At 64.6% G+C, this 54,501-nt stretch carries 57 protein-coding genes and 1 pseudogene (1 of these 58 only partly in view); 33 read left to right on the top strand and 25 right to left on the bottom strand.

Annotated features, from left to right (window positions below):
* Both AC3WK8_RS00290 and AC3WK8_RS00285 read right to left on the bottom strand, forming a co-directional pair.
* On the bottom strand, positions 1-330 hold the beginning of the coding sequence (locus tag AC3WK8_RS00290) for a phospholipase D family protein (protein WP_103326385.1). Its footprint begins 1,239 nt before the window's first position; the window shows 330 of its 1,569 coding nt (coding positions 1-330); the start codon lies at positions 328-330; the stop codon falls past the left edge of the window.
* 62 nt (positions 331-392) lie between these two features.
* Positions 393-1,817, bottom strand: coding sequence for an aminotransferase-like domain-containing protein (locus tag AC3WK8_RS00285; protein WP_085594229.1), 1,425 nt, complete (start codon positions 1,815-1,817; stop codon positions 393-395).
* 178 nt (positions 1,818-1,995) lie between these two features.
* Between AC3WK8_RS00285 and AC3WK8_RS00280 the strand changes: the two genes are divergently transcribed.
* Positions 1,996-2,241: a DUF1127 domain-containing protein gene (locus AC3WK8_RS00280; RefSeq protein ID WP_053133659.1), complete on the top strand. Its 246-nt coding sequence runs from the start codon at positions 1,996-1,998 to the stop codon at positions 2,239-2,241.
* Between the two features lie 55 nt (positions 2,242-2,296).
* On the opposite strand, the gene AC3WK8_RS00275 is transcribed toward AC3WK8_RS00280, so the two are convergent.
* Positions 2,297-3,607 carry an NAD(P)/FAD-dependent oxidoreductase gene (locus AC3WK8_RS00275; RefSeq protein ID WP_103326386.1) on the bottom strand — a complete coding sequence of 437 codons (1,311 nt, stop codon included), beginning with the start codon at positions 3,605-3,607 and terminating at the stop codon, positions 2,297-2,299.
* Positions 3,608-3,754: 147 nt separating this feature from the next.
* Here AC3WK8_RS00275 and AC3WK8_RS00270 point away from each other — a divergent pair, with 147 nt between their 5' ends.
* Positions 3,755-4,108 carry a YkgJ family cysteine cluster protein gene (locus tag AC3WK8_RS00270; protein ID WP_103326387.1) on the top strand — a complete coding sequence of 118 codons (354 nt, stop codon included), beginning with the start codon at positions 3,755-3,757 and terminating at the stop codon, positions 4,106-4,108.
* A 163-nt stretch (positions 4,109-4,271) separates the two neighbouring features.
* Here AC3WK8_RS00270 and AC3WK8_RS00265 read toward each other — a convergent pair whose 3' ends face one another.
* Entirely contained in the window at positions 4,272-4,760 is a 489-nt protein-coding gene (locus AC3WK8_RS00265) for an Lrp/AsnC ligand binding domain-containing protein (RefSeq protein ID WP_011064210.1), read from the bottom strand.
* A 155-nt stretch (positions 4,761-4,915) separates the two neighbouring features.
* Between AC3WK8_RS00265 and dadA the strand changes: the two genes are divergently transcribed.
* The 6 genes from dadA (at position 4,916) to AC3WK8_RS00235 (ending at position 11,042) form a co-directional block, all read left to right on the top strand.
* Complete coding sequence (gene dadA, locus AC3WK8_RS00260; RefSeq protein ID WP_053133665.1) at positions 4,916-6,217, top strand: D-amino acid dehydrogenase; 1,302 nt, start codon at positions 4,916-4,918, stop codon at positions 6,215-6,217.
* Positions 6,189-6,542 carry a RidA family protein gene (locus AC3WK8_RS00255; RefSeq protein WP_022641824.1) on the top strand — a complete coding sequence of 118 codons (354 nt, stop codon included), beginning with the start codon at positions 6,189-6,191 and terminating at the stop codon, positions 6,540-6,542. Before dadA ends, AC3WK8_RS00255 begins: the two co-directional genes overlap by 29 nt.
* A gap of 89 nt (positions 6,543-6,631) precedes the next feature.
* The gene (gene alr / locus AC3WK8_RS00250; protein WP_103326388.1) at positions 6,632-7,705 is read left to right on the top strand and encodes an alanine racemase; all 1,074 of its coding nucleotides are present in this window, start codon (positions 6,632-6,634) and stop codon (positions 7,703-7,705) included.
* A 131-nt stretch (positions 7,706-7,836) separates the two neighbouring features.
* Positions 7,837-8,385 (top strand): cupin domain-containing protein, encoded by a 549-nt coding sequence (locus tag AC3WK8_RS00245; protein ID WP_053133672.1) that lies wholly within the window; start codon positions 7,837-7,839, stop codon positions 8,383-8,385.
* 181 nt (positions 8,386-8,566) lie between these two features.
* Positions 8,567-8,983, top strand: a complete 417-nt coding sequence (locus AC3WK8_RS00240) for a c-type cytochrome (protein WP_031320691.1) — start codon at positions 8,567-8,569, stop codon at positions 8,981-8,983.
* 136 nt (positions 8,984-9,119) lie between these two features.
* Positions 9,120-11,042, top strand: coding sequence for an acetyl-CoA hydrolase/transferase C-terminal domain-containing protein (locus tag AC3WK8_RS00235; RefSeq protein ID WP_103326389.1), 1,923 nt, complete (start codon positions 9,120-9,122; stop codon positions 11,040-11,042).
* A 13-nt stretch (positions 11,043-11,055) separates the two neighbouring features.
* Here AC3WK8_RS00235 and AC3WK8_RS00230 read toward each other — a convergent pair whose 3' ends face one another.
* Both AC3WK8_RS00230 and rep read right to left on the bottom strand, forming a co-directional pair.
* Positions 11,056-11,628, bottom strand: coding sequence for a xanthine phosphoribosyltransferase (locus tag AC3WK8_RS00230; RefSeq protein WP_022641819.1), 573 nt, complete (start codon positions 11,626-11,628; stop codon positions 11,056-11,058).
* A gap of 56 nt (positions 11,629-11,684) precedes the next feature.
* Positions 11,685-13,694: a DNA helicase Rep gene (gene rep, locus AC3WK8_RS00225; RefSeq protein ID WP_085594239.1), complete on the bottom strand. Its 2,010-nt coding sequence runs from the start codon at positions 13,692-13,694 to the stop codon at positions 11,685-11,687.
* Between the two features lie 267 nt (positions 13,695-13,961).
* Between rep and AC3WK8_RS00220 the strand changes: the two genes are divergently transcribed.
* Positions 13,962-15,635, top strand: coding sequence for a putative bifunctional diguanylate cyclase/phosphodiesterase (locus AC3WK8_RS00220; RefSeq protein WP_053133681.1), 1,674 nt, complete (start codon positions 13,962-13,964; stop codon positions 15,633-15,635).
* Positions 15,636-15,644: 9 nt separating this feature from the next.
* Here AC3WK8_RS00220 and AC3WK8_RS00215 read toward each other — a convergent pair whose 3' ends face one another.
* Positions 15,645-17,036 (bottom strand): NorM family multidrug efflux MATE transporter, encoded by a 1,392-nt coding sequence (locus AC3WK8_RS00215; protein ID WP_172681657.1) that lies wholly within the window; start codon positions 17,034-17,036, stop codon positions 15,645-15,647.
* A 157-nt stretch (positions 17,037-17,193) separates the two neighbouring features.
* Here AC3WK8_RS00215 and AC3WK8_RS00210 point away from each other — a divergent pair, with 157 nt between their 5' ends.
* From AC3WK8_RS00210 to AC3WK8_RS00195, 4 genes and pseudogenes are all read left to right on the top strand, one after another.
* Positions 17,194-18,114 carry a LysR substrate-binding domain-containing protein gene (locus AC3WK8_RS00210; protein ID WP_085594241.1) on the top strand — a complete coding sequence of 307 codons (921 nt, stop codon included), beginning with the start codon at positions 17,194-17,196 and terminating at the stop codon, positions 18,112-18,114.
* A 193-nt stretch (positions 18,115-18,307) separates the two neighbouring features.
* A pseudogene (locus AC3WK8_RS00205) lies at positions 18,308-19,381 on the top strand (Cache 3/Cache 2 fusion domain-containing protein); the annotation flags it as partial.
* 42 nt (positions 19,382-19,423) lie between these two features.
* Complete coding sequence (locus AC3WK8_RS00200; protein ID WP_372238142.1) at positions 19,424-20,284, top strand: methyl-accepting chemotaxis protein; 861 nt, start codon at positions 19,424-19,426, stop codon at positions 20,282-20,284.
* Positions 20,285-20,401: 117 nt separating this feature from the next.
* Complete coding sequence (locus AC3WK8_RS00195) at positions 20,402-21,370, top strand: Ca2+-dependent phosphoinositide-specific phospholipase C (protein ID WP_085594246.1); 969 nt, start codon at positions 20,402-20,404, stop codon at positions 21,368-21,370.
* 3 nt (positions 21,371-21,373) lie between these two features.
* Here the strand turns inward: AC3WK8_RS00195 and AC3WK8_RS00190 are convergent, their stop codons facing one another.
* The gene (locus AC3WK8_RS00190; protein WP_103326390.1) at positions 21,374-22,387 is read right to left on the bottom strand and encodes an ABC transporter six-transmembrane domain-containing protein; all 1,014 of its coding nucleotides are present in this window, start codon (positions 22,385-22,387) and stop codon (positions 21,374-21,376) included.
* Positions 22,388-22,413: 26 nt separating this feature from the next.
* Between AC3WK8_RS00190 and AC3WK8_RS00185 the strand changes: the two genes are divergently transcribed.
* A complete protein-coding gene (locus AC3WK8_RS00185; protein WP_103326391.1) occupies positions 22,414-22,992 on the top strand; it encodes a TetR/AcrR family transcriptional regulator in 579 nt (192 codons plus the stop codon).
* Positions 22,993-22,996: 4 nt separating this feature from the next.
* Here the strand turns inward: AC3WK8_RS00185 and AC3WK8_RS00180 are convergent, their stop codons facing one another.
* The gene (locus AC3WK8_RS00180) at positions 22,997-24,490 is read right to left on the bottom strand and encodes a YifB family Mg chelatase-like AAA ATPase (protein WP_103326392.1); all 1,494 of its coding nucleotides are present in this window, start codon (positions 24,488-24,490) and stop codon (positions 22,997-22,999) included.
* A gap of 158 nt (positions 24,491-24,648) precedes the next feature.
* Positions 24,649-24,909: an accessory factor UbiK family protein gene (locus tag AC3WK8_RS00175; RefSeq protein WP_022641805.1), complete on the bottom strand. Its 261-nt coding sequence runs from the start codon at positions 24,907-24,909 to the stop codon at positions 24,649-24,651.
* Positions 24,910-25,320: 411 nt separating this feature from the next.
* Between AC3WK8_RS00175 and glnK the strand changes: the two genes are divergently transcribed.
* The 4 genes from glnK to sutA all read left to right on the top strand — a co-directional run bounded on the left by glnK (position 25,321) and on the right by sutA (position 28,092).
* Positions 25,321-25,659: a P-II family nitrogen regulator gene (glnK, locus tag AC3WK8_RS00170; protein ID WP_002555808.1), complete on the top strand. Its 339-nt coding sequence runs from the start codon at positions 25,321-25,323 to the stop codon at positions 25,657-25,659.
* Positions 25,660-25,694: 35 nt separating this feature from the next.
* Entirely contained in the window at positions 25,695-27,032 is a 1,338-nt protein-coding gene (locus AC3WK8_RS00165; RefSeq protein ID WP_031320686.1) for an ammonium transporter, read from the top strand.
* Positions 27,033-27,241: 209 nt separating this feature from the next.
* On the top strand, positions 27,242-27,667 hold the full coding sequence (locus AC3WK8_RS00160) for a secondary thiamine-phosphate synthase enzyme YjbQ (protein ID WP_022641803.1): 426 nt from the start codon (positions 27,242-27,244) through the stop codon (positions 27,665-27,667).
* A gap of 101 nt (positions 27,668-27,768) precedes the next feature.
* A complete protein-coding gene (gene sutA, locus AC3WK8_RS00155) occupies positions 27,769-28,092 on the top strand; it encodes a dormancy-specific transcriptional regulator SutA (RefSeq protein WP_085594254.1) in 324 nt (107 codons plus the stop codon).
* A gap of 77 nt (positions 28,093-28,169) precedes the next feature.
* Here the strand turns inward: sutA and AC3WK8_RS00150 are convergent, their stop codons facing one another.
* Genes AC3WK8_RS00150 through lptM form a run of 6 tightly spaced genes read right to left on the bottom strand, consistent with a single transcriptional unit; the run spans position 28,170 to position 32,756 of the window.
* Positions 28,170-28,871 carry an HAD family hydrolase gene (locus tag AC3WK8_RS00150; protein WP_053133693.1) on the bottom strand — a complete coding sequence of 234 codons (702 nt, stop codon included), beginning with the start codon at positions 28,869-28,871 and terminating at the stop codon, positions 28,170-28,172.
* Positions 28,868-29,767 carry a tyrosine recombinase XerC gene (gene xerC, locus AC3WK8_RS00145; protein WP_022641800.1) on the bottom strand — a complete coding sequence of 300 codons (900 nt, stop codon included), beginning with the start codon at positions 29,765-29,767 and terminating at the stop codon, positions 28,868-28,870. The genes AC3WK8_RS00150 and xerC overlap by 4 nt, the downstream gene beginning before the upstream one ends.
* Before the next feature lie 2 nt (positions 29,768-29,769).
* A complete protein-coding gene (locus AC3WK8_RS00140) occupies positions 29,770-30,495 on the bottom strand; it encodes a DUF484 family protein (RefSeq protein ID WP_022641799.1) in 726 nt (241 codons plus the stop codon).
* A gap of 13 nt (positions 30,496-30,508) precedes the next feature.
* Complete coding sequence (gene dapF / locus AC3WK8_RS00135; RefSeq protein WP_103326393.1) at positions 30,509-31,339, bottom strand: diaminopimelate epimerase; 831 nt, start codon at positions 31,337-31,339, stop codon at positions 30,509-30,511.
* Between the two features lie 4 nt (positions 31,340-31,343).
* Positions 31,344-32,591 carry a diaminopimelate decarboxylase gene (lysA, locus tag AC3WK8_RS00130; protein WP_053133699.1) on the bottom strand — a complete coding sequence of 416 codons (1,248 nt, stop codon included), beginning with the start codon at positions 32,589-32,591 and terminating at the stop codon, positions 31,344-31,346.
* A gap of 9 nt (positions 32,592-32,600) precedes the next feature.
* Complete coding sequence (gene lptM, locus AC3WK8_RS00125; RefSeq protein ID WP_022641796.1) at positions 32,601-32,756, bottom strand: LPS translocon maturation chaperone LptM; 156 nt, start codon at positions 32,754-32,756, stop codon at positions 32,601-32,603.
* A 227-nt stretch (positions 32,757-32,983) separates the two neighbouring features.
* Between lptM and cyaY the strand changes: the two genes are divergently transcribed.
* The 3 genes from cyaY to rnk all read left to right on the top strand — a co-directional run bounded on the left by cyaY (position 32,984) and on the right by rnk (position 34,108).
* Positions 32,984-33,316, top strand: coding sequence for an iron donor protein CyaY (gene cyaY, locus AC3WK8_RS00120; protein ID WP_053133702.1), 333 nt, complete (start codon positions 32,984-32,986; stop codon positions 33,314-33,316).
* Between the two features lie 3 nt (positions 33,317-33,319).
* A complete protein-coding gene (locus AC3WK8_RS00115) occupies positions 33,320-33,553 on the top strand; it encodes a DUF1289 domain-containing protein (RefSeq protein WP_103326394.1) in 234 nt (77 codons plus the stop codon).
* Positions 33,554-33,694: 141 nt separating this feature from the next.
* Positions 33,695-34,108, top strand: a complete 414-nt coding sequence (rnk, locus tag AC3WK8_RS00110; RefSeq protein ID WP_103326395.1) for a nucleoside diphosphate kinase regulator — start codon at positions 33,695-33,697, stop codon at positions 34,106-34,108.
* Between the two features lie 7 nt (positions 34,109-34,115).
* Here the strand turns inward: rnk and AC3WK8_RS00105 are convergent, their stop codons facing one another.
* The 3 genes from AC3WK8_RS00105 to AC3WK8_RS00095 form a co-directional block, all read right to left on the bottom strand.
* Entirely contained in the window at positions 34,116-36,962 is a 2,847-nt protein-coding gene (locus AC3WK8_RS00105; protein WP_103326396.1) for a class I adenylate cyclase, read from the bottom strand.
* A gap of 168 nt (positions 36,963-37,130) precedes the next feature.
* Positions 37,131-37,376, bottom strand: a complete 246-nt coding sequence (locus AC3WK8_RS00100) for a TIGR02647 family protein (protein ID WP_085594260.1) — start codon at positions 37,374-37,376, stop codon at positions 37,131-37,133.
* Positions 37,377-37,568: 192 nt separating this feature from the next.
* A complete protein-coding gene (locus tag AC3WK8_RS00095; RefSeq protein ID WP_022641790.1) occupies positions 37,569-37,853 on the bottom strand; it encodes a hypothetical protein in 285 nt (94 codons plus the stop codon).
* A gap of 116 nt (positions 37,854-37,969) precedes the next feature.
* On the opposite strand from AC3WK8_RS00095, the gene AC3WK8_RS00090 reads away from it, so the two are divergent.
* Positions 37,970-38,611, top strand: coding sequence for a glutathione S-transferase family protein (locus AC3WK8_RS00090; RefSeq protein WP_085594262.1), 642 nt, complete (start codon positions 37,970-37,972; stop codon positions 38,609-38,611).
* A 44-nt stretch (positions 38,612-38,655) separates the two neighbouring features.
* Here the strand turns inward: AC3WK8_RS00090 and argH are convergent, their stop codons facing one another.
* The gene (gene argH / locus AC3WK8_RS00085) at positions 38,656-40,050 is read right to left on the bottom strand and encodes an argininosuccinate lyase (RefSeq protein ID WP_053133705.1); all 1,395 of its coding nucleotides are present in this window, start codon (positions 40,048-40,050) and stop codon (positions 38,656-38,658) included.
* Between the two features lie 611 nt (positions 40,051-40,661).
* Here argH and AC3WK8_RS00080 point away from each other — a divergent pair.
* From AC3WK8_RS00080 to AC3WK8_RS00050, 7 genes are all read left to right on the top strand, one after another.
* Positions 40,662-41,408 carry a LytR/AlgR family response regulator transcription factor gene (locus tag AC3WK8_RS00080; RefSeq protein ID WP_053133708.1) on the top strand — a complete coding sequence of 249 codons (747 nt, stop codon included), beginning with the start codon at positions 40,662-40,664 and terminating at the stop codon, positions 41,406-41,408.
* Positions 41,409-41,534: 126 nt separating this feature from the next.
* Positions 41,535-42,476, top strand: coding sequence for a hydroxymethylbilane synthase (gene hemC / locus AC3WK8_RS00075; protein WP_103326397.1), 942 nt, complete (start codon positions 41,535-41,537; stop codon positions 42,474-42,476).
* A complete protein-coding gene (locus AC3WK8_RS00070) occupies positions 42,473-43,240 on the top strand; it encodes a uroporphyrinogen-III synthase (protein WP_103326398.1) in 768 nt (255 codons plus the stop codon). Before hemC ends, AC3WK8_RS00070 begins: the two co-directional genes overlap by 4 nt.
* 17 nt (positions 43,241-43,257) lie before the next feature.
* On the top strand, positions 43,258-44,397 hold the full coding sequence (locus tag AC3WK8_RS00065) for a uroporphyrinogen-III C-methyltransferase (protein WP_103326399.1): 1,140 nt from the start codon (positions 43,258-43,260) through the stop codon (positions 44,395-44,397).
* Positions 44,394-45,632, top strand: a complete 1,239-nt coding sequence (locus AC3WK8_RS00060) for a heme biosynthesis protein HemY (RefSeq protein WP_103326400.1) — start codon at positions 44,394-44,396, stop codon at positions 45,630-45,632. The genes AC3WK8_RS00065 and AC3WK8_RS00060 overlap by 4 nt, the downstream gene beginning before the upstream one ends.
* Positions 45,633-45,792: 160 nt before the next feature.
* A complete protein-coding gene (locus tag AC3WK8_RS00055; protein ID WP_085594271.1) occupies positions 45,793-46,314 on the top strand; it encodes a disulfide bond formation protein B in 522 nt (173 codons plus the stop codon).
* Positions 46,315-46,519: 205 nt separating this feature from the next.
* Entirely contained in the window at positions 46,520-46,978 is a 459-nt protein-coding gene (locus AC3WK8_RS00050) for an Rsd/AlgQ family anti-sigma factor (RefSeq protein WP_022641784.1), read from the top strand.
* Positions 46,979-47,038: 60 nt separating this feature from the next.
* Here AC3WK8_RS00050 and AC3WK8_RS00045 read toward each other — a convergent pair whose 3' ends face one another.
* On the bottom strand, positions 47,039-47,704 hold the full coding sequence (locus AC3WK8_RS00045) for an FKBP-type peptidyl-prolyl cis-trans isomerase (protein WP_085594273.1): 666 nt from the start codon (positions 47,702-47,704) through the stop codon (positions 47,039-47,041).
* Positions 47,705-47,897: 193 nt separating this feature from the next.
* On the opposite strand from AC3WK8_RS00045, the gene AC3WK8_RS00040 reads away from it, so the two are divergent.
* Positions 47,898-48,983: an AlgP family protein gene (locus tag AC3WK8_RS00040; protein WP_103326401.1), complete on the top strand. Its 1,086-nt coding sequence runs from the start codon at positions 47,898-47,900 to the stop codon at positions 48,981-48,983.
* On the opposite strand, the gene AC3WK8_RS00035 is transcribed toward AC3WK8_RS00040, so the two are convergent.
* Positions 48,980-49,438, bottom strand: a complete 459-nt coding sequence (locus AC3WK8_RS00035) for a TIGR02444 family protein (protein ID WP_085594277.1) — start codon at positions 49,436-49,438, stop codon at positions 48,980-48,982. The two genes, AC3WK8_RS00040 and AC3WK8_RS00035, sit on opposite strands and share 4 nt — an antisense overlap.
* Before the next feature lie 50 nt (positions 49,439-49,488).
* Between AC3WK8_RS00035 and AC3WK8_RS00030 the strand changes: the two genes are divergently transcribed.
* The 3 genes from AC3WK8_RS00030 to AC3WK8_RS00020 all read left to right on the top strand — a co-directional run bounded on the left by AC3WK8_RS00030 (position 49,489) and on the right by AC3WK8_RS00020 (position 52,768).
* The gene (locus AC3WK8_RS00030; RefSeq protein ID WP_103326402.1) at positions 49,489-51,399 is read left to right on the top strand and encodes an ATP-binding cassette domain-containing protein; all 1,911 of its coding nucleotides are present in this window, start codon (positions 49,489-49,491) and stop codon (positions 51,397-51,399) included.
* On the top strand, positions 51,399-51,980 hold the full coding sequence (locus tag AC3WK8_RS00025) for a mechanosensitive ion channel family protein (protein WP_022641777.1): 582 nt from the start codon (positions 51,399-51,401) through the stop codon (positions 51,978-51,980). Before AC3WK8_RS00030 ends, AC3WK8_RS00025 begins: the two co-directional genes overlap by 1 nt.
* 155 nt (positions 51,981-52,135) lie before the next feature.
* Positions 52,136-52,768: a LysE family transporter gene (locus tag AC3WK8_RS00020; RefSeq protein ID WP_085594281.1), complete on the top strand. Its 633-nt coding sequence runs from the start codon at positions 52,136-52,138 to the stop codon at positions 52,766-52,768.
* 56 nt (positions 52,769-52,824) lie between these two features.
* Here AC3WK8_RS00020 and AC3WK8_RS00015 read toward each other — a convergent pair whose 3' ends face one another.
* The 3 genes from AC3WK8_RS00015 to AC3WK8_RS00005 all read right to left on the bottom strand — a co-directional run.
* Positions 52,825-53,568: an LpoB-related protein gene (locus tag AC3WK8_RS00015; RefSeq protein WP_085594283.1), complete on the bottom strand. Its 744-nt coding sequence runs from the start codon at positions 53,566-53,568 to the stop codon at positions 52,825-52,827.
* Between the two features lie 3 nt (positions 53,569-53,571).
* The gene (gene lpoB / locus AC3WK8_RS00010; RefSeq protein WP_022641774.1) at positions 53,572-54,159 is read right to left on the bottom strand and encodes a penicillin-binding protein activator LpoB; all 588 of its coding nucleotides are present in this window, start codon (positions 54,157-54,159) and stop codon (positions 53,572-53,574) included.
* A gap of 33 nt (positions 54,160-54,192) precedes the next feature.
* Positions 54,193-54,501, bottom strand: a 309-nt coding sequence (locus AC3WK8_RS00005) for a YcfL family putative periplasmic lipoprotein (RefSeq protein WP_103326403.1), incomplete at its 5' end; no start/stop codon positions are given.

The following is a 54,501-nucleotide window of genomic DNA, read 5'->3' as shown; positions in this document are numbered from 1 at the left end:
CCGCACGCCGCGATCGGCGGCCTTGAGCAGTTCGTCCACCAGCATCCGTGTGCTGATGCCGTCGTGGAGGATGTAGTACTGCAGGTCGAGGCTGCTTTGCGCCCGGCGAATTAATTCGGCGCGGGCCATGAACGCCTCGGTGCTGTTGGGCAGCAGGCGGAAGCCCGAGCGCCCTTGGTAGGGAGCGGCCTGGGCCTTGATCGATTGGGCGAACGCCGAGTCAGTGGCGGCCAGGGCCTGGCTGGGCCGGGGTGGCGTTTGTGGAGTGGCGCAGCCGCCGAGCCCGAGGCCCAGCAGCAGAAGCAAGGAGAACGCCTGTTTACGGCTCAAGTCGGGTCATCTCGTATCACTGCACGGGGTACATGCCTGGCTTGGAACGAAAGGGGCAGGCGTCAGTCCTGGATGTCGCTGAGTAGCTGGCTGGCCGCGGCGCCGACCTTGCGTACCGCGTCCTCGACCTGCGGGGTTGGCTTGGCAGCGTAGTTCATCCGCAGGCAATTGCGGTATTTGCCCGAGGCGGAAAAGATGCTGCCCACGGCGATCTGCACCCCCTGGTCCAGCAGGATGCGGTTGAGCTTCAGAGAGTCGAAGCGCTCGGGAAGTTCGATCCACAGCAGGAAGCTGCCTTGCGGGCGGCTGGCGCGGGTGCCGGCGGGAAAGTAGCGGCTGACCCAGTCCAGCATCAGGTCGCGGTTGCGCTGGTACTGGTTGCGCATCTTGCGCAGGTGGGGCTCGAAATGGCCGCCCTTGAGGAACTCGGCGATGGCCACCTGGGGCTGCGGAGCCGTGGAGCCGGTGCTGATGTACTTCATGTGCAGCACCCGTTCCAGGTAGCGCCCGGGGGCTACCCAGCCGATGCGCAGGCCCGGCGCCAGGGTTTTCGAGAACGAACTGCACAGCAGCACGCGGCCATCATCGTCGAAGGACTTGATGGTCCGTGGACGCGGGTAGGTGTAGGCCAGTTCGCCATACACATCGTCCTCGATGATCGCCACGTCGAAGCGCTGGGCCAGGGTCAGCAAGGCGCGCTTGCGCTGCTCGGGCATGATGTAGCCCAGGGGGTTGTTGCAGTTCGGGGTCAACTGTATGGCCTTGATCGGCCACTGCTCCAGGGCCAGCTCCAGGGCTTCCAGGCTGATGCCGCTGACCGGGTCGGTGGGGATCTCCAGGGCCTTCATGCCCAGGCCCTTGAGGGTCTGCATGGCGCCGTGGAAGCTCGGCGAGTCCACGGCGACGATATCCCCGGGCTGGCAGATGGCGCGGATGCTGGTGGACAGCGCTTCATGGCAACCGGTGGTGATCACCAGGTCGTTGGCTCCCACCTGGCAGCCTGAATCCAGCATCAACCGCGCGACCTGCTCGCGCAGCTCCAGCACGCCGTAGATGTTGTCGTAATGCAGGCCGGGCATGTCCTGGCGGCGGCTGAGCCGGGCCAGGGCCCGCAGCAGCGGCTTCATGGTCGGCGTGGTGATATCCGGCATGCCGCGTCCCAGCTGCACCACGTCCTTGCGCGGCACTGCGCGGACCAGCTCCAGCACCTGGTCCCACTGGGAAATCTCCACCGGCCGCTGGGCCGGGCGGCCCACTGCGGGCAGGGCCGGCAGCTCGCGGCTGGGCGGCACGAAATATCCCGACTTGGGCTTGGGCATCGCCAGGCCGTTGTCCTCGAGCAGGCGATAGGCCTGCTGCACCGTGCTCAGGCTGACTCCATGCTCGAGGCTCAAGGCACGCACCGACGGCAGCCGGTCGCCGGGTCGGTAGAAGCCCTGTTCGATGCGGGTGCCCAGGAGTTCGGCGAGATTCACATAGAGGGTCATGCTGTTGCCTCGTAGTGGTGGGCGTGAGGACCGGTACAGATCGGCAAAAAATCCAGGATTCAGCAGGATTCTGGCTAAATCTGTATGGAGTTAATACAGATGCTTTGGCTCTGTATCGGTTTTTGCTTGCCACGCATCATGTCGGCTCATGGCAACTTGAGCAACAGGAGCGATGCAGATGAGCGGCTTGAGCGATGTGCGGCTGTCGTTACACAGTCAGGAACTGGTGGCGGAGCAGGAACAGGCAGTGGAGCGAGCATCGTCCCGTTCCGCGCCTTCCGGCCTTGGCCGCTGGGGCTTGTACTGGCATCGGCTGAGCACGCGCAGGGCCCTGCTGGAGATGCCGGCCGAGCAGTTGCGGGATATCGGCCTGAGCCCTGACGAAGCCCGGGAAGAAGGGCTCAAGCCCTTCTGGCGGCGGTAGCGGCGCTTGCCTGCCAGGGGCCCTTGGCCCTGGCAGCGGGGAAGGTTCCTGGTGTTCAGGCCAGTTCTTTCAGGCGATGCCAGAGCATGCCCAGGGCCAGCAGTGGCGAACGCAGGTGCTTGCCGCCGGGGAAGGTGATGTGCGGCACCTTGTCGAACAGGTCGAACCCCCCACCGTGCTGGCCGCTGATGGCTTCGCCCAACAGCTTGCCCGCCAGGTGCGTGGCATTCACTCCATGGCCCGAGTAGGCCTGGGCGTAATACACATTGGGCTGGTCCTTGAGCCGGCCGATCTGCGGCAGGCGGTTGGCGCCGATGCCGATCATCCCGCCCCACTGGTAGTCGATCTTCACGGCGGACAGCTGCGGGAACACGTCCAGCATCTTCGGCCGCATGTAGGCGGCGATATCCTTGGGGTCGCGCCCGGAGTAGTGGCAGGCGCCACCGAACAGCAGGCGCCGGTCGGCCGAGAGCCGGTAGTAGTCCAGGGCCACTCGCTGGTCGCAGACGGCCATGTTCTGTGGCAACAGCTCTTGGGCCTGGTCCGGGCTCAGGGGCTCGGTGGCGATGATGTAGCTGCCGGCCGGCAGGACCTTGCCGCCCAGTTGCGGATTGAGGTCGTTGAGATAGGCGTTGCAGCCCAGCACCAGGGTCTTGGCGCGCACCGTGCCGCGGGCCGCATGCACCTTGACCTCGGCCCCGTAGTCGATGCGGGTCACGCACGAATGTTCGAACAGGCGCACCCCCAGCCGTTGCGCGGCCTGGGCCTCGCCCAGGGCCAGGTTCAGCGGGTGCAGGTGGCCGGAGCCCATGTCGACCAGGCCGCCGACGTAGCGCTTGGAGCCCACCACGCTGTGCATTTCGCTGGCCTGCAGCAGACGGGTCTCGTGGCGATAGCCAAGGCTGCGCAGTTCCTCGGCTTCTCCGGCAAAGCCTTCGAGCTCGGCGGGTTTGTTGGCCAGGTCGCAGTAACCCCAGGTCAGGTCGCAAGGGATCTGGAAACGCTCGATGCGCTGGCGGACGATCTCCACCGCCTCCAGGCCCATGAGTTTCATCTGCCGCACGCCTTCGCTGCCGATCACCTTGGTGAACTGCTCCAGGCCGTGGCCGACGCCGCGAATCAATTGCCCGCCATTGCGCCCACTGGCGCCCCAGCCGATTCGCCGGGCTTCCAGCAGAACCACGCTGAGGCCGCGCTCGGCCAGCTCCAGCGCGGTGTTGAGCCCCGAGAAGCCGCCGCCGACCACGCATACATCCGCGACCTGCTCGCCGGCCAGGGCCGGATAGTCCGGTTGTGGCAGGCTGCTGGCGGCGTAATAGGAAGCGGGGTGCCGGTCGCTGGCGGCGTGCTGGAGGCTGGCGGGCATGAATGGCGTCGTCCTGATCGAGTCTGGAAAATGCACGGAGGATAATCCGCGCCTTTCCGGCGGGGCAACCGCAGGGCGGTCGGCGCTGACCTGGCGGGTGGATTTGAGGCAGAATCCACGGCCGTCCACGCGCCTGTAGGCCTTTTAATGAGCTGTAACCGCCAGATCGTCCGTAGCCTGCGCCAGCAGATTCCCTCCTTCGAATGCGTGCCTGGTTGCCACTACTGCTGCGGCCCGGTCACCACGTCGCCGGAGGAGATGTCCCGCCTGCCACGCAAGACTGCCGCCGAGCAGGACGCGGCCATGGCGGCGCTGGACTGTGTGCACCTGGGCCCCGAGGGGTGCACGGTGTATGACGAGCGACCGCTGATCTGCCGCCTGTTCGGCACCACGTCGAGCCTGCCGTGCCCCAATGGCCGGCACCCGGTGGAGCTGATCCATCCGCAGGTCGAGAAGCAGATCCACGACTACATGGCCAGCCAGCGCCAGGTGCTGGTCTAGCAGGCCGTTGAAAATCTACCTGCGTTGCCATCGCTGCCTTGAAAACAGGCTGGTGCGCCAGCCCGGTCAAAATGCCCATTTACCACGCGTAGACCGCGCTTTTTCGCCTGTTTGCGCCTTGCGCTAGCTGCCTCGCCTAGGTTTTTCAACGGCCTGCTAGCCTTCAGTCGGGAATCGGCAGGCTCAGGCTTTCCTTCACTTCCTCCATCACGATGTAGCTCTTGGATTCGCGCACGTGGGGCAGCTTGAGCAGGATGTCGCCCAGCAGCTTGCGATACGAGGCCATCTCCGAGATCCGTGCCTTGACCAGGTAGTCGAAGTCGCCGGAGACCAGGTGGCACTCCAGCACGTGGGGCAGCTTGAGCACCGCCCGGCGGAACTCCTCGAAGGTGTCGCCGGACTTGTAGTCCAGGCTGATCTCGACGAAGACCAGCAGGCTGCCCTTCAGATGCTGCGGGTTGAGGCGGGCGTTGTAGCCCATGATGATCCCTTCGCGTTCCAGGCGCCGTACCCGCTCGGTGCAGGGGGTGGTGGAGAGGCCGACCCGTTCCCCCAGCTCGGTGAAGGAAATGCGTCCGTCGGCCTGCAGGATGCGCAAGATGTTGCGGTCGATCTTGTCCAGGGCGCGGCGGGTCTGGTGGTTGGTTCTCATAGGGGATGCCCCTCCGTGAAAAGCGATATTGCCGAGAATTCTCGCCAAATATAGGCGGTTATATAGTGAAAATCACTGCCTGATGTTTCTTACACTGCGCGCATCTTTGCTTCGAATAACAACCGGCGGCGGTCAGCCGCGATGAGGATATGAAAATGCGCGTTCTGGTCTTGGGCAGTGGCGTTATCGGAACCACCAGTGCCTATTATCTGGCTCAAGCCGGATTCGAAGTGACCGTGGTGGACCGTCAGCCTGCCGTTGCCATGGAAACCAGCTTCGCCAACGCCGGCCAGGTGTCGCCTGGCTATGCCTCGCCATGGGCCGCCCCGGGCGTTCCGCTCAAGGCCATCAAGTGGCTGCTGCAACGCCACGCCCCGCTGGCGATCAAGGCCACCGCCAACGTCGATCAATACCTGTGGATGGCGCAGATGCTTCGCAACTGCACCGCCAGCCGCTATGCCGTGAACAAAGAGCGCATGGTGCGCCTGTCCGAATACAGCCGCGACTGCCTCGACGAACTGCGGGCGGAAACCGGCATCGCCTATGAAGGTCGCAGCCTGGGTACCACCCAGCTGTTCCGTACCCAGGCGCAACTGGACGGTGCGGCCAAGGACATTGCCGTGCTCAAGGAGTCCGGCGTGCCTTTCGAACTGCTGGACCGCGACGGCATCGCCCGGGTCGAGCCGGCCCTGGCCAGCGTCACCAACATCCTCGCCGGTGCCCTGCGCCTGCCCAACGACCAGACCGGCGACTGCCAGATGTTCACCACCCGCCTGGCGGAAATGGCCGTCAAGCTGGGCGTCGAGTTCCGCTTCGGCCAGGACATCCAGCGCCTGGACTTCGCCGGCGACCGGCTCAACGGCGTGTGGATCGACGGCAAGCTGGAAACCGCCGATCGCTACGTGCTGGCCCTGGGCAGCTACTCGCCGCAATTGCTCAAGCCACTGGGCATCAAGGCGCCGGTATATCCGCTCAAGGGCTACTCCCTGACCGTGCCGATCACCAACTCGGCGATGGCCCCGACGTCGACCATCCTGGACGAAACCTACAAGGTCGCGATCACCCGTTTCGACAACCGTATCCGGGTCGGCGGCATGGCCGAGATCGCCGGTTTCGACCTGTCGTTGAACCCACGCCGGCGTGAAACGCTGGAGATGATCGTCAACGACCTCTATCCTCAGGGCGGCGACCTGTCCCAGGCCAGCTTCTGGACCGGGCTGCGTCCCACCACCCCGGATGGCACGCCGATCGTCGGCGCCACGCCGTATCGCAACCTGTTCTTGAACACCGGCCACGGTACGCTCGGCTGGACCATGGCCTGCGGTTCGGGCCGCCTGCTGGCGGACCTGATGGCCAAGAAGAAGCCGCAGATCAGTGCCGAAGGCCTCGACATTTCCCGTTATGGCAACCCTCAGGAGTCAGCTAAACATGTCAATCCAGCGCCAGCTCACCAATGAGCGCATGAGCCAGATCGTTGTTCACGGCGGTACCGTCTACCTGGCCGGACAGGTCGGGGACAACCTGCAGGCCGGGATTGAGCAACAGACCCGGGAAACCCTGGCCAGCATCGAGCGCTTGCTGGACCTGGCCGGCACCGACAAGACCCGGCTGCTGTCGGTGACCATCTACCTGAAGGACATCGATGCCCATTTCGAAGGCATGAACAGTGTCTGGGACCAGTGGCTGCCCAAGGGCGTGGCACCGGCCCGGGCCACCGTCGAGGCCAAGCTCTGCGAGCCGGAAATCCTCGTCGAGCTGTCGGTAGTGGCCGCCCTGCCTTAAACGAAAAGATCCCTCTCCCGGTGCCGGTGGCGGTTCTGCGCCATCCAGCACCGGTTTTTATTCCCATGACCGCCTAGAAGTCTGCCGCCATGCGTCCTGCCCGTGCCCTGATCGATCTCCAAGCCCTGCGTCACAACTATCAACTGGCCCGCGAAGTCTCGGGTGCCCGTGCCCTTGCGGTGATCAAGGCCGATGCCTATGGCCATGGCGCGGTGCGCTGCGCCCAGGCCCTGGAGGATTGCGCCGACGGTTTTGCCGTGGCCTGCATCGAGGAAGCCCTGGAGCTGCGCGCCGCGGGCATTGGCGCGCCGGTGTTGTTGCTGGAGGGTTTCTTCGAGGCGTCGGAGCTGGCGCTGATCATCGAGCATGATTTCTGGTGCGTGGTGCACTCGCTGTGGCAGCTGGAGGCTATCGAGCAAGCGAACCTGGCCAAGCCGCTGACGGTCTGGCTCAAGCTGGACTCGGGCATGCACCGGGTCGGCCTGCACCCCAAGGACTATCAGGGCGCCTACCAGCGGCTGCAGGCCAGCGGCAAGGTCGAGAAGATCGTGCTGATGAGCCACTTCGCCCGTGCGGACGAATTGCATTGCACCAGCAGCACCGAGCAGATCGCGGTATTCGAAGCGGCCCGCCAGGGCCTTGGGGCCGAGGTCAGCCTGCGCAACTCGCCGGCGCTGATGGGTTGGCCGAGTGCGCCCAGCGACTGGGTGCGCCCGGGCATCATGCTCTACGGGGCGACGCCGTTCGAAGAGGCCAACTCGCTGGCCGAGCGCCTGCAACCGGTGATGACCCTGGAGTCCAAGGTCATCTGCGTGCGTGAGCTGCCTGCCGGCGAGCCCATCGGCTACGGTGCCAAGTTCATCACCGACAAGCCGATGCGGATCGGCGTGGTCGCCATGGGTTACGCCGACGGCTATCCGCGCCATGCGCCCACCGGCACCCCGGTACTGGTGGCCGGCCAGCGCAGCCGCCTGCTGGGCAGGGTTTCCATGGACATGCTGTGTGTCGATTTGACGGACGTGCCCGAGGCCGGCCTGGGCTCGACCGTGGAACTGTGGGGCAAGAACATCCTGGCCAGCGAGGTCGCCCTGGCGGCCGATACCATCCCCTACCAGTTCTTCTGCAACCTGCGGCGGGTGCCGCTGGTGTACAGCGAGGGCTGAGGCCCCGCGGGCCGTACCGAAAGTCGCCTATCCTGGGGGAATCCGGGGCAAGTGTTGTAAATACTGAACGCTGTCGCCATGATAACGCTCGATTACAACAACGCCTGATTCCCGCCTAGGAGACTGCCGTATTGGACGTCGGTGAACGACTGCAATCCATCCGTAAACTGAAGGGTTTGTCCCAGCGTGAACTCGCCAAGCGCGCGGGCGTCACCAACAGCACCATTTCAATGATCGAGAAGAACAGCGTCAGTCCTTCGATCAGCTCGTTGCGCAAGGTGCTGGGCGGCATCCCCATGTCCATGGTGGAGTTCTTTTCCGAGGAAGTTCTCCAGGAGACTCCTTCGCAGATCGTCTACAAAGCCCACGAACTGATCGACATCTCCGATGGCGCCGTGACCATGAAGCTGGTGGGGCGCGCACGCCCGAGCCGCGCCATTGCCTTTCTCAACGAGATCTACCCGCCGGGCGCCGACACCGGTGAGGAGATGCTCACCCATGACGGCGAAGAAACCGGGATCTTGCTCGAAGGTCGCCTGGAACTGGTGGTAGGCCTGGAAACCTTCATCCTCGAGGCCGGTGACAGCTACTATTTCGAAAGCACCAAGCCCCATCGTTTCCGTAATCCGTTCGATGCGCCGGCGCGACTAATCAGCGCAGCCACCCCAGCGAATTTCTAGACCAAGAGGCGTCCTGCAAGGCTTGCAGCGAGGCCCCAGCGACATTTCGCCGCGATCAAGACCCCTTCGACTTTGGGGTTGTTTCAGTGTGGCGGGCTAACCGTTATACTTTCGCCCGCCTGCGAAACCGTGGCCGCAGGCGTGACTAGCCACCATTGAGGGTGTACGCGTGAACCTAATTATGAAAATGCTGGCCGCACCAGCAACCGTATTGGCCCTTTGGGCAGTCAGCGCTCAAGCTGCGACCAATGACGATATCGCCAAGCGCCTCGAGCCCGTTGGCCAGGTCTGTGTCCAGGGTCAGGAATGCAAGGGGATGGAAGTCGCTGCCTCCGCAGGCGGTGGCGGTGGCGCCAAGTCGCCGGACGACGTGATCGCCAAGCACTGCAACGCTTGCCACGGCAGTGGCCTGCTGGGCGCACCGAAGATCGGCGATACCGCTGCCTGGAAAGAGCGTGCCGATCACCAGGGCGGCCTCGATGGCATCCTGGCCAAGGCGATTACCGGCATCAATGCCATGCCTCCTAAAGGCACCTGCGCCGATTGCTCCGATGAGGAGCTCAAGGGCGCGATCCAGAAGATGTCCGGCCTGAAATAAGCGGTCATCTGCAGCGAAAAAGCCGCTTGCGAGCGGCTTTTTTGTGGGCGCGATTTGACCTGCGCCCTGTTCAATGCAGCAAACTCCCGGCAAGCTCGGTCCAACCCCAATTCACGGACGGTTCCTGGAGGGTCAGATGCTGCAATCCTGTTCCATCGAGCAGGCGGTGGATGAAGTACTCGCCCGCTTGCCGCAACACATCCACATGGGCATGCCCCTGGGGCTGGGCAAACCCAATCGGTTCGCCAATGCCCTGTACCGGCGCATCGCCCAGTTGCCCGAACGCCAACTGACCATCTACACCGCCCTGAGCCTGGGGCGCCCGGCCCTGGGCGACGGCTTGCAGCGGCGGTTTCTCGAACCCTTCGTCGAGCGGGTGTTCGGCGACTATCCCGAGCTGGACTTCCTTGCCGACCTGCACCGCGACAGCCTGCCGGCCAACATCCGCGTCGAGCAGTTCTTCATGCAGCCCGGCAGCCTGCTGCACAGCGCGGCGGCGCAACAGGACTACGTCAGCAGCAACTACAGCCATGCGGCCCGGGACATCAATGCCGCCGGCCTGAACCTGGTGGCCCAGCTGGTGGCCCGCGATCCGCAGCGGCCTGGCCAGCTGAGCCTGAGCTGCAACCCGGACATCACCCTGGACATGCTGCCGCTGATCGCCAAGCGCCGCGCCGCCGGGGAGACCATCCTGATCCTCGGCCAGGTCCATGCGGACCTGCCCTACATGCCGGGCGACGCTGAAGTCCAGGCGAGGGACTTCGACCTGCTGATCGACGAAGAAGAGCGCAGCACGCTGTTTTCCACGCCGAACATGCCGGTGGGCGTGCAAGACCATTGCATCGGCCTGCACGCCAGTACCCTGGTGCGCGATGGCGGCACCCTGCAGATCGGCATTGGTTCCATGGGCGATGCGCTGACCGCCGCCTTGCTCGCACGCCAGGCGGACAACCAGGGCTACCGTGCCTTGCTGGCGGACTTGCAGGTGGATCATTGGCAGCCGCTGATCGATCGCGAGGGCGGCGTCGAGCCGTTTGCCCAGGGGCTCTATGGTTGCAGCGAGATGTTCGTCAACGGCTTGCTGGCCCTGGCCGATGCCGGGATCGTGCGGCGCAAGGTCTACCCGAGCCAGGAGCTGCAGGAACAGGCCAATGCCGGAACCCTGGACCCCTCCACGCCGGGCGGGGTTGCGATCCATGGCGGCTTCTTCCTCGGGCCGCGCAGCTTCTACCAGCGCCTGCGCGAGCTGCCCAAGGAGCGGCTCGCGGAGTTCAACATGAGCGCCATCAGCTACATCAACGAGCTGTATGGCTATGAGGAGCTCAAGCGCCTGCAACGTCGCGATGCACGCTTCATCAACAGCGCGTTCACCATGACCCTGCTGGGCGCCGCGGTGTCCGATCAGTTACAGGGCGGGCGGGTGTTGAGCGGCGTGGGCGGGCAGTACAACTTCGTGGTCCAGGGCCATGCCCTGGCGGATGCCCGTTCGGTGCTGATCCTGCGCAGTTGGCGGGAGTCGGCCGGGGAGGTCAGTTCCAACATCGTCTGGGAGTACGGCCATTGCACCATCCCGCGGCACCTGCGGGACATCGTCATCACCGAGTACGGGATCGCCGATCTGCGGGGCAAGTCCGATGCGAAGGTGATCGAGGCGTTGCTCAACATCAGCGATTCACGTTTCCAGCCCGGGCTGATGGAACAGGCACAGAAGGCCGGCAAGCTGCCCAGGGACTTCCGCCTGGATCCGCGCTTTGCCGATAACACTCCGCAGCGCTTGCTGGACATCCAGGCGCGCCACCGCCACCTGTTTCCAGAGTATCCGCTGGGCAGTGACTTCACCGCCCAGGAGCGCGACTTGCTGCGGGCGCTGAACTGGCTCAAGAGCAAGTTCAAGCTCAGCGAGATCCTCGAGCTGGGCAAGGCAGCCTTCGACGCGCCGGAGCCCGAGGCATTTCCCGAGCACCTGGAGCGCATGGGGCTGGAGCAGCCCGAGGGCCTGCGTGAAGACCTGTACCAGCGCTTGTTGCTGGCTGGCCTGCAGGCCACTCGTCAGCCGTGAGCCTGGCGCCGGGTCACTCGATGAAAGTGACCACGCCGCCGGCCAGGGATTTGACCCGCGCCAGGGATTCCACGCGGTAGCCCTGGGAGTCCAGTTCGGCGCGGCCGCCCTGGAAGGATTTCTCGATCACGATGCCCAGGCCGGCCACGGTGGCGCCGGCCTGCTTGATGATCGAGATCAGGGCCTGGGAGGCCTTGCCGTTGGCCAGGAAGTCGTCGATGACCAGCACGCGGTCGCTGCTGGTCAGGTGCCGTGGCGAGATGGCCACGGTGCTTTCCACTTGCTTGGTGAAGGAGTAGACGGTGGCCGAGAGCAGGTTCTCGGTCAGGGTCAGGGATTGGTGCTTGCGGGCGAAGATCACCGGTACACCCAGGTTCAGGCCGGTCATGACCGCAGGAGCGATGCCGGAGGCCTCGATGGTCACGATCTTGGTGATGCCCGAGTCCTTGAACAGCCTGGCGAATTCGTCGCCGATCAATTTCATCAACTGCGGATCGATCTGATGGTTCAGAAAGGCGTCGACTTTCAGTACTTGATCGGAAAGCACGATGCCTTCTTCGCGAATTTTCTGGTGCAGTGCTTCCACGGAGCTTCCTCTGATGGCCACTTTGGGGCCAAGGGTCTGTTGAAAAATAGTCGATTTTACCGCTTTAGCATCGCGCGTATATCGGCCAAAGCGTTGTTGCCGCGAACGGCCTTGACCTCGGTCGGCGTGTCGTCATTGCCTTCCCAGGCCAGGTCGTCCGGAGGCAGTTCGTCGAGAAAGCGGCTTGGCGCGCAGTCGATGATTTCGCCGTACTGCTTGCGCTTGGCCGCGAAGGTGAAGGCCAGGGTCTGGCGCGCGCGGGTGATGCCCACGTAGGCCAGGCGTCGCTCCTCCTCGATGGTATCGGCTTCGATACTGGAGCGATGGGGGAGGATTTCCTCCTCCATGCCCATGATGAACACGTAGGGAAACTCCAGGCCCTTGGAGGCGTGCAGGGTCATCATCTGTACCCCTTCGGCGCCGTCTTCCTCTTCCTGCTGGCGTTCCAGCATGTCCCGCAGGACCAGCTTGCCGATGGCGTCCTCGACGGTCATCTCGCCGTCTTCGTCTTTTTCCAGGGTGTTCTTCAGGGCCTCGACAAGGAACCAGACGTTGCCCATCCGGTAGTCCGCGGCCTTGTCGCTGGAGCTGTTGGTGCGCAGCCAGTTCTCATAGTCGATGTCCATGATCATGCTGCGCAGGGCGCCGATCGGATCTTCGCCGGCGCATTGTTCGCGGACCCGGTCCATGAAGCGCTTGAAGCGTGCCAGGCGGTCGGTGAAGCGGCTGTCCAGGTGCTCGCCCAGGCCGATTTCCTCGGTGGCGGCGTACATGGAGATACCGCGTCCGGTGGCGTAGTTGCCGAGTTTCTCCAAGGTCGTGGAGCCGATTTCCCGGCGCGGCACGTTGATCACCCGCAGGAAGGCGTTGTCGTCATCGGGGTTCACGATCAGGCGGAAGTAGGCCATCAGGTCCTTCACTTCCTGGCGGCCGAAGAAGCTGTTGCCGCCGGACAGGCGATAGGGCACCTGGTGGTGCTGCAGCTTCAGCTCGATCAGCTTGGCCTGGTAGTTGCCCCGGTAGAGGATCGCGAAATCGCTGTAGGGACGGTTGGTGCGCAAGTGCAGGGTGAGGATTTCCATGGCCACCCGCTCGGCCTCGGCGTCCTCGTTCTTGCAGCGGATCACGCGGATCTCGTCGCCGTGGCCCATCTCGCTCCACAGCTGCTTTTCGAATTCGTGGGGGTTGTTGGAGATCAGCACGTTGGCGCAGCGCAGGATGCGGCTGGTGGAGCGGTAGTTCTGCTCCAGCATCACCACTTTCAAGGACGGGTAGTCGTCCTTGAGCAGCATCAGGTTTTCCGGGCGCGCGCCGCGCCAGGCATAGATCGACTGGTCGTCGTCGCCTACCACGGTGAACTGGTTGCGCGTGCCGATGAGCATCTTCACCAGCAGGTACTGGCTGGCGTTGGTGTCCTGGTATTCGTCCACCAGCAGGTAGCGCACCTTGTTCTGCCACTTCTCGAGGATGTCGGCGTGCTCCTCGAACAGCTTCACCGGCAGCAGGATCAGGTCGTCGAAGTCCACTGCGTTGAACGCCTTGAGCGTGCGCTGGTAGTGGGTGTAGACGATGGCCGCGGTCTGTTCCTTGGGGTTGCGCGCGTTTTCCAGGGCCTGGGCGGGCAGGATCAGGTCGTTCTTCCAGGCGCCGATCATGTTCTTGATCTCGTCGACGCCGTCGTCCCCGGAATACTCCTTCTGCATGATGTCGGTCATCAGGGCCTTGACGTCGGTCTCGTCGAAGATCGAGAAGCCCGGCTTGTAGCCCAGCCGCGCATGCTCCTTGCGGATGATGTTCAGGCCCAGGTTGTGGAAGGTCGATACGGTCAGGCCGCGACCCTCGCCGCTGCGCAGCAGGGTGCCGACCCGTTCCTTCATTTCCCGTGCCGCCTTGTTGGTGAAGGTCATGGCGACGATGTACTGGGCGCGGATCCCGCAGTTCTGGATCAGGTGGGCGATCTTGCGGGTGATCACGCTGGTCTTGCCGGAGCCTGCACCGGCGAGCACCAAAAGAGGGCCGCCGACGTAGTTCACGGCTTCTTGCTGCCGGGGATTGAGTCGGGACATGACGGTAAAAAGGGATCGGTTGCGAAAAGGGCGGGCATTTTAACAGGATGAACGGATTCTGCTGCGTCTCTCCGACTTGTGACGCATAACGCTATCTAAATTTGCCGGTTTTGATACTTTCCCGCAGGATGCGCGCTAAATATGCGTCTAATGTTCGAATTAGAGCGGTACAAGAAATTGCGTATGATAATCAATATCAATTGATATTGTCCTTTTGCGCGCCATAATGCCCGCCGCCAACTTTTTTGCAGAGTCTAGGGAGCTAGCTTGTCCAAGCCTGTCGAACCCTTGCGTGTGCTGCTACTGGCCCTCGAGCCGGTATGGACAGCGTTGTTGCGCGAGTGTGTCGCTCCGTTGGGAGACTCGGTGGTATTGATCAACGCTCCCAGTTGGGAGTCGGTCAGCCGACTGTTCGAAGATGATCGCAACGCGGTCCTGTTGACCATTCCACAACTGCAGCCCGGACCCGGGCGTTGCAGCCTGCCCACGATCCTGTTGCTGGACCAGGAGCCCACGGTGACGCCGGTGGGGGCCAGCGACTGGCTGGTGGGTTCGAGCCTGAGCACCGACGCCTTGCGTCGTTGCCTGCGCCATGTGCGCGAGCGCGGAGTGCTGGAGAACACCTTGCAGCGCCTGGCCGAGCAGGACCCCTTGACCGGCATCGCCAACCGCCAGGGTTTCCAGACGCTGCTGGCGGCGCGCCTGGCGGAAAACGACGGGCGCGGCCTGGCCCTGGGCCACCTGGACCTGGACAACTTTCGCCACGCCAACGATGCCCTGGGCCACCAGGCCGGTGACCGGCTGATCCTGCAGGTGGTCTCGCGGCTCAAGAGCCAGCTGGAGGCCGGTGACCAGCTGGCGCGCCTGGGCAGCGATGAGTTCGCCTTGCTGATCGATACCCGCCGCGCTCCACAGCGCGCCGAATGGATGGCCGAACGCATCACCGAAGCCATGGCCGAACCCTATTGGATCGATGGTGAAAGCCTGTTGATCGGCTGCAGCCTGGGGATCGCCCACGCTCGCGCCAACGCCGGTGCCGATCCGCTGATGTGGCATGCGCACATCGCCATGCAGCAGGCCAAGAGCACCCAGGGCTGCACCTTTCATATCTTCAACGAGCGGATCAACCGCAACGCGCGCAGCCTGGCCGACCTGGAAAGCGAGCTGCGCCGGGCCCTGCGCCGTGATGAGCTGGAGCTGCACTACCAGCCGCGGCTGAACCTGCATGATGGCAAGATCGTCGGCCTTGAGGCCCTGGTGCGCTGGCGCCATGGCGAGCGCGGCCTGTTACCGCCCAGCGAGTTCGTGCCCCTGGCCGAGCAGAGCGGACTGATCGTGCCCCTGGGCTACTGGGTCATTTCCCGCGCCCTGCGGGATATGCAAGCCCTGCGCGAGCGCGGGCTGGAGCCGCTGCACATGGCGGTCAACTTGTCGTTTCGCCAGTTCCAGGACAGCCAGCTGCTGTCGACGCTGGGGCGCTTGATCGCCGAGCATGGGGTGCAAGCGCAGTGGCTGGAGTTCGAGCTGACCGAAACCGCCGTGATGCGCCGCAGCGACCTGGTGAAGCAGACCATGGACGCCCTGGGGCGGCTGGGCGTGCGCTTTTCCCTGGACGACTTCGGTACCGGTTTCTCTTCGTTCGTGCACCTCAACAGCCTGCCGATCGCCCTGCTCAAGGTGGACAAGAGCTTCGTCGGCGGCATGGAGCAGCGCGAGGAAAACCGCAAGCTGGTCCACGCGATGATCAACCTGGCGCACAACCTCAACCTGGAGGTGGTGGCCGAAGGCGTGGAGACCGCCGAGCAACTGGCGCTGTTGCGCGACTTCGGCTGCGACCAGGCCCAGGGCTACCTGATCAGCAAGCCGCTGCCGCTGGCCGAGCTGGTGGAGTACCTGACCTTCGGCAACAGCCAGCGCGCGCTCCACGAAGAAGTGGTCTGAGCCAGGGGCTCACTCGGGCTGCAGGTCCATGGCCGGCGTCGCCCCCTCGCGCTTGATCATGCGCCGCATCCGCCACTCGAACGCCAGGGTCAGGCTGATGGCGGCGCAAGCCAGGCCCAGGGCCAGGCCCCACCAGACGCCGGTCGGCCCCCAGCCCAGGGTGAAGGCCATCAGCCAGGCCGAAGGCGCGCCAATCAGCCAGTAGCAGCCCAGGCCCACCAGGAAGGTGGTCTTGGCATCCTTGAGGCCGCGGATCGCTCCCATGGCGATGGTCTGGGTGCCATCGAACAGCTCGAACCAGGCCGCCACCGCCAGCAGGCTCACCGCCAGATGGATCACCGGGGCGAAGGCCGGGTCGTTGTGATCCAGGAACAGTCCGATCAACTGGTTCGGCAGCAGCCAGAACACCGCCGCGAATCCCAGCATCACCACTGCGCCGAAAGCGATGCCGACCCTGCCTGCCAGGCGCGCGTCCAGCAATTGCCCGGCCCCGTAGTGCTGGCCGATGCGCATGGTGATGGCGTACGAGACTCCCGCCGGGACCATGAACGCCACCGAAACGATCTGCAGGGCGATCTGGTGGGCCGCCAGCTGGGTGCTCCCCATGGTGCCCATGCACAGCGCGGCGAAGGCGAACAACCCGACTTCCACGGCATAGGTGCCACCGATGGGCAGGCCCAGGCGCCACAGCTCCTGCAGGTAGCGGGTGTTGATCCGCGACAGCCCCTGGCGTAGCGGGTAGGCGGCATAGGCCGGGTGACGCTTGATGTGCCAGGCCAGGGCCACGGCCATGCAATTGGCGACGATGGCGGTGACCAGGCCGATGCCCACCAGCCCGAGCTTGGGCAGGCCGAACATGCCAGTGATCAGCGCGTAGTTGAGCAGGAAGTTGGCCACCGTGCCGCACAGGCTGATGACCATCACTGGCGTGGCCCGGCCGATGGCGCTGGTGAAGCCGCGCAAGGCCATGAAGCTCAGGTAGCCGGGCAGGGCGAAGGGCAGGATCAGCAGGAACTGGCCGGCGGCCTGGACGTTACTTTCGGTCTGGCCGAACAGCAACAGCACTGGCTTGAGGTTCCACAGCAGCAGGCCGGCCACCAGGGCCATCAGCCAGGCCAGCCACACGCCGGCCTGGGTCAGGCGCGTGGCGCCCTCGATGTCGCCAGCGCCATGCCGGATCGCCACCAGGGTACCCACCGCGGCGATCACCCCGATGCAGAAGATCGAGACGAAGGAATAGCTGGCCGCCCCCAGGCTGCCGCCGGCCAGGGCCTCGGGGCTCAGGCGAGCCATCATCAGGGTGTCGGTGAGGACCATCAGCATGTGCGCCAGCTGCGAGGCGATCAACGGCCCCGCCAGCCGCAGGATGGCCCAGAGTTCGGTACGTGCAGGATGCTGCATGGTCATCAGGCTCGATCAGGTGGATATCGGTAGAGGCGCTGATTCTCGGCGCTCTTGGCCCGTTGCACAAAGCGATAAATATACTTGCTCGCATGATAAAAACTCATGCGAAGCGCTTTCTGGTAGCGTGGCGTCATTGCGCTGTCGGAGCCCGAGCATGTCCCGCCGTCTACCCCCTCTCTACGCCTTGCGGGCCTTCGAGGCCGCCGCCCGGCACAGTTCGTTCACCCGGGCCGCCGAAGAGCTGTCGATCACCCAGAGCGCCGTCAGCCGGCACATCCGTACCCTGGAAGAACACTTCGCCTGCCGATTGTTCCAGCGTAGCGGACGCAACCTGCTGTTGACCGAGGCGGCCCGCCTGCTGTTGCCGGGCGTGCGTGAAGGGTTCGCAGCCCTGGAGCGGGCGTGCAGCATCCTGCACGGTGAAGACGGCATCCTGCGCATGAAGGCGCCGTCGACCTTGACCATGCGCTGGCTGCTGGCGCGGCTCAGTCGTTTCCGCCACTTGCAGCCGGGCAACGAAGTGCAGCTCACCAGTGCCTGGATGGATGTGGACTCGGTGGATTTCAACCAGGAGCCTTTCGACTGTGCGGTGCTGCTGAGCAACGGCCACTTTCCCGCCGACTGGGAGTCCAGCTGCCTGTTCCCGGAACTGCTGATCCCGGTGGGCGCGCCGAACCTGCTCAACGACCAGCCCTGGGATGCGGCGCGCCTGGCGAGCGCCGAGTTGCTGCACCCGACCCCGGACCGTCGCGACTGGCGCAGTTGGCTCGAGCACATGGGGCTGGCCGACCGGGTTTCGCTCAAGGGCGGACAGGTGTTCGACACCCTGGAGCTTGGGATGATCGCTGCGGCACGGGGCTACGGTGTGTCCATGGGCGATCTGCTGATGGTGGCCGAGGACGTGGCCCAGGGGCGCTTGAGCCTGCCCTGGCCGACGGCGGTGGCCAGTGGCCTGGACTACTATCTGGTATGGCCCAGGACCCGGCCCGGCGGCGAGCGCCTGCGGCGCCTGAGCGACTTCCTGCAAGGGGAGGTCGCGGCCATGCAGCTGCCCCAGGTGGAGCGTCTGGGCTGAAACGTTGAAGCTCCCGGTTGGCGGGGCTGGAGATATATCCTTGCAAGCCGCTCAAGTATTGCCGGGCGCCGCCGAATCCTGGGATATGGAACCAGCGTTCAGGAAGGTCCTAACTCACTAGAAAATCTTGGAATTATTGCTGCCGAGCGTGCCACGTGATCAGGATGATCCGCCTTCTCGGCCAGGAGCCATCATGTCCCAACCCCGTGCCCGGATAGCCTCCCAGCTAGGGCTAGCCCTTGCCCTGGTACTCGCCCTGGTGATCAGCGGCAGCACCCTGTTTGCCTTGCGTTCGCTGGATTCGGCGAACCTCGATACCCGCGAAGAACACCTGGCCAGCGAAGCCCGCCTGCTGGCCGACCAACTCAACACCTTCCATGGCAGCCTGCGCGAGAGTACCCAGCGCCTGAGCGGCTTGTTCGAGAACCGCTTTCGCAGTGGCCTGAGCGTGCATCCCGACGAGCCGGTGACCGTCGCCGGGGTGCAGACTCCTGGCTTGCACCTGGGCAATGTGGTGCTGAACAACAACTTCGATGAAGTGGATGGGTTCAAGCAGATGACCGCCGGGGTCGCGACCCTGTTCGTGCGCAGCGGCGACGATTTCATCCGTGTCAGCACCTCCCTGAGCAAGCAGGATGGCAGCCGCGCCATCGGCACCTTGCTCGACCACGCCCATCCGGCCTACCAGAAGCTCATGGCCGGGCAGGGCTACGTTGGCCGGGCGCTGCTGTTCGAGCGCTTCTACATGACCCAGTACACCCCGGTGACGGACCGCAGTGGCCGAGTGATCGCCGTGTTGTTCGTGGGTTTCGACTACACCGACGCGCAGAACGCGCAGTTCGCCAATCTCAAGCGCTTCCGCATCGGCCAGAGCGGCTCCCTGGCCCTGCTCGACGAACAGCACAAGTGGCTGGTGCCGCCGGCCGGCGTGCAGGCCCTGGACCAGGCAGCGCAGGTCCTGGTAGACGCGGCGAAGGAGCCGGGCAAGGGGCGTTTCTGGAGCGATGGTGGCGAGGACTTCTACAGCCTGGCGATGCCTTTCGCCGACGGCCCCTGGTCGGTGGTGGCGAGCATGCCCAAGTCCGAGATCCGCCAGGTGACCTGGAGCGTGGGGCTGCGCCTGGTGATCGGCAGCCTGTTGGCGATGCTGCTGGCGGTGGGCGCCACGGTCTGGTTGCTGCGTAGCAAGCTGGCGCCCCTGGGCGACCTGGTACGCCAGGCCCAGGCCCTGGGCGGTGGTGACCTGAGCGCGCGGCTGAATGTTTCCAGCCACGATGAGATCGGCCAACTGGCCCGCAGCTTCAACCAGATGGGCGAGGCCTTGTCGACCATGGTCGAGCACATCCGCCGCTCCGCCACCGAGGTCAGTGGCCGGGCCCAGGCGCTGTCCGGGCTGTCCAGCGGTGCCTACGAAGGCATGGAGCAGCAGTCCGGGGAAATCACCAGCATGGCCGGGGCCGTGGAGCAGTTCAGCGCCACGTCGCTGAACATCGCCGACAACATGGGCAGCACCCAGCGCCTGGCGGAGGAGAACGCCGAGCAGACCCATATCGGCCGCGAGTCCATGGAGCAGGCTTCGTCGTCCCTGGAACAGATCGCCGGGGCGCTGGGCAGCACCGCGGCGGTGATCGACACCCTGGGCCAGCGCTCCGAGGAAATCGGCGGGATCGTCGGGGTCATCACCGCCATCGCCGACCAGACCAACCTGCTGGCCCTCAACGCAGCCATCGAGGCGGCCCGTGCCGGGGAGCAGGGGCGGGGCTTCGCGGTGGTGGCCGACGAGGTACGCAACCTGGCTTCGCGTACCCGCGAGGCCACCGCGCAAATCTCGCAGATGATCAGCAGCATCCAGCAGGAAACCGGCAATGCCATCCAGACCATGGAGCAGGGCAACCGCTTGATGCAGGAAGGTTTGTCACGCAACGCCGGAGTGGCCGCGGCGCTGGCCTTGATCGACGAGCAGAGCCAGAGTGCCGGCGAGCAATTCGCCGCCATCACCACCGCGACCCAGGAGCAGAGCAGCACGGCCACGGTCCTGAGCCGCAACCTGCAGAGCATCGCCCAGGCCAACAGCGAACAGCGTGAGGTGGTGTCCAACCTGGCGGTTACCGCACGCGAGCTGGAGGCCCTGGCTGCCGACCTGCGCCACGAGGTCGATCGCTTCCGTTGACGGCACCTGCCCTCCGGCCTGGCGTTGGAGGGCGCTGGTTGCAATGACGCATGATTGGACTAAAACAGATGAGCGGTTGATTGCCCTTCAAGGACTGACCTTTCAGCAGGAGCAAGCATGACTCGTCTATCCCGTTTCGTTCCCCCTCTATTGGCTGTGTCGACGCTTTTGCTCGGTCACGCAGCCTTCGGCCAGGAAAGCCCGGCGTTCATCGCCCCGGCAGCCTGGACCACGCCGTTCAACCGCATTGCCCAGGTGGCCTGCCACAACTGCTATGAAAAGCAGTACGCAGGCACCTTCAGCAGTGTGCTCGACAGTGTGCGCACCCTGGAGCTGGACTTCTGGGACCAGCGCGACGCGGCCACCGGAGGCTCGCCACGGCATTGGTTCGTGCGGCATAACCCGGGCACCCTGTTCCAGTCCGGCAACGACAATAACTGCACGGGCGATGGCACCGGCAAGAACGACCTGGAAGCCTGCCTGAACGACATCAAGAACTGGAGCGACGGCCATCCGGGGCATTTCCCCATCACCGTGATCCTGGACAAGAAGCAGGGTTGGTCAAAAGCCAGTTCCGGGCGCACACCGCAGGATTTCGACGATCTGGTGAGCCGGATCTTCCAGGGCAAGCTCTATACCCCCCAGGACCTGGCGAGCTCCATCGGCAGCAGTGCCGGGGCCTTGCAGAAGAACCTCAAGGGCAAGGACTGGCCCACCGCCAGCCAGTTGCAGGGCAAGGTTTTGCTGGTGCTCAACCACTCCGAGAACCAGAAGCTCTCGCAGTACGCCGAGGCCCGGACCTCCAGTGCCAAGGTGTTCATCTCCCCGGTCACCAATGGCCAGAACGATGTCAGCGGCAAGGTCAGTGGCATGTCCGACCAGTCATCGGGCTACGTGGCCATGAACAACATGGGCAAGGGCGACAAGAAGTGGGCGGCCCAGGCCTTTGCCTACAGCCATATCGGCCGGGTCTGGGGTGACGATGGGGTGTCCTTCGCCCAGCACATCGCCGAGCAGGTCAACCTGTCGGCGTACTACAAGTTCGCCGACCAGGGGGACGGTGGTGTGCGCATCCGGCCGTTCTGAGCCTTATTGGGGTTCGGTGGCGTCGCCGAGCCCCGGATCCACGCGCTTGCCGATATCCCGCAGGCGCGCCAACTGGTCGACCATGCTTGGCGCTTCGTCGATGCTGCTGACGAAGGTCCACAGGTAGGTCATGACTGCGTACACATGGCCGGCCTTGACCTCGGGTGACAGCGACAGCTGGGTGATGGCGATCACGAACAGCACTGCCGCCACCACGCCGAGGAACAGGTAGGCCGTGGCTTCCCGGTCCGAGAGCCAGATCCGTAGCCGCGACAGCAGGCGGTAGTGGCGCTGCAGGGATTGGGCACCGACCCTGGCCACCAGGCCGATTTCCTTTTCCAGGCGGTTGTTCAGGCGCTCGTGCAGCTGCTGGTTGCGCCGGGCGAAACGCGGCAGCAACACCACGCACAGGACCAGCGCCACCAGGCAGGCCAGGCCGATCCAGGGTTCGATGGCCAGCAGCATCACCGCCGCACCGATGATCGAGACCAGGGCGGTGGCGATGATCGGCACGTGCTTCTCGAAGAAGTCGACGAACTCCCGGGCCAGCACCACCCGCGCCGCCGCGGTCGAGGTGTTCTGCTGTTGCTGGCGCTGGTTGAGGATCACCGGTACGGCCAGGTCCGCATAGATGCGGGTGAAGGTCCGGGTATCCACGGCCCGTCGGGCCGCGCCGACGACCCAGAAACCCAGCACCACCATGGCGTAGACCAGGGCGTGGGTGGTATCGCCACGCAGGATCGAGTCCACGGCGAACCCGGCGAACAGCGGGTAGGCCAGCAGCAGGGCGTTCTCCAGGGCCACTAGCGACAAGGTGACGAACAGCTTGCCTGGATAGGCGCGAGCGATGGCCTTGAGGGTCTGGCCGGCGGACTGCTGGCCGAGTTTCTGGGTGGGATCCGCGATGGCGGGGCGAGTGACGACAGACATGACTGCACCACAAATGAGATAACGGTTAATATTGAGCGAGTGCTCAATTATCCTTGAGCGATCGCTCAAAATGCAAGTGCCGGTCATCCCGGCACCAAGAGGTTCGATTGCCGATGTCCCGTAACGACCGAAAGGACCAGATCATCGGCGCAGCCCTGGAACTGTTTCACAGCAAGGGTTTCGCCGAGGTTTCCACCCGTGACCTGGCCGAGCATGCCGGCCTGTCCCGCAGCCACATCTACCACTACTTCAGCGACTTCAAGGAACTGCGCCGCGAGGCCTTCGTGCGTTTCGCCGATGGCCAGTTGGCGGCGGTGGAGGACCTGGTGCGCGATGTGCAGCCGGCCGAGGCCCTGCGGATATTTCTCCTCGATTGCCTGACGGACTCCAACTCCGTCGGTTGGGGGCTGTGGCTCGATGCCTGGGATGAAGCCATGCACGACGCCGAGCTGGCCGAGGTCTACCTGCGAATCAATGGCCAGTGGCAGGCGTTGCTGGCATCGATCATCGCCGCTGGCGTCCAGGCCCGGGTATTTCGCTGCGCGGATGCCGGGCGGGCGGCGCGGCAGATCTTCGCCCTGGCCATGGGCTACACCGACGATCTGCTGCTGCAGGCTTCAGCTGCGGCGCAACAGGCCGCGTTGGCGGAGGTCATGGAGGTTGCCGGGTTGCTGCTGGGTTTGGATGACTGAACCTTCAACCGCTGCCGTGGCGATAGTGCAGTGCCTCCGCCAGGTGCTCGCGGCCGATGGCGGTGGCCTGTTCAAGGTCGGCCAGGGTCCGGGCCACCTTGAGCAGGCGGTGGGCGGCGCGCAGCGACAGGCCGAGGTTCTCGCAGGCTGCTTCCAGCCAGCGCTCGTCGGTTGTGGATAACCTGCAATGGCGCGCCAGGCCGGGCAGGTCGAGCAGGGCGTTGGTGCAGCCCTGGCGCCGCAGTTGCAGGTTGCGCGCACGGGCCACCAGGTCGGCGGCGCTGGCACTGTCGTTGCCCGGTTGCGGCGCGGGGTTCAGGGCCGTGGCCTCGCGGGCGACGGTCAGGTGCAGGTCGATGCGATCCAGCAGCGGGCCGGAGAGCTTGTTGCGATAGCGCTGGATCTGCTCCGGTGTGCAACGGCAGCGGCCACTGGGTTCGCCCAGGTATCCACAGGGGCAGGGGTTCATCGCCGCCACCAACTGGAAGCGTGCCGGAAACTGCACCCGCTCGCGGGCCCGGGCGATGACGATCTGCCCGGATTCCATGGGCTCGCGCAGGACCTCCAGGACCTTGCGGTCGAACTCCGGTAGCTCGTCGAGAAACAGCACGCCATGGTGGGCCATGGTGATTTCCCCGGGCTGCGGTTTCGAGCCACCGCCCACCAGGGCTGCGCTCGACGCCGAGTGGTGGGGTTGGCGGAACGGACGCTGTGGCCAGTGTTCCAGCGGGGCGGGGCTGCTCACCGACTGGATGGCTGCTACCTCAAGGGCCTCGTGTTCTTGCAGCGGTGGCAGCAGGCCGGGCAGGCGGCTGGCCAACAGGGTCTTGCCGGTGCCGGGCGGGCCGCAGAACAGCAGGTTGTGGGCCCCGGCCGCAGCCACCAGCAGGGCCCGCTTGGCGGCCAGCTGGCCCTGGACGTCGCGCAGGTCGGGGTAGGGCGCGCGGTCATGGGGCAGGCCCTGGCTGACGCAGGCCGGGATCGGCGCCTGCCCGTTGAGATGGGCCGCCGCCTCCAGCAAATGGTCGACCGCGATCACGCTCAGGCCCGAGGCCAGGCAGGCTTCCTCGGCATTGGCCCGGGGCACCAGCAAGGCATGGCCGGCATCCCTTGCTGCCAGGGCCGCCGGCAGCACGCCGCGCACCGGGCGCACGGCCCCGGACAACGCCAGCTCGCCCAGGCACTCGACGCGATCCAGCGCCGTGGCCGGTAGTTGCTGGCTGGCCGCGAGGATGCCCAGGGCGATCGCCAGGTCGAAGCGGCCACCGTCCTTGGGCAGGTCGGCGGGAGCCAGGTTGAGGGTGATGCGCCGGGCGGGGAAGTCGAAGCCGGCTTTGAGGATCGCGCTGCGGACCCGGTCCTTGCTTTCCTTGACCGCGGTTTCGGGCAGCCCCACCAGGGTCAGGCTCGGCAGGCCGTTGGCCAGGTGCACTTCGACACTGACGGCCGGAGCCTGTACGCCCATCTGGGCGCGGCTGTGGATGATGGCCAGGGACATGCGACGTTCTTCCTTGCAGCGGCGGGAACCGCATCCTGCGGTGTTGCAAGGATAGGCGAGGGGGGGCAGCGCGAGCGCTGGGCAATGCAGACAGGATGTGTCGCCGGCCTGTCCTTCAGCCTTGATGAAGGCGCGCGGCCGGCGAGGAGGGTGTCAGCTCATTGATCCTTCGGCTCAAGCCTGGCTTCCAGCTCGGCGACCTTGGCTTCCAGGCTTTCCAGGCGGGCCCGGGTACGCGCCAGGACCACCATCTGGCTGTCGAATTCTTCCCGGCTGACCAGGTCCAGCTTGCTGAAGCCGCTTTGCAGCAGGGCCTTGAACTGGCTTTCGATTTCGTTGCGCGGCAGGGGAGTTTCGCCGCTGAACAAGCGCGAGGCATGACCGCTCAGGGCGTCGAGGAGATCTTTGGGGGCGAGCATGGGAATGTCCTGAATAGCTGATGGGCCGCAGTGTATCACGCACGAACCGAGGGCTTGGCGCCGCCCGGCCTGCACGTTTTTTGCGCATCGGGCCGCCACCGCGCGCACCGTTATCGTGCGTATCGGTGGCGGGTTTTCCCGCCCCTGGCCGCGGGCCGCGGGCAACTTCATGAAATCGCTGGTGTTTCCCGACCTGGCAAGCTTTCTGCTTAGACCCTGGTGACCCATGCACTGATGCAGTCGCTGTGACGAATGCAGTGCGACCGACGAAACGGGGAGTGTTTCGTCAGGGCGGCTAGCGTCGGTCCGGTTGAGGAGGGCCGACGATGCGTTACAAAGCCAGGCACTGCGCTTAGACTTGAGTCGGGTTTGTTTTCCTGGGGCAAGTCCACCAATTCGGGAGAGAGTTTCATGAAGCTAGTCACCGCCATCATCAAGCCGTTCAAGTTGGACGACGTGCGCGAGTCGCTGTCCGAAATCGGCGTGCAGGGCATTACCGTCACCGAGGTCAAGGGCTTCGGTCGGCAGAAGGGCCATACCGAGCTGTACCGCGGCGCGGAATACGTGGTCGATTTCCTGCCCAAGGTGAAGATCGATGTCGCCATCGACGACAAGGATCTGGACCGGGTCATCGAGGCCATCACCAAGGCTGCCAACACCGGCAAGATCGGTGACGGCAAGATCTTCGTGGTCAATCTGGAACAGGCTATTCGCATCCGTACCGGCGAAACCGATACCGACGCAATCTAAGCCGCCCCAAACCCAACGCCCCAGGAGAAAACAACATGACTCTGCGTAAATTCGCAGGGCTAGGAGCCCTTTTGCCCCTCGTAATGCCTGGCTTGGCCATGGCGGCAGACGAAGCGGCTGCTCCAGTCCTCAATTCCGGCGACACCGCCTGGATGCTCACCTCCACCGCCCTGGTACTGTTCATGACCATCCCCGGGCTGGCGCTGTTCTACGGCGGCATGGTGCGGTCCAAGAACATTCTTTCGGTGATGATGCAGTGCTTCGCCATCACTGGCCTGGTGACGGTCCTGTGGTTCATCTATGGCTACAGCATCGCGTTCGACACCAGCGGGATGGAAGCTGGCGTGGTCAACCTCAATTCCTTCGTCGGCGGCCTGTCCAAGGCCTTCCTCGCCGGTATCACCCCGGCCAGCGTGACCGGTCCGGCGGCGCTGTTCCCCGAGGCGGTATTCGTCACCTTCCAGATGACCTTCGCCATCATCACTCCGGCGCTGATCGTCGGTGCCTTCGCCGAGCGGATGAAGTTCTCGGCGATGCTGATCTTCATGGGCATCTGGTTCACCGTGGTCTATGCGCCCATCGCGCACATGGTCTGGAGCGGTCCGGGTTCGCTGATGGGCGATTGGGGCGTGCTGGATTTCGCCGGCGGCACCGTAGTCCATATCAACGCCGGTATCGCCGGCCTGGTCTGCTGCCTGGTGCTGGGCAAGCGCAAGGGCTTCCCGACCACGCCAATGGCCCCGCACAACCTCGGCTACACCCTGATGGGCGCGGCGATGCTGTGGATCGGCTGGTTCGGCTTCAACGCCGGTTCCGCCGCAGCGGCCAATGGCACTGCCGGCATGGCCATGCTGGTGACCCAGATCGCTACCGCTGCCGCGGCCCTGGGCTGGATGTTTGCCGAGTGGCTCACCCACGGTAAACCCAGCGCCCTGGGGATCGCCTCGGGCGTGGTGGCAGGCCTGGTGGCGATCACTCCGGCGGCCGGTACCGTCGGCCCGATGGGGGCCCTGGTCATCGGCCTGGCGGCGGGTGTGGTGTGCTTCTTCTGCGCGACCAGCCTCAAGCGCAAGCTGGGGTATGACGACTCCCTGGATGCCTTCGGCGTGCATGGCATTGGCGGCATTCTCGGAGCGATCCTGACCGGGGTCTTCGCCGCCCCGGCCCTGGGTGGCTTCGGCACCGTGACCGACGTTGCCGCGCAGGTCTGGGTCCAGGCCAAGGGCGTGGGCCTGACCGTGATCTACACCGCCGTGGCGACCTTCATCATCCTCAAGGTGCTGGATGCGATCATCGGCCTGCGGGTGACCGAGGAAGAAGAGGCTGTCGGCCTCGACCTGGCCCAGCACAATGAGCGCGGTTACAACCTGTAAGCACACTGCTCGAAAAAGCCCGGCTTCGGCCGGGCATTTTTTTGCCTGGTGCTTGTCATTGAGGAAGGCTGAAAGGTTTTTATGGTGAGCCTTGGCAGGTTTGCCAGACGATTTTTAGTAGGGCAAATGCTTACACTAAAGCAGGATTATTCGGCGCTTTGTTTTTTTCCTGAGCGCGCTAGAATGCGCGCCGAAGCGTGGAGATAGGTATGTGGCAACAGACCCTGATTACCCTGCGGGCCAGGCCCCGGGGCTTTCACCTGGTAACGGACGAGTTGCTCGCCGGCTTGCCTGAGTTGAAGGCATATCGAGTCGGACTGCTGCACTTGTTGCTGCAACATACCTCGGCCTCGTTGACCGTCAACGAGAATGCCGACCCGGCGGTCCGGCGCGACTTCGAGCGTTTCTTCAATACCCTGGTGCCCCAAGGCATGAGCGGGTACGAACACAACGACGAAGGCGCGGACGACCTCCCGGCCCACTTCAAGGCCAGTTTGCTAGGCTGTCAGCTGACTTTGCCGATCTCGGCGGGCCGGCTGGCGTTGGGCACCTGGCAAGGTGTTTACCTGGGCGAGCACCGTGATCACGGCGGTGCTCGTAAAGTCCTTGTCACCTTGCAGGGTGATAAGGCATAAGCCGCTGAGTATCAGTGGATGTTGATTTTTTCCGGCAGCCTTCGACAGATGGCCGAGCTGGGCTATAACTAATCTGCTTTTCGCAAGTCATGAGGTAGAACATGAGCGACGATGATCTGGAAAACGACGACCTCGAAGTAGGTGACGAAGACGATACCGAAGAAGGTCTTGAAGCGGCCGCCGAAGATGTGGCGGAAGACGATGGCGGTGAGGCTCCCGCTCCGACCGCCAAAGGCAAGTCCAAGGCCGCTGTCTCGGTAGACGAGCTGCCGAGTGTCGAAGCCAAGAACAAGGAGCGCGATGCACTGGCGCGTGCCATGGAAGAATTCCTGGCCCGTGGCGGTAAAGTGCAGGAAGTCGAGGCCAACGTGGTCGCCGACCCGCCCAAGAAGCCTGATAACAAGTACGGCAGCCGGCCTATCTGAGCCTTGCTACTTGCTTGCTGAAAAAACCCGCCGTCGCTGCGGGTTTTTTCATGCCGGTGTAAAAAGCGGGCGAGCGTCTAGAGGGACTTCCAGCGTCCCAGCAGCGCGGGCAGTTCGGTCAGGCTGCGGATCTGCGCATCGGGTGCGCGCTCGGCTTCCCAGGCCTTGCCGCCCGGGTTGAACCAGATGGCGCGCAAACCGGCCTGCTGGGCGCCGGCGATGTCGTCGCCCGGGTGGTCACCGATATGCACCGCGGTGTCGGCACTGGCGCCGCCGCGCTGCAGGGCCTCCTGGAACAGCCGGGCATCGGGCTTGGCGATGCCGATATCCTCGGCGCACAGGGCGAACTGGAAATAGTCCGCCAGGCCCAGGCGACGCACGTCGGCATTGCCGTTGGTGACCACTCCCAGGGCGAAGTGATTGGCCAGGGCCTCCAGGGTCGGTTGCACCTCGGGGAAGATGTCCAGCTGGTGCCGGGCATGCAGGAATACCTCGAAGCCCTCTGCGGCCAGCCGGCTGGCCTCAGCCTGTTCATACCCCGCTTCCTCCAGTGCATGGAACAGCACGCGCCGGCGCAAGGCGCTGATCCGGTGCTTGAGCTCGGGCTCGCGCTCCAGTACTTGCGCGCGGATCGCCCACAGGTGCTCCACCGGCACGCCGCCCAGGTCCGGGGCATGTTCGGCCAGCCACTGGCGCAGGGTGGCCTCGGCGCTGACGATCACCGGAGCGGTGTCCCACAAGGTGTCGTCGAGATCGAAGGTGATCAGCTTGATGGTCATTGTTCACCGCCTTTGTTGCGTTTGGCCCGTGGATGGGCGCTGTCGTAGACCGCGGCCAGGTGCTGGAAGTCCAGGTGGGTATAGATCTGCGTGGTCTTGATGTCCGAATGGCCCAGCAGCTCCTGCACGGCACGCAAGTCCTGGGAGGACTCCAGCAGGTGGCTGGCGAATGAGTGGCGCAACATGTGCGGGTGCAGGTTCTGCCCCAGCTCGCGCTCGCCCGCGGCCTTGACCCGCAGCTGGATGGCCCGGGGGCCGAGGCGCCGGCCTTTCTGGCTGACGAACAGGGCGCCGTCCGGCGGGTTGCTCAAGGCCCGCAGTGGCAGCCACAGCGCCAGGGCCTCGCGGGCTTTGCGGCCCACCGGCAGGACCCGGGTCTTGCTGCCCTTGCCGTGGACCTGCACCAGGCCGTCGGCCAGGTCCAACTGCGCAAGATCCAGGCTGGTCAGCTCGGACAGGCGCAATCCGCAGGAATAGAACAGCTCCAGTATCGCCTGGTCGCGGTGGGCCAGGAAGTCGTCTTCCACCGCGCCATCGAGCAGTTGCAGGGCCCGGTCGGTATCCAGGGTCTTGGGCAGCCGCCGCTCGCCCTTGGGCGGCGCCAGGCCGTTGGCCGGGTCGTGCTCGCACAACCCTTCGCGATTCAGGTAGTGATACAGCCCGCGTACCGCGGACAACAGCCGGGCCAGGCTGCGGGAGGACTGCCCCTGCTGGTGCAGGCGTACGATCAGGCTGCGCAGGCCCTGGATATCCAGGTCGACCCAGCTGCGTATCTGCTGCTTCTCGCAGAACCCCAGCACCTTGCCAAGATCGCGGCGGTAGGCCTCCAGGGTGTGGGGCGACACCTGGCGCTCACTGCGCAGGTGCGCGCAGTAGGCGTCCAGTTGTCCTTGCATGCTCAGCGGACCGAGCGCAGGGAGTGGGTGAAGCGCGGCAGCACGCGGCCGGTGACTTCGGCGATGTAGTTGAGGAACAGGGTGCCCACCGAACTCTTGTAGTGCTGTGGATCGCGGCTGGCGATGGCCAGTACGCCGTGCATGCCCTGGTGCGCCAGGGCCACCACTGCAGTGGAGCCGATCTGCTTGCGCTGTTCTTCGCCGAACAGGAAGTCCAGCTCATGCTCGCGCAGGCTGCCGCTGACGCTCTTGCCTTCGGACAACAAGCCGCCGATGGCACCCTGGGCCTCGGCTGCCGATACCCAGCGGCCCACCGGCATGGGGTTGTCGCTGAACAGGATCAGGCTGACGAAAGGTACCTGGAACTCCTGGCGCAGGCTGTCCTCGACGCTCATCACCACTTCTTCGAGGCTGGTGGCGTCCAGCAGCGCGAGGATCAGGCGCCGGGTCTTGTCGAATAGCCGGTCATTGTCCCGGGCCACGTCCATCAGTTGCGACAGGCGATGGCGCATCTCGATGTTGCGCTCGCGCAGGATCTTCATCTGCCGCTCCACCAGCGAGACGGTATCGCCGCGCTGGTGGGGAATGCGCAAGGCCGGAAGCAGTTCTTCGTGGGCGACGAAGAAGTCCGGGTGCGCCTCCAGGTAGGCGGCGACGGCCGCCGCTTCCAGGTTCTGCGCGGGGGATTCGTCGGGCGTGGTGCTGGGAACCTGCGGCTGGTCGGTCATGGATTTCGCTCACTCATAGACGCACCTGTCCTTCGTATACGCGTACTGCCGGGCCGGTCATCAGCACCGGTTGGCCAGGGCCTGCCCATTCGATGGACAGGCGTCCGCCCGGCAGGTCGATCAATAGCGGCGAATCCATCCACCCCTGGCTGATCGCGGCCACTGCGGCTGCGCAGGCGCCGGTCCCGCAGGCCTGGGTTTCCCCGGCGCCACGTTCCCACACCCGCAATTGCGCGCGCTGGCGATCCAGGACCTGGAGAAAACCGACATTGACCCGGGCCGGGAAGCGCGGGTGGTGCTCGATCTTCGGGCCCAGCTCGTGGACCGGTGCGCTGTTGATGTCATCGACCCGCAGCACCGCATGGGGGTTGCCCATGGAGACGGCGGCCAGCTCGACCTGGCGTCCGTCGACCTCCAGGATATAGCTGGTGGCCTGGGCTGGCGCCTGGAACGGGATATCGGCCGGCACCAGGCGTGGCGGGCCCATGTCGACGCTGATCTGGCCGTCGTTGCGCACGTCGAGCTCGATCACGCCGCTCTTGGTCTCCACGCGGATCCGGCGCTTGGTGGTCAGGCGCTTGTCCAGTACGAACCGGGCGAAGCAGCGCGCACCGTTGCCGCATTGCTCCACCTCGGAACCATCGGAATTGAAGATCCGATAGCGGAAATCCACATCCGGGTTGGTCGGGGCCTCGACGATCAACAACTGGTCGAAACCGATCCCGGTATTGCGATCCCCCCATTGCTTGGCGTGCTTGGGTTGGATGTGCGCGTGCTGGCTGACCAGGTCGAGAACCATGAAGTCATTGCCCAGGCCGTGCATCTTGGTAAAACGCAGCAGCATGGTCTTACTCCGGCAGCAGGCTTTCGCCAGCGAATAACTCGGCCACCGTTTCGCGGCGACGCACTTGCACAGCCTGGTCGCCATCGACCAGTACTTCGGCGGCACGGCCGCGGGTGTTGTAGTTGGAGCTCATGACGAAACCATAGGCGCCGGCGGAATGCACGGCCAGCAGGTCACCTTCGGCCAGGGCCAGCGAACGTTCCTTGGCGAGGAAATCGCCGGTTTCGCAGATCGGGCCGACGATGTCGTAGGTACGGGGTTCGGCATCCCGGGGCCGGACGGCGCTGACATCCATCCAGGCCTGGTACAGCGCCGGGCGGATCAGGTCGTTCATGGCGCCGTCGACGATGGCGAAGTCCTTGTGTTCGGTGTGCTTGAGGTATTCCACGCGGGTCAGCAGCACGCCGGCGTTGGCGACGATGAAGCGGCCCGGCTCGAACACCAGGGCCAGGTCGCGGCCGGCCAGGCGCTCGCGTACCGCCTTGACGTAGTCGGCGGCCAACGGCGGCTCTTCGTCGCGATAACGCACGCCCAGGCCGCCACCGAGGTCGATGTGGCGCAGGTAGATACCGCATTCGGCGAGGCGATCCACCAGGTCCAGCAGGCGGTCCAGGGCATCGATGAAGGGCGCCAGGGTGGTCAGTTGCGAACCGATGTGGCAGTCGACCCCGACGATCTCCAGGTTGGGCAGCTGTGCCGCGCGGATGTACACATCCTCGGCGGCGGCGATGGCGATGCCGAACTTGTTTTCCTTGAGGCCGGTGGAAATGTACGGATGGGTGCCGGCATCGACATCGGGGTTGACCCGCAGCGACACCGGGGCGCGCACGCCCAGCTCGGCGGCCACCTGTTGCAGGCGCTCCAGTTCCTCGGCGGATTCGACGTTGAAGCAGTGGACGCCCACTTCCAGGGCGCGGCGCATGTCATCACGGGTCTTGCCGACGCCGGAAAAGACGACCTTGTCGGCCTGGCCGCCGGCAGCCAGCACTCGTTCCAGTTCGCCACCGGAGACGATGTCGAAGCCGGCGCCCAGGCGCGCCAGGACATTGAGCACACCCAGGTTGGAGTTGGCTTTCACCGCGAAGCAGACCAGGTGCGGCATGCCGGCAAGAGCGTCGGCATAGGCCTGGTACTGGGCTTCGATATGCGCCCGGGAATAGACGTAGGTGGGCGTACCGAAACGCTCGGCAATGGCGGACAGGGCTACGCCTTCCGCGAACAGCTCGCCGTCGCGGTAGTTGAAAGCGTCCATGGCGGGCCCTTAGTAGGTGTCGTAGGTGTCGTGCTTGTGCGCCTTGGACTGCTCTTCAGGGGATTTGCTGTCGTCAGGCAGGTACAGCGGGCCTTTCTGGCCGCAGGCGGTTACAAGGCAGGCAACCGCGACGAGCGCAGCAAGGGCGGAGATCAGGCGCTTCATGGCGAAATCCTTGAGAATGCGTAAATTGCGCCCGAGTATACCGGCCACCCGGCAGCTTGCCTATGCAAGGCAAAACCCGCCGGGGGAGCCTTCGTCAACGGCTGCGGGGCCTGCCGGAGGATTGGTCGCCCCGGGTGGCTGCAGGTTCTGTATCCTTTGCATTCACCGGGAGGCGCCCGTATCTTGCGGCGCTTGAGCGTGACTAGACACTTTTCGAGGTTCCCGCAATGAGTTTGACCGAAGCCCGTTTCCACGACCTGGTGGACGCCACCCAGCAGGCGCTGGAGGATATTTTCGATGAGAGCGACCTGGACATCGACCTGGAAAGCTCGGCCGGCGTGCTCACCGTCAAGTTCGACAACGCCAGCCAGGTGATCTTCAGTCGCCAGGAGCCCCTGCGCCAGTTATGGTTGGCCGCGCGCTCCGGTGGTTTCCACTTCGACTACGACGAAGAAAGCGAACGCTGGGTGTGCGACAAGAGTGCCGAGCAACTGGGCGAGATGCTCGAGCGCATCGTCTTCGAGCAGGCCGACATCAAGCTCGAGTTCGACGGGCTCTGAGTCGTGAGCCAGGGCTCCGCGGTTCGTCCGCCCAAGCCGCTCTACAGCAACGTCAGCCCCGCCGTGGGTTCGCCGTGCATCAGCCTGTGCCGTCTCGATGAAGAAAAGGTCTGTCGCGGCTGTTTCCGGCATGTGGAGGACATCCGCGAATGGCGCTCGGCCGACGATGAGCGTCGCCGGGTGATCTGCGCCCAGGCACTGCAGCGCAAACAGGCCGCTGCACCGGGGGACCTGTAGCGTATATCCGCACGGTTTGTTTATTGCGAATGCTGTGATAGTGTCCGACTTCGCCTCGCTACCTCGAGGCCGGTGAGAACCCCGTCTTATTTGGCGGGGTTTTGCTTTTTTGTGCAGAAAAAACAGGAGTCAGCCAGGATCATGAGTACTGCACCATCCATCATCCTTACCCGCCTTGACGTACAGCGTCTGGAGCGCCTGATCGATAGTCTGGACGACTCGCTGCCAGGCGTCATTGCCTTGCAAGCCGAGCTGGATCGCGCCGAAACGCTGATGGGTCACGATGAGGTTCCGGCCGGTGTCGTCACCATGAACTCGCGAGTGCACTGCCGTGAAGAAAGCAGTGGCAAGGACTATCACCTGACCCTGGTCTATCCACAGGATGCCAATGCCGACGAAGGCAAGATCTCTATTCTGGCGCCGGTGGGCAGTGCGCTGCTGGGTTTGCAGGTCGGTCAATACATCGACTGGCCGGCCCCGGGCGGCAAGACCCTGAAGCTGACCTTGCTGGAAGTCGAATACCAGCCGGAAGCCGCAGGCGACTTCCACCTCTGATACCCGCCTAGACCTGCTCCAGCGCCTCGTTCAGGGCCCGCTCCAGGCTGGCCTTGTAACGCAGGTAGAGAATGCTCGAGCTTTGCCCATCACCGAGCAGGCCGGACAGGTCCAGGTCGGTGATGTAGCAGCGGTAGCGTTCCGGTTCGCGTCGTTGCTCGACGATTTCCTGGACCACCGCACTGAACAGCTGGTCGCCATATTCCAGTTCGGAAAATTCCCGTTGATTGCAGTACAGCGAGACTTGCACCTGCCCCGGTGCGGCCTTGCCGATGATCGCCTGCACGTCGTAGAACCCCTTGTCGATCGGGGTCAGCGGGGCGGGGCGAGCCTCTACCCGGCGCGCCCTGCCCGTGCCTGACGGCAATATCTGGAAATAGAGTGTATCCAGAGGTTTCTCGCCGGGGCTGTTGGCCATGGGCAACAGGGCCTCGCGGCGGTAGAGGATCGATTGCAAGAAGCGCTGCAGTGGCACCAGCAAGCTCTGTTCGTCGTGGTAAGGCAGGGTCTGCTGCCATAGGGCGTTGTGCTCATCCAGGACATACAGCTCGGCCTGGTTCTCGACGATCCGGTAGAACACCTGGATGCAGTCCGGCTGGCCCATGGGCAGGACCAGCGCCAGGTCGTGCTCCTCCAGGGCCATGGGGTCCAGGTGCAGCGGGCTGTAGCGGGTTTGCTCCTGCCCCAGGTACTCCAGCAGCGCCGCGGGGGTGGCCATGGCCCGGTGCCGGACTTGCCCAGGCAGCAGTTCGAGGACGTGATAGTGCTGCTGCACCTGGATCAGGTAGCGGTAGTTGAGCTGGCTGAGCAGCAGGTCTTGCGCGGTCTCGAACAGTTCCTCCACCCGGCGTGCGATGAACTGCGCGCGGTTGTGGCAGAAACAGCGGACCCGCAACCGTGGCTGAGGCCCCGACGGCAGGTTGTTGAGGTAGTCGCGCAGGCACTCGAGCAGCGCATGTTCGCCATCGTGGCGGCCCACCAAGACTTCGTTCCAGCTGTTGAGTGTGACCTGGTCCAGGGTCAGCACCAGGTTCTCGCGCACCCCGGCATAGCTCAGTGAGTCGGTGCGCTCGGTGGTCATGTGGATGTTCAGCTCGCGATGGTGCTTGAGCGGGTCCACTGCGACGTTCACCAGCACCAGCACCTCGCTGGGGACGCTGGCATGCAGCAACTGGTCCTCGCTGACAGTGTTCAGCGGCAGGGCCACGGTCTGTTGCAGGCTGCCCAGCAGGTTGAACAGCTCGAACTCGCTGAGGTCGCTGCTGCCGGGGTGCAGGGCCAGGCGGGTGCTGCTGTCGATGACGCCGTTGCGATGGCACCAGGTGAGCAACTCCACCAGCTCGCGACTGCGCTTGATCGGCGCGAAGTGTTCCCACTCCAGGGCCGTCAGGTTGCCGTTGTATAGGCCCCAGTGGGTCTGGCCGGGCTCCTTGCGGTTCGGCGACTGCACCAGGGTCAGGGTGTCTTCGGCCAGGTCCGGGGCGATGCCCGGGTTGATGAATTCGATTTTTCCGGCCTTGCGTTCGAAGGCCGCGTACAGGCGCCGTCCCAGCACGTTCAGGTCGCGCTTGTTGATCAGGCTGGCGGCCTGTTCGGTGCGGGCGAACTGGGTCAGGAAGCGATAGCTGTAGTTCAGTTCGTTGACCAGGGAGCGCCGCTCGGCGCCGACCTGGCGCACCTTCCACTGGCTGCGGCTGTCGAGCAGGGCCAGCTGGCGCTGGTCCCATCCCCATTCCTCGGCCAGGCGCTCCAGCAGTGCCCGCTGCCAGCTCGTATTGCGGGCGCCGTTGCCGGTAGTCAGCTTGCGGTTGACCTTGAGATACAGGCTGCGGCGCACCAGCTCCAGGCGCTCGGGTTCGCCGCGGGCCTTGAGGTATTCCTCGATACGCCGGTAGACCACGATGTAGGGGTCCAGCTCATCCAGGTCCAGGCGGTTGGCGAACACCGCCTGCTTGAAGCGCAGGCTCAGGCACTGGACCCGAGGGTGCTCGCTGGCGTAGACCTCGATCAGCAGCAGCTTGAGCACCGACTTGTAGGGCGACTCGATGCCCTTGAACAATTGCCAGAGCCCCGCGCCGATGAATTCCCCCGGGGGAATGCGCGCCATGTGCCCCAGATCGAGGTTTTCCTCGGCGGGCACGAAGCGCTTGGACAACAGCGTATGGGTGTACTGCTCGTAGCGCGATTCCTCGTACACCGGTACCAGCCACCAGAGCGGCGTACGTCCGGCGAGCCAGATGGCGGTGCGATAGAACTCGTCCAGCAGCAGGTAGTGCTGGGTGGTGCCGCAGTCGTCCGAGCTCAGCTGGGTGTCGCGTTCGCCGCGGACGAAGCGGCTCGGGTCGATGAGGAAGAAATGCGCTTCGGCGCCCTGGCCTTCGGCCCAGGCCTCCAGTAGTTGGCACTTCTTCTGTAGTTCGGCCAGTTCGTTCTCGTCCAGGTCCGGGGCATGGCAGACCCAAACGTCCATGTCGCTCTGGTCGGCCTGGGCCAGGGTGCCCAGGCTGCCCATCAGGAACAGTCCATGGATCGGTCGCGGCGGGTTGCCGTGGCGGGCCTTGTAGGAAAAGGAGCGAGTCAGGCGCTGGGCTTCGGCCAGTACCTGGGGATCGGGTTCGTAGTTGGACAAGCCCGCTGGCGTCGCCCCGGAGACGTAGCCGGGCAGCAGCGGGTGATTGACGTGGAAGAACAGCGGCAGCAGGTTGAGGACCAGTTGCTGGCGCGCCGACAGCCCCTCCATCGCCCGGGCCATGCGTCCTTCGTTGAGGGTCAGAAAGCGCGCGCGAAGTTGGCTGAGAACCTTGCGGTCGATTCCTTCATCCAGGTCGGGACGGATTTCATGGGTATGGGGCATTTCAAGCGGGGCTCGAACGTGGCGAGGTTCAGGGTCGGGGACAGTTTACCGGCAGATGGGGCTGAGCCTTAAGCTGATTTTATTTTTTGACGCCGGATTTCTAACGCATTGGCGCGAGACGGCCTACGGAATCCCGACAGACGGGAGCTCCGCAGGCCCGGGAAGACTTCAGGCGGTTTCAGCGACGGTGAGGATGGTCAGCAGGCCCTGGGCATGCTCGGCGGCGTCGCGGCCAAGGCTGGTGAGGTAGCCGCCATCGGGCTGGGTGATCAGCTCCTTGGTGTACAGGCGCTGGGCGGCAGCGATGGCGGAAGGGGCGGCGGTCTGATGGATCTTCAGGCCTTCCTGGGAGTTGTCCAGGTTGAACAGTGCGAGGATTTCCAGTTCGGCAACCAACTCAGGGGTATACGACATAAGGACTCCAGACTTTCTAGGAATGAAAGGTCAGCGTTCTTAAGGTGACCGCACGGCGGCGGTGTGTCCAGCGTTCGCTGAGTTCTTTTGCGGCCCGGGACAGCGGTGTTTGGCCGCAGGGTGGTTGCAGTGTAGCCAGCGGCTGGAGGGTTGGTGGGGCACCGCATGAGGTGGCGCCCCGGCAAGCGAGGGTCACTGCTTCTCGGGAGGCAGCTGCGGCAGGGCCCGCAGGGCGGTTTCGTACCACTGGGTGTCGAAGGGGCGGTCTTCTTCGAGGATTGCATCGATCTCGATCGCCAGGACATGGGCCATCAGGTTGAGGATTTCTTCCCGCTCGTAGCCCACCAGGGTCAGCTTGTTGAACGTGGCCTTGGCCGCTGGCGGGTTGTCGCTGGCGATCTGGTTCTCGATCGCCTCGATCAGGGTGTTTTCGGCGAACTCTTCTTCGTCGTTGTCGATATCGGTTGGCTCGCTCATGGCAGACTCCTCAAGGAAAGGCGCCAGTCTACCCGGATTCCGGGGCCGGGTGCTTGGCGGCCGGAGGGTTAAGCTTCTATGAAACAGCCGACACCGCGCGGCCTGGAGGCAATGGAATGTTCAAGCTTTATGGGTTCGCCATCAGCAACTACTACAACATGGTCAAGTTGGCGCTGCTGGAAAAGGGCCTGCCCTTCGAAGAGGTGCTGTTCTACGCCGGACAGAGTCCCGAGGCCCTGGCCATCAGCCCCCGGGGCAAGGTGCCGGTGCTGGAGGTGGAGCAGGGTTTCATCAGCGAGACCAGCGTGATCCTCGATTACCTGGAGCAGGTCCGGCCCGAACCTGCGCTGGTGCCGAAAGAGCCTTTCGAGCGGGCCAGGGTGCTTTCGCTGGCCCGGGAAATCGAGCTGTACATCGAGTTGCCGGCCCGCGCCTGTTTTCCCGAAGCGTTCTTTGGCGTGAACGTGCCCGAGGCGATCAAGGAGAAGGCCGGGATCGAGCTGCTGCAGGGGTTCGCCGCGTTACAGCGCCATGCCCGGTTCGATCCTTACGTGGCGGGCAGCGACTTGAGCGTCGCCGATCTGTATTTCCAGTACAGCGTGAACCTTGCCCTGGTGGTTGGGGACAAGCTGTTCGGGATCGATTTTCTGGCCCGGATGCCCGAGGCCAGGGCGCTGTTGCAGCGCCTGGAGCAACGCCCCCACGCCCGGCGCATCGCCGCCGACAAGGCTGCGCTGATGACCGCGCGAAGAGGCTGAAGGCGTGCCCGCCCGGGCGCTGTCCAGGGCGGCACGGGTGGGGCTTAGCGGCTGCCCAGCAGGGCCTGGCCGCGAGCCACGGCGGCGCGGACCTGGGCCGGTGCGGTACCGCCGATGTGGTTGCGGGCGTTGACCGAGCCTTCCAGGGTCAGCACGGCGAACACGTCCTGGTCGATCTGGTCGCTGAACTGGCGCAGTTCCTCCAGGCTCATCTCGGCCAGGTCCTTGCCGGTGTCCACGCCGTATTTCACCGCATGGCCGACGATTTCGTGGCAGTCACGGAACGGCAGACCACGACGCACCAGGTAGTCGGCGAGGTCGGTGGCGGTGGAGAAACCACGCAGCGCCGCTTCGCGCATGATGGCGTGCTTGGGCTTGATGGCCGGGATCATGTCGGCGAAGGCCCGCAGCGAGTCGCGCAGGGTGTCGGCGGCGTCGAACAGCGGTTCCTTGTCTTCCTGGTTGTCCTTGTTGTAGGCCAGTGGCTGGCCCTTCATCAGGGTCAGCAGGCCCATCAGCGCGCCGAACACCCGGCCGCTCTTGCCACGCACCAGTTCCGGCACGTCGGGGTTCTTCTTCTGCGGCATGATCGAGCTGCCGGTGCAGAAGCGATCGGGCAGGTCGATGAACTGGAACTGGGCGCTGGTCCACAACACCAGCTCCTCGGAGAAGCGCGACAGGTGCATCATCGCCACGCTGGCGGCGGCGCAGAATTCGATGGCGAAGTCACGGTCCGACACGCTGTCCAGGGAGTTGCCGCCCACGGCCTCGAAGCCCAGCAACTGGCAGGTCAGCTCGCGATCGATCGGGTAGGTGGTGCCAGCCAGCGCGGCGCTGCCCAGGGGCATGCGGTTGGTGCGCTTGCGGCAGTCCACCAGGCGCTCGTAGTCACGGCTGAGCATTTCGAACCAGGCCAGCATGTGGTGGCCGAAGGTCACCGGCTGGGCGGTCTGCAGGTGGGTGAAGCCGGGCATGATGCTGTCGGCTTCGCGCTCGGCCAGCTCCAGCAGGCCTTTCTGCAGGCGGGTGATCTCGCCCAGGATCAGGTCGATCTCGTCGCGCAGCCACAGGCGGATATCGGTGGCCACCTGGTCGTTGCGGCTACGGCCGGTGTGCAGCTTCTTGCCGGTGATGCCGATGCGGTCGGTCAGGCGCGCCTCGATGTTCATGTGCACGTCTTCCAGGTCCACGCGCCAGTCGAAGCTGCCGGCCTCGATCTCGCCCTGGATGGTCTTCAGCCCGTCGATGATGCTGTCGCGCTCGGCGTCGGTGAGCACGCCGACCTTGGCCAGCATCGTGGCGTGGGCGATCGAGCCCATGATGTCGTGGCGATACAGGCGCTGGTCGAAATTGACAGAGGCGGTGAAGCGGGCGACGAAGGCGTCGACGGGTTCACTGAAGCGGCCGCCCCAGGACTGATTGGTCTTGTCAGTGCTCATGAATTCGCTCGTGATCTGCTGAAGGAAGATGGCATAAAAAACAGGCGCCGATGATAGCAGGGTTGCCCGGGCTGTCGCTGGCACTGGTCGGCAGCTTTTTACCTGCGACCCCGGGACCGCTTGCCGCCGGCCCGGGCGGCGCGGAGACTGGAACCGGCGCGCCTGGACGAGGTCGGTTGCCTGAGTGCCGAAGGTGATATCGATCAAACGATATTTATCGATTGAGCAATATCGTCTTGGCAACCGTCTACAGTTGGACAAGAGGCACGGCGCAACCGTCTGGCATCCCTGTGGGGCGCCGCGGTGGGCCGGCCATCGAGTTCATAACCGCGCAGGGCCATGCAACCCGTCCACTAAACGAGACGAGTGCGGCCAGGTTGGGCGCCGGCCACAAACGAGGGGGGCTTAGTGTTGAGTTCCAGCATTCCCTGCGACCTTGTCGCGCATCCAGCGGCCCGACGCGGCATCGGGCAGGTACGGGTAAATATTGGTGCCCGACTTGCGGCACTTTTTGGCCTTCGCACTAGTCTTAGCGTGGATCGCCGTGACGGACGTCACTCCACCTGTCTACGCTATCCTTGTGCGAGACTCACGCAGGAATCCAGCGCAATATGAATGTCCTGATCGTTGATGACGAACCCCAAGCCCGCGAGCGCCTGAGCCGTATGGTCGGCGAGCTCGAGGGATACAGTGTCCTGGAGCCCAGCGCCACCAATGGCGAAGAGGCATTGAGCCTGATCGACAGCCTGAAGCCGGATATCGTCCTGCTCGATGTGCGGATGCCAGGCCTGGACGGCCTGCAGGTCGCCGGCAAGTTGTGCGAGCGCGAAACGCCTCCGGCGCTGGTGTTCTGCGCGGCTCCGGATGAATTCGCCCTCGAGGCTTTCAATGACAGCAGCGTGGTCCACCTGGTCAAGCCGGTGCGCCCCGAGCTGTTGCTGGAAGCGTTGAAGAAGGCCGAGAAACCCACCCGCGTGCAGCTGGCTGCCCTGACCCGGCCTGCGGCGGAAACCGGCAGCGGCCCGCGAAGCCATATCAGTGCCCGTACCCGCAAGGGCATCGAGCTGATTCCCCTGGGCCAGGTGGTGTATTTCATTGCTGACCACAAGTACGTGACCTTGCGCCACGAGAGCGGCGAAGTGTTGCTGGATGAACCGCTCAAGGCCCTTGAAGACGAGTTCGGCGAGCGCTTCGTGCGTATCCACCGCAATGCCCTGGTGGCCCGCGAGCGTATCGAACGCTTGCAACGAACGCCCTTGGGGCACTTCCAGCTGTACCTCAAGGGGCTCAATGGTGACGCGCTGATCGTCAGCCGGCGGCATGTGGCTGGCGTGCGCAAGATGATGCAACAGCTCTAGGGCACTGGACGGAGCCTGCCAGCAAGGAAGCTTGGCAGCGAGAGGGCACCAGGTTCCTGATACAAGTCAAAGCTGCTTTGGCTGAGCTGTTATCATCTGCCGTATTTATTCAGTACGGATTGATCCATGTCCTCTCGCGAAATCCGCATCGCTACCCGCAAAAGTGCCTTGGCCTTGTGGCAGGCCGAATACGTCAAAGCCCGCCTGCAGGAGGCCCATCCACGTCTTGTCGTGACCCTGGTGCCCATGGTCAGCCGTGGCGACAAGCTGCTGGACTCGCCACTGTCGAAAATCGGCGGCAAGGGCCTGTTCGTCAAGGAGCTGGAGACCGCCCTGCTGGAGAACCAGGCCGATATCGCCGTGCACTCGATGAAAGACGTGCCCATGGACTTTCCCGAAGGCCTGGGCCTGTTCTGCATCTGCGAACGTGAAGACCCGCGCGATGCATTCGTCTCCAATACCTACGCCAGCCTCGAGCGGCTGCCGGCCGGCAGCGTGGTCGGCACCTCTAGCCTGCGCCGCCAGGCCCAGTTGCTGGCCCGTCGCCCTGACCTGCAGATCCGCTTCCTGCGGGGCAACGTCAATACCCGCCTGGCCAAGCTGGATGCCGGCGAGTACGACGCGATCATCCTGGCCGCTGCTGGCCTGATCCGCCTGGGCTTCGAAGACCGCATCCGTTCCTCCATCAGCGTCGAAGACAGCCTGCCCGCCGGTGGCCAGGGCGCGGTCGGTATCGAGTGCCGTAGCGCCGACAGCGAGATCCATGCGCTGCTGGCGCCCCTGCACCATGCCGACACCGCCAGCCGGGTGACCGCCGAGCGGGCGTTGAACAAGCACTTGAATGGTGGCTGCCAGGTGCCGATCGCCTGCTACGCCGTGCTCGAAGGCGACCAGCTCTGGCTGCGTGGCCTGGTTGGCGAGCCCAGCGGTGGTGTGTTGCTCAGCGCCGAGGCCCGGGCTCCGCGGGCCAGTGCGGCCGAGTTGGGTGTGCAAGTGGCTGACGACCTGCTGGCCCAGGGCGCTGGCGATATCCTGCGCGCGGTCTATGGCGAGGCGGGCCAGGAGTGACCGGTTGGCGCCTGCTGCTGACCCGGCCGGCCGAGGATTGCGCTGCACTGGCGGCGATCTTGGCCGAGGCCGGAGTGGCCAGCGCCAGCCTGCCGTTGCTGGACATCCAGCCCCTGCCCGTGACCCAGGCACAGCGTTCGATCCTGCTCGAGCTGGATCGTTACTGCGCGGTGATCGTGGTCAGCAAGCCGGCAGCCAACCTCGGTCTTGAGCTGCTGCGCCAGTATTGGCCGCAGCCTCCGGCCCAGGGCTGGTTCTGCGTGGGGGCCGGTACCGGCCAGATCCTCGCGGATGCCGGGCTGCCGGTGTTCTATCCCCAGGCCGGTGACGATAGCGAGGCCTTGCTTGACCTTCCCCAGTTGCGCGAGGCTATCGGCCAGCCAGAACCCAGGGTGTTGATCGTGCGGGGCGAGGGTGGTCGCGAACTGCTCTCCGAGCGCTTGCGCAGTCAAGGTGCTAGTGTCGATTATCTGGAACTCTACCGCCGTTGCCTGCCGCACTATGCCGAGGATGTGCTGCTACGGCGGATCCAGGGGGAACGCTTGAACGGGCTGGTGGTCAGCAGTGGACAGGGTTTCAGTCACCTGCAGCAATTGGCCGGCCAGGCCTGGCCGCAGTTGGCGAAGATGCCGTTGTTTGTTCCAAGCCCTCGGGTCGCCGAGATGGCGCGCGCCGCCGGGGCGGAAATAGTTGTGGATTGCCGCGGCGCCAGTGCCGCGGCTTTGCTAACGGCGTTACGGGAGCATCCCGTGCCCGTTCTCTAAACGCAAAGGATGGATACGTGAGCGAAACAGCCTTGCCTAAAGATGAACTCCAGCCGGTGCCCGAGACGCCGGCGCAACCCACGACCCCAACCGTTGAGCGTCGTGGCAACGGGTTGGCGATACTGGCCCTGCTGCTGGGGGCGGCGGGGGTCGCTGTTGGTGGCTGGGGAGTCTGGCAGGTGCGCAACCTGCAGACCAACAACCAACAACAGTTGAGCCAATTGCAGGCACTGGGCGACCAGGCCCAGAGCTTCAAGCTCAGTGAGCAGCGCCTGAGCTCGCGACTGGAACAACTGCCTGCGGCCGATGAGCTGGAAGACCGCCGCCGCCTGGTAACGCAATTGCAAGGCGACCAGCAGCGCCTGAGCCAGCGCCTGGAGACAGTGCTCGGTGCCAGCCGCAAGGACTGGCGCCTGGCCGAGGCCGAGCACCTGTTGCGCCTGGCCAGCCTGCGCTTGTCGGCCCTGCAGGACATCAGCAGTGCCCAGGCCCTAGTCCAGGGTGCCGACGATATCCTGCGCGAGCAGAACGACCCGGGCGCCTTCGCTGCTCGCGAGCAACTGGCCAAGAGCCTGGCAGCCTTGCGCAGCACCGAGCAGCCGGATCGTACGGGCCTGTTCCTGCAATTGGGCGCCCTGCGTGACCAGGTACTGGAACTCAGCGCCGTGGCGCCGGAATACAAGGACCGGGGCGATTCGCTGCTGGGACTGACCGCCGACGGCGACGGCGCCAGTCGTTGGGCGCAGTGGTGGGACCAGGTTTCCCGCTACTTCCGCATCGATTTCAATGCCGACAAGAACATCCGTCCGCTGCTGGCCGGCCAGGGCCTGACCCAGGTACGCCTGGCCCTCAGCCTGGCGCTGGAGCAGGCGCAATGGGCGGCGCTCAACGGCCAGGCGGCGGTCTATACCCAGGCCCTGAGCGAAGCTCGTGACGTGCTGGCCGGCAACTTCAACCAGGACAATCCGCAGAGCAAGATCATGCTCGAGCGCCTGGTCGAACTGGGCAAGCAGCCGGTTACCGTGGTCACCCCGGACCTGGCCAAGACTTTGAGCACGGTCCAGGCCTACCTGGAGCGGCGTAGCCTCAGCGTCGAGGAGTCGGTCAAGCCCCTGGCCAAGCCTGCGGCGAACACCGCCCGGGAGACCAGCCCATGAAGCGCGCCTATGTGATCGTCCTGCTGCTGATCGCCGCGATCGGCCTGCTGGGATTGGCCATCGCCGAACACCCGGGCTACGTGCTGATCGCCTACAGCAACTTCCGCTATGAATCGAGCTTGTGGGCGACCCTGGCCCTGGTGGCGTTGGTGTGGCTGGTGATCTGGGGCATCAAGCTGCTGGTTGAGCTGGTGATGGTTTCCGGCGGTGTGGTCAACCCCTGGTCGCGCCGCAATCGCAGCCGCCGGGTGCAGATCGCCATCGAGCAAGGCCAGATGGACCTTGCCGAAGGACGCTGGGCCAGCGCCCAGAAGCACCTGCACCGCGCCGCCGAGGCCGAGCGCCAACCGCTGTTGTATTACCTCGGCGCGGCCCGGGCGGCCAACGAGCAAGGCCACTACGAAGAGTGCGATAGCCTGCTGGAGCGGGCGCTCACCCGCCAGCCCCAGGCTGAATTGGCCGTTGCCCTGAGCCACGCCCAATTGCAGACCGACCGGGGCGACACCGAAGGTGCGCTGACCACCCTGCAAGCCATGCATGAGCGCCATCCCCATAGCGTCCAGGTCTTGCGTCAACTGCAGCGCCTGCACCAACAGCGTGGCGACTGGCCGGCGCTGATCCGCCTGTTGCCGGAGCTGCGCAAAGGCAAGGCCTTGCCGGCCAGCGAGTTGCAGGAGCTGGAGCGCCGCGCCTGGGGCGAGAACCTGGGACTGGCCGCGCGCCGTGAAGAAGACCAGGCCACGTCCTTGCAGTCGCTCAACCGCTCCTGGCAGCAATTGACCGCCGCCCAACGCCAGGAGCCACAACTGGTGCTGGCCTATGCCGAACAGTTGCGCCAGCTGGGTGCCGGGGCCGAAGCCGAGGAGGCGCTGCGCACGGCGATCAAGCGCAAGTATGAAAGCCACTTGGCGCGGCTGTATGGCCTGGTGCGTGGCAGCGACCCTGCGCGTCAGTTGCAAACGGCCGAGCACTGGCTCAAGGAACATGCGGATGATCCGGGGCTGCTGCTGACCCTGGGCCGCCTGAGCTTGCAGAACAGCCTCTGGGGCAAGGCACGCGATTACCTGGAGAGCAGCCTGCGCCTGGAGCGTAATCCCGAAGCCTGCGCCGAACTCGCCCGCCTGCTGGCACAGCTGGGAGATACCGAGCGCAGCAACCAGCTATTCCAGGAGGGCCTGGGATTACTGGACGAGCGCCTGTTGGCCGCTCCCTTGCCAGTCCCGGCACGGGCCTGACGCACCCTGGGCCGGTTGCCTGTCGCGGGCAACCGGCCTTTTTACACTCCGCTTGCCCAGCCACAGCCGATCGGGCTTCGAGCGGACATGGCTTGGCTCCTTGAAAGGAGCGAGCGCTTTCTCTACCGTGGCTGCCTGTTTCTTCCGTTGCGGATATCCCATGTCGCTGGCCGGCTCTCGCTCGCTGTTCTCCCTGGTGTTCCTGGTGGGGGCCTTTGCCTCGTGGGCGGCCTTCAACCTGCAAGCCGGAGGTGGCCTGGACTCGTGTCCGCTGTGGGGCGTGCAGCGCGGGCTGATGCTGCTGCTCGCCGGCACCAACCTGCTGGCTGCGCTGCAGGGGCCCATGCGTTGGGGGCGCCCGTTGTACTGGGGGCTGAACCTGCTGCTGGGAGTGTTGGGGGTGATCACCGCAGGGCGCCATGTACTGCTGCAGAACATTCCTTCCGAGCAATTGCTGGCGTGCCTGCCGGACATGCCATTCATGCTGCGCCACCTATCTTGGTGGCAAGCGCTGCAATTGGTCTTCATGGGGACTGCGGACTGCGCAGAGGTTTCCTGGACCCTGCTCGACATGAGCCTGCCGGAGTGGAGCCTGCTGTTTTTCCTGCTGGTCCTGGCCTTGGGGGGTTATCGCCTGCAACGCTCGCTACGGGCCGCGCGCCAGGCTGCGGCGTTGCCCTGAGTCAGTGTTTGGCGGGGGACAGCGGATTAAACGCTTGTATGAACTTTATCTCCTGCGTACCTTGAAGCTGTTGTCGTGCGGGCATAATCTGGCCCGCACCTGTCACTCTAATTCGCCTGCTCGATGCTGTTGCGCCTCACCTGATCCAGGGTCTCCATGGGGGACGGCGGTCAATGGCATGACCCTTGAGGGAAGAGAGATCACCATGCTCGAAAGTTGTCAGAATGCTCAGGAACGTTGGGGTGGAGTTCATCTGCTGATCGACCGCTGGTTGCAGGCGCGTCATGAACTGGTTCGAGCCTATGATGTGCTTGGCGCCGAACCCGAGGCGCTGAGCAAGAGCAAGAAACCCCTGCAAGAGTTCTGCGGGATCCTGGTGGATTATGTCTCCGCCGGACATTTTGAAATCTACGAACAGCTGACCAGCGAAGCCAAGGCCTTTGGTGACAAGCGCGGTCTGGAGCTGGCCGACACCCTCTACCCGCGCATCGACGTGATCACCGAGAAGCTCCTGGCCTTCAACGACCTGTGCGACGCCGGACAATGCGTGGCGCAAAAATTCAAGGAGCTGGGTGGTCTGCTGCACGAGCGCTTCGAGCTTGAAGATTGCCTGATCGAAGTGCTGCACAACGCCCACAAGCAGGAGACGGTGGCCCAGGCCTGAGAGGCGGTCCGCTGGTACATGAAATGGCACGCCAAGGCGTGCCGTTTTCGTTTCCGGGTTTCAGCCGGCGACAGCCAGCAACTCGATCTCGAACACCAGTGGCGTGTAGGGCGCGATCAGGTCGCCGGCGCCTTCGGTGCCATAGGCCTGGCTGGATGGAATCACCAGGCGCCAGCGGGCGCCGGTAGGCATCTGCGCCAGGGCGCTGCGCCAGCCGGCGATCACGCTGTCCAGGCGAAACCACTGCGGCTGCCGGGCTTCGTCGAACACGGTGCCATCGGGCAGGCGGCCGGTGTAGCGCACCTGGACCGAGCCGTTGGGGTTGGGTTTTGTACCATTGCCGGGAGCCAGCTCAGTAAGCAGGATGCCGTCCGTCAGTTGGCGAACCCCGGGCCTGGCCTTTTCCTCGTCGAGAAAACGTCGTTCGTTTTCCAGTGCGGCTTCGATCTGCGATTTGGCCGATCGCTCGCTGATCTGCGCGTCGTGCTGGGCAAGGATCTGCTCGATGCGCTCGTTCTTGAGCGCCAGCGGCTTGCCGCGGTACGCGGCTTTCAAACCATCCACCAGGGCCTGGATCTGCAGGTCCGGAACTTCGTCGCGCAGCCGTTCGCCGAGGCTCGCACCGAGGCTGTAGGCAAGATCGTGGGCGTCGTCGGGCGGCGGTTCGGCGGAGGCGTGGGCCAACGACAAGAACAGGCTCAAGGACAAAAACAGGTAACGCGACATGGGCACTCTCCGGCCTGAGTAGCGGTGGATTATGCCAGCGACGAAGCGCTCGTTGGTGGGCAACTTCCAGGGCGTCGAAGAACATTTTCGATCGGCTGCAACGCGCGGCTTTCGATACTGTCAACATGGCCTAGCGGCGGTAACAGCAGAGGTCTAGTATGAGCCGCAACTCACGTCAGCCAGGAGGTAAACCATGTCGGCCAACAAGAAGCCTGTAAATACTCCGTTGCACTTGCTCCAACAGCTGTCGGGCAGCTTGCTCGAACACTTGGAAAACGCTTGTTCCCAAGCCCTGGCTGATGCTGAAAAACTGCTCGCCAAGCTGGAGAAACAACGAGGCAAGGCCCAGGAAAAACTGCACAAGTCACGCACCAAACTGCAAGACGCCGCTGCAGCCGGCAAAGCCAAGGCACAAGCCAAGGCCAAGGCCGCGGCGCAAGAACTCGAAGAGTTGCTGGACGCACTGAAAGAGCGTCAGGCACAAACCCGCAGCTACATCCTGCAACTCAAGCGCGATGCCCAGGAAAGCCTGAAGCTGGCCCAGGGCGTTGGCAAGGTGAAGGAAGCCGCCGCCAAGGCGCTGACTACTCGTGACGCCAAGCCAGTTGTGGTCGCCGCGAAAAAGCCGGCCGCCAAGCCAGCGGCTAAACCTGCCGCCAAGGCCGCCGCGAAACCAGCAACCAAACCGGCTGCCAAGGCTGCTGCTAAACCTGCCGCCAAGCCGGCAGCAAAACCCTCTGTCAAACCAGCACCGGCCAAGACTGCCGCAGCCAAACCTGCTGCGAAGCCAGCAGCCAAGCCTGTCGCCGCCAAGCCCGCTGCAGCCAAGCCAGCGGCTAAGCCAGCTGCCAAGGCCGGCGCGAAACCAGCCGTCAAGCCCGCTGCCAAACCGGCAGCCAAGGCCGCACCGGCCAGGACTGCTGCAGCCAAGCCAGCTGCAGCAAAGCCAGCCGCCAAACCTGCTGCGACCAAGGCCCCAGTGAAGGCTGCGGCCAAACCGGCAGCCAAGCCAACTGCTGCGGCCAAGCCTGCTGCATCTTCGGCAGCCAAGCCTGCTGCCGCCAAACCTGCGGCCAAGCCCGCAGCGAAGAAGCCAGCCGCCAAACCTGCGACCGCCAAGCCAGCTACCAAGCCAGCCGCCGCCAAACCCGCTGCACCAGCCGCCAAGCCAGCCGCGGCAGCTCCAACCCCAGCGGCTTCGCCGGCTCCCGCCGCGACAAGCGCTCCGGCTGCTGCTCCAGCGACCCCGGCCGCCAGCACCCCCTCCAGCGCTTCCTAAGCGCTAGCCACCGCGGCGCTCAGCACCTGCAGTGCGCCGCGGTCGGTGGTTCCGGCCGCCAGTCCTTCCAGCCAGTCGTCCAGGCTCCCGGCCTGGTCTGCGGGCCAGTCCCGTACCTGCTCCTGCAAGCGCAACAGCAACCGGCGCTCGGCTTCCAGTTCCAGTGACTTGAGCTGCTCGCGCAGCGTGCCCAGGTCGGTATCGGTGTTTGCCGCCGTGCGCCAATCAATGCGCAACGCCCGCAGGGGGCGGATCACGTCTCGCTGCCATGGCCCGGCCAGCGCCATGAGCCGCGCCAGGCGCTGGCCATCGCACTTCACGCCGCGCCAGCCAAGCCAGGCGCCGCAGAGCAGCAGGCAGACATCGGCGCCGTCGTCCTGCAAGCGCAGGCAGGCTTCCTGCACGCCGGGCAGGGCATAGGTCTTGAGGGAAAAACTCCACAGGTCCGAGGACATAGTGCTACTCGCGCCAGTTGCGAGCGAAGCTGGTAGACTCCGCCGCCATTATGATTCGACTTCAGAACCTGACTTTACAGCGTGGTCCGCAACGTCTGCTAGAAGACGCCGAGCTGACCCTGCACGCCGGCCAGAAAGCCGGCCTGATCGGTGCCAATGGTGCCGGAAAATCCAGCCTGTTCGCCTTGCTGCGCGGTGAGCTGCATCCGGACTCGGGTGACTGCTTCCTGCCCGCCGATTGGCGCATCGCCCACATGCGCCAGGAGGTCGATACCCTCGAGCGCCTGGCCGTGGACTATGTGCTCGATGGCGACCTGCGCCTGCGAGAGGTGCAGCGCGACCTGGCCGCCGCCGAAGCGGCCCAGGACGGTGCCGCCCAGGCCCGCCTGCACGCCGAGCTCGACAGCGCCGATGGCTATACCGCCGATGCCCGGGCGCGCAAGCTGCTGGCCGGGCTGGGGTTCACCAACGAGCAGATGGATCGCCAGGTCGGCGACTTCTCCGGGGGCTGGCGGATGCGCCTGAACCTGGCCCAGGCCCTGATGTGCCCATCGGATCTGTTGCTGCTCGACGAGCCCACCAACCACCTGGACCTGGACGCGATCCTCTGGCTGGAAGACTGGCTCAAGGGGTATCCCGGTACCTTGCTGCTGATTTCCCACGACCGCGATTTCCTCGATGCCGTGGTCGACCATGTAGCCCATGTCGAGCAGCGCAAGCTCACCCTCTATCGCGGTGGCTACAGTGCCTTCGAGCGTGCCCGGGCCGAGCGCCTGGCCCAGCAGCAGCAAGCCTACGAGAAGCAGCAGGCGCAGCGTGCGCACATGGAGAAGTACATCGCCCGCTTCAAGGCCCAGGCCACCAAGGCCCGCCAGGCCCAGAGCCGGATCAAGGCCCTGGAGCGCATGGAAGAGCTGTCGGCGGCCCACGTCGATTCGCCTTTCGACTTCGTGTTCCGTGAGTCGCAGAAGATCTCCAGTCCACTGCTCGACCTGTCCGATGCTCGTCTGGGCTATGGCGACAAGACGGTGTTGGAGAAGGTCAAGCTGCAGCTCACTCCGGGAGCGCGGATCGGCCTGCTGGGCCCTAACGGTGCTGGCAAGTCGACCCTGATCAAGAACCTCTCCGGCGAGCTGGCGCCGCTGGCCGGGCGCCTGACCCGGGGCGAGAACACCGTGGTCGGCTATTTCGCCCAGCACCAGCTGGACTCCCTGGATTCCAAGGCCAGCCCGCTGCTGCACTTGCAGCGCCTGGCGCCCACCGAGCGTGAGCAGACCCTGCGCGACTTCCTCGGCGGGTTCGACTTCCGGGGGGCACGTATCGACGAGCCGGTGCTGAATTTCTCCGGTGGCGAAAAGGCCCGGCTGGCCCTGGCACTGATCGCCTGGGATCGCCCCAACTTGCTGCTGCTCGACGAACCGACCAACCACCTGGACTTGGAGATGCGCCTGGCCCTGACCATGGCCCTGCAAGAGTTCAGCGGTGCGGTACTGGTGGTCTCCCACGATCGCCACCTGCTCAAGAGCACCACCGACAACTTCCTGCTGGTGGCCGACGGCAAGGTCGAGGAGTTCGACGGCGACCTGGATGACTACGCCCGCTGGCTGGTGGACTACCGCCTGCGCAGCGCGCCAGCCAGCAGTGCGCCGGTGAACGCCGACAAGACCGACAAGAAGGCCCAGCGCCAGGCCGCCGCGGCCCTGCGCCAGCAACTGGCACCGCACAAGCGCGAGGCCGAGAAGCTCGAGGCCGAGCTGGGCAAGGTCCATGCTCGCCTCGCGCAGATCGAGGCCAGCCTTGGTGACAGCGAGCTGTATGAAGCGGCCCGCAAGGATGAGCTGCGCGACCTGCTGGCCGAGCAGGCCAGGCTCAAGATCCGCGAATCCGAGCTGGAAGAAGCCTGGATGCAAGCCCTGGAACTGCTGGAGAGCATGCAGGCGGAGCTGGAGGCGTTGTCCTGATGGAGACCCTGCAACTGCCGTTGCCGGCGCAGTGGATCGGCCCGTTGTGGCTTGGCGTGCAGATCCTGCTGATCCTCCTGGCGGGCTACCTGGCCCAGCGTTTCGTGGCCCGTGGCCTGACCCGCCTGGGCCAGCGCTATCCATTCCCGCCGCAGTTGCTGATGCCCCTGCGTGGGGGGCTGCGCTGGCTGATCATGGGCAGCGCGGTGATCTTCGTGCTGGAGCGCCTGGGCGTATCGGCCACGGTATTGTGGACCGCCCTGTCCGGTTTCGTCGCGGTGGCGGCCGTGGCGTTCTTCGCTATGTGGAGCGTGCTCTCCAACCTGCTGTGCGCGATTTTGATCTTCACCGTCGGCCCGTTTCGCCTGGGCGATGTGGTGGAGTTGGTGGATACCCTCGACAAGCCGGGAATCAAGGGCCGGGTGGTGGCCATCAACCTGCTCTACACCACCCTGATCGAACCCGAGGAGGCCGGTACCGGCAGCGCCATGGTGCAGGTGCCCAACAGCCTGTTCTTCCAGCGCTCGGTGCGCCGTTGGCGTGGCACTGATGTGCTGCCTGTGGGGCTCGACGAGACGTAGCCGGCAATAGCCCGTTCGCTGTGGCCGTTGCCGAAGTCCGCGAGCAGCAGCGGCTCTTGGCCAGGCCCGCATCACTTCCCGATAAAAAAACATGGTCAGCGACGGATCGGAGGATTAGCTTAGGCAGTCACGTCCAATTCGATCCGAGGTGTGCGATGGTGCTTGAGACATGGCTGGCGTTCTTCGCCGCCAGTTGGGTGATCAGTCTTTCTCCGGGAGCCGGCGCGATCGCGTCCATGTCCTGTGGCCTGCAATACGGCTTCTGGCGTGGTTACTGGAACGCCCTGGGACTGCAACTGGGCCTGGCCATGCAGATCGCCATCGTCGCCGCGGGTGTCGGCGCGATCCTGGCGGCTTCCGCCACGGCCTTCTATGCCATCAAGTGGTTCGGCGTGGCCTACCTGGTGTACCTGGCGGTCAAGCAATGGCGCTCCGTACCCAGCGATCTTGGCGACGACGCGGCCATCCGGCCGATCGGCAAGCCCCTGGCCCTGGTGTTCCGCGGGTTCCTGGTGAACATCAGCAACCCCAAGGCGCTGGTGTTCATGCTGGCGGTACTGCCGCAGTTCATCGACCCCCACGCCCCCCTGCTCAAGCAGTACCTGATCCTCGGCGCCACCATGATCGTCGTCGACCTGATCGTCATGGCCGGCTATACCGGGCTGGCTTCCAAGGTCCTGCGCCTGTTGCGCACCCCGGTCCAGCAGCGGCGCATGAACCGTACCTTCGCCGGTCTGTTCCTGGGCGCGGCGGGCTTGTTGGCGACGATCCGCAAGGCTGCGGTCTAGTTGCCCCGGCCATAAAAAAGGCGACCTGCGGGTCGCCTTTTTCATTGCCTGCCTGCTCAGCGCAGGATCACCGGAGCGGTGTCTGCCGGCAGGTTGTTGCGGGTCGGCGCCTGGCCCTGGGGCGCGTAGCCGCCGCGGCCCAGTTGCTCGGCCATCTGCCGGGTGACGTCCTCGCCCAGGGCCTTGGAGACTTCGCGCACCACCCGTGGACGGTTCAGCGAGACACGAATGTCGCGGCTGTTCACCAGCTTGGTGTCCTGGCCTTCGCCCATGGCGGTGAACGCCGAGGTGATCTCGAAGGTGCGGGTGTTGATCAGGCTGAAGTCCGCCACCAGGGTCAGGCCCAGGATCGCCGAGTAGCTGTTGGTTTCAGCAATCTCGTTGATGTCCTGGGTGAAGTCGATATCCGACACCGTGCCGAACAGCACGTAGTCGGCGCCCTTGAAGTTACCGGCCTTGATGCGCTTGATCACGTCGTAGACGTTGGCCTTGGACGCCTCGGTGTGGGGCGAGCCCTGCACCAGCTGGAACATCCCGGACTTGAGGAGCCCGCCCTTGATGTCACCGGTGAACTTGCGCAGCTCGCCCTCCTCGATGTAGCTGGTGCTGGCTTCCAGCTCGTTGTAGCTGGATGAGCCACTGGCGCTGTAGTAGCCCTCGCGGTAGTTCTGCTGGGCCGAGACCACGTGGATGTATTCCTGCACACGTTCCTGGTAGGCCAGGTCCATGACTGCGACTTTGGGGGCCGCCTGCGCACCGAATGCGCAGGCCAGGGCCAGGATGCCGATCCATGCACGCATTGCTTAGCGCTCCGTGGTCTTGCGGATCTCTTTTTCGTCCATCCATTCAGCCAGACCGCTTTCGACGTCGATCAGTTGCAGGCTGAATTTGTAGAAGACGTCCTTGTAGTCGCTGCTGCGCTTGACGATGGAGCTGATGGAGCCCTCGAGGCGGTACTTGGCGGCGATCATGTTGCCGGTCTTGGCCACGCTGGACTTCTTGTACAGGCCGCTCTGGTTCTGCAGCTTGAGCTGGTCGACCTGGCTCTGCATGGCGTTGTTGTCGCTGGCGAAGCGGGCAGTGCCGGACTTCATCAGCTGGGTCTTGATCGACGTGGTGATCTCGCGGGTGTCGATGTACTCGCTGGTCTTGTTCTTCACGTCGTAGACCTGCACCACTGGGCGACCCTGGAGGATGCCGGACTGGGCCAGGGAGCGGGTCATGGATTCGGCGATCATCTGCAGGTCGGTGGAGCCGAACTCGTTGGTCACCAGTTCCACGGCCTTGCTGTCGCCGTAGCTGATGTTCTTGCCGCCCAGGACCGGGGAGTTGTTAGCGCAGCCGCTGGCCAGCAGGGCGGCCACGGCGAGGAAGGAAAAGCGTGCAAACATGGAAGTGCTCTCTTGATCGGGTTCAGGGACGACTTATTGGGTTTTGACTTCCAGGCGGAAGTCGGTGGCCTTGGGTACCGGGGCGATGGCCGGCAGGAAGCTGGCCTGGGAGCCGTACAGGTTGAAGACTTTCCAGCTTTCTTCATCGGCGACCGGGAAGCCGTCGTCGCCCAGCCAGGCAAAGCGGTAGTACATGGCCTTGTTGCTGCGGCTGGTGTTGTTCAGAGCCACCTTGACCGTCAGGAAGCCGTTCTCACGGGCGACCCGCATCGCACCGACGGTGATGTCGTCGAACTTGCCCATCACCACCACCTTGCTGGCGGCGCTGCCGGGGGCGGGAGG

It is taken from the genome of Pseudomonas sp. FW507-12TSA, assembly GCF_058781435.1.
The sequence above is the reverse complement of the archived record's forward strand: the minus strand, read 5'-3'. Positions and strand labels throughout refer to the sequence as shown.

Coding starts and splice junctions, on each gene's coding strand:
- AC3WK8_RS00285 (WP_085594229.1), bottom strand. CDS start 1,817: ATGACCCTCTATGTGAATCTCGCCGAACTCCTGGGCACCCGCATCGAA.
- AC3WK8_RS00280 (WP_053133659.1), top strand. CDS start 1,996: ATGAGCGGCTTGAGCGATGTGCGGCTGTCGTTACACAGTCAGGAACTG.
- AC3WK8_RS00275 (WP_103326386.1), bottom strand. CDS start 3,607: ATGCCCGCCAGCCTCCAGCACGCCGCCAGCGACCGGCACCCCGCTTCC.
- AC3WK8_RS00270 (WP_103326387.1), top strand. CDS start 3,755: ATGAGCTGTAACCGCCAGATCGTCCGTAGCCTGCGCCAGCAGATTCCC.
- AC3WK8_RS00265 (WP_011064210.1), bottom strand. CDS start 4,760: ATGAGAACCAACCACCAGACCCGCCGCGCCCTGGACAAGATCGACCGC.
- dadA (WP_053133665.1), top strand. CDS start 4,916: ATGCGCGTTCTGGTCTTGGGCAGTGGCGTTATCGGAACCACCAGTGCC.
- AC3WK8_RS00255 (WP_022641824.1), top strand. CDS start 6,189: ATGTCAATCCAGCGCCAGCTCACCAATGAGCGCATGAGCCAGATCGTT.
- alr (WP_103326388.1), top strand. CDS start 6,632: ATGCGTCCTGCCCGTGCCCTGATCGATCTCCAAGCCCTGCGTCACAAC.
- AC3WK8_RS00240 (WP_031320691.1), top strand. CDS start 8,567: ATGAAAATGCTGGCCGCACCAGCAACCGTATTGGCCCTTTGGGCAGTC.
- AC3WK8_RS00235 (WP_103326389.1), top strand. CDS start 9,120: ATGCTGCAATCCTGTTCCATCGAGCAGGCGGTGGATGAAGTACTCGCC.
- rep (WP_085594239.1), bottom strand. CDS start 13,694: ATGTCCCGACTCAATCCCCGGCAGCAAGAAGCCGTGAACTACGTCGGC.
- AC3WK8_RS00215 (WP_172681657.1), bottom strand. CDS start 17,036: ATGCAGCATCCTGCACGTACCGAACTCTGGGCCATCCTGCGGCTGGCG.
- AC3WK8_RS00210 (WP_085594241.1), top strand. CDS start 17,194: ATGTCCCGCCGTCTACCCCCTCTCTACGCCTTGCGGGCCTTCGAGGCC.
- AC3WK8_RS00200 (WP_372238142.1), top strand. CDS start 19,424: ATGGGCGAGGCCTTGTCGACCATGGTCGAGCACATCCGCCGCTCCGCC.
- AC3WK8_RS00195 (WP_085594246.1), top strand. CDS start 20,402: ATGACTCGTCTATCCCGTTTCGTTCCCCCTCTATTGGCTGTGTCGACG.
- AC3WK8_RS00190 (WP_103326390.1), bottom strand. CDS start 22,387: ATGACCGGCACTTGCATTTTGAGCGATCGCTCAAGGATAATTGAGCAC.
- AC3WK8_RS00185 (WP_103326391.1), top strand. CDS start 22,414: ATGTCCCGTAACGACCGAAAGGACCAGATCATCGGCGCAGCCCTGGAA.
- AC3WK8_RS00180 (WP_103326392.1), bottom strand. CDS start 24,490: ATGTCCCTGGCCATCATCCACAGCCGCGCCCAGATGGGCGTACAGGCT.
- AC3WK8_RS00175 (WP_022641805.1), bottom strand. CDS start 24,909: ATGCTCGCCCCCAAAGATCTCCTCGACGCCCTGAGCGGTCATGCCTCG.
- glnK (WP_002555808.1), top strand. CDS start 25,321: ATGAAGCTAGTCACCGCCATCATCAAGCCGTTCAAGTTGGACGACGTG.
- AC3WK8_RS00165 (WP_031320686.1), top strand. CDS start 25,695: ATGACTCTGCGTAAATTCGCAGGGCTAGGAGCCCTTTTGCCCCTCGTA.
- AC3WK8_RS00160 (WP_022641803.1), top strand. CDS start 27,242: ATGTGGCAACAGACCCTGATTACCCTGCGGGCCAGGCCCCGGGGCTTT.
- sutA (WP_085594254.1), top strand. CDS start 27,769: ATGAGCGACGATGATCTGGAAAACGACGACCTCGAAGTAGGTGACGAA.
- AC3WK8_RS00150 (WP_053133693.1), bottom strand. CDS start 28,871: ATGACCATCAAGCTGATCACCTTCGATCTCGACGACACCTTGTGGGAC.
- xerC (WP_022641800.1), bottom strand. CDS start 29,767: ATGCAAGGACAACTGGACGCCTACTGCGCGCACCTGCGCAGTGAGCGC.
- AC3WK8_RS00140 (WP_022641799.1), bottom strand. CDS start 30,495: ATGACCGACCAGCCGCAGGTTCCCAGCACCACGCCCGACGAATCCCCC.
- dapF (WP_103326393.1), bottom strand. CDS start 31,339: ATGCTGCTGCGTTTTACCAAGATGCACGGCCTGGGCAATGACTTCATG.
- lysA (WP_053133699.1), bottom strand. CDS start 32,591: ATGGACGCTTTCAACTACCGCGACGGCGAGCTGTTCGCGGAAGGCGTA.
- lptM (WP_022641796.1), bottom strand. CDS start 32,756: ATGAAGCGCCTGATCTCCGCCCTTGCTGCGCTCGTCGCGGTTGCCTGC.
- cyaY (WP_053133702.1), top strand. CDS start 32,984: ATGAGTTTGACCGAAGCCCGTTTCCACGACCTGGTGGACGCCACCCAG.
- rnk (WP_103326395.1), top strand. CDS start 33,695: ATGAGTACTGCACCATCCATCATCCTTACCCGCCTTGACGTACAGCGT.
- AC3WK8_RS00105 (WP_103326396.1), bottom strand. CDS start 36,962: ATGCCCCATACCCATGAAATCCGTCCCGACCTGGATGAAGGAATCGAC.
- AC3WK8_RS00100 (WP_085594260.1), bottom strand. CDS start 37,376: ATGTCGTATACCCCTGAGTTGGTTGCCGAACTGGAAATCCTCGCACTG.
- AC3WK8_RS00095 (WP_022641790.1), bottom strand. CDS start 37,853: ATGAGCGAGCCAACCGATATCGACAACGACGAAGAAGAGTTCGCCGAA.
- AC3WK8_RS00090 (WP_085594262.1), top strand. CDS start 37,970: ATGTTCAAGCTTTATGGGTTCGCCATCAGCAACTACTACAACATGGTC.
- argH (WP_053133705.1), bottom strand. CDS start 40,050: ATGAGCACTGACAAGACCAATCAGTCCTGGGGCGGCCGCTTCAGTGAA.
- AC3WK8_RS00080 (WP_053133708.1), top strand. CDS start 40,662: ATGAATGTCCTGATCGTTGATGACGAACCCCAAGCCCGCGAGCGCCTG.
- hemC (WP_103326397.1), top strand. CDS start 41,535: ATGTCCTCTCGCGAAATCCGCATCGCTACCCGCAAAAGTGCCTTGGCC.
- AC3WK8_RS00060 (WP_103326400.1), top strand. CDS start 44,394: ATGAAGCGCGCCTATGTGATCGTCCTGCTGCTGATCGCCGCGATCGGC.
- AC3WK8_RS00055 (WP_085594271.1), top strand. CDS start 45,793: ATGTCGCTGGCCGGCTCTCGCTCGCTGTTCTCCCTGGTGTTCCTGGTG.
- AC3WK8_RS00050 (WP_022641784.1), top strand. CDS start 46,520: ATGCTCGAAAGTTGTCAGAATGCTCAGGAACGTTGGGGTGGAGTTCAT.
- AC3WK8_RS00045 (WP_085594273.1), bottom strand. CDS start 47,704: ATGTCGCGTTACCTGTTTTTGTCCTTGAGCCTGTTCTTGTCGTTGGCC.
- AC3WK8_RS00040 (WP_103326401.1), top strand. CDS start 47,898: ATGTCGGCCAACAAGAAGCCTGTAAATACTCCGTTGCACTTGCTCCAA.
- AC3WK8_RS00035 (WP_085594277.1), bottom strand. CDS start 49,438: ATGTCCTCGGACCTGTGGAGTTTTTCCCTCAAGACCTATGCCCTGCCC.
- AC3WK8_RS00030 (WP_103326402.1), top strand. CDS start 49,489: ATGATTCGACTTCAGAACCTGACTTTACAGCGTGGTCCGCAACGTCTG.
- AC3WK8_RS00025 (WP_022641777.1), top strand. CDS start 51,399: ATGGAGACCCTGCAACTGCCGTTGCCGGCGCAGTGGATCGGCCCGTTG.
- AC3WK8_RS00020 (WP_085594281.1), top strand. CDS start 52,136: ATGGTGCTTGAGACATGGCTGGCGTTCTTCGCCGCCAGTTGGGTGATC.
- AC3WK8_RS00015 (WP_085594283.1), bottom strand. CDS start 53,568: ATGCGTGCATGGATCGGCATCCTGGCCCTGGCCTGCGCATTCGGTGCG.
- lpoB (WP_022641774.1), bottom strand. CDS start 54,159: ATGTTTGCACGCTTTTCCTTCCTCGCCGTGGCCGCCCTGCTGGCCAGC.